General features: G+C 39.6%; 43 protein-coding genes and 1 other annotated feature. Of the genes, 37 read left to right on the forward strand and 6 right to left on the reverse strand.

Annotation, left to right across the window (positions count from 1 at the left end):
• Positions 1–69: 69 nt before the first annotated feature.
• The 8 genes from ftsA to ileS all read left to right on the forward strand — a co-directional run bounded on the left by ftsA (position 70) and on the right by ileS (position 9,110).
• Entirely contained in the window at positions 70–1,446 is a 1,377-nt protein-coding gene (gene ftsA / locus HMPREF2867_RS00540; protein ID WP_002890666.1) for a cell division protein FtsA, read from the forward strand.
• Positions 1,447–1,474: 28 nt separating this feature from the next.
• Positions 1,475–2,797, forward strand: coding sequence for a cell division protein FtsZ (gene ftsZ, locus HMPREF2867_RS00545; protein ID WP_002884133.1), 1,323 nt, complete (start codon positions 1,475–1,477; stop codon positions 2,795–2,797).
• 2 nt (positions 2,798–2,799) lie between these two features.
• On the forward strand, positions 2,800–3,483 hold the full coding sequence (locus HMPREF2867_RS00550; protein WP_014634254.1) for a YggS family pyridoxal phosphate-dependent enzyme: 684 nt from the start codon (positions 2,800–2,802) through the stop codon (positions 3,481–3,483).
• A 4-nt stretch (positions 3,484–3,487) separates the two neighbouring features.
• Positions 3,488–4,072 carry a cell division protein SepF gene (locus HMPREF2867_RS00555; RefSeq protein ID WP_038675734.1) on the forward strand — a complete coding sequence of 195 codons (585 nt, stop codon included), beginning with the start codon at positions 3,488–3,490 and terminating at the stop codon, positions 4,070–4,072.
• 3 nt (positions 4,073–4,075) lie between these two features.
• On the forward strand, positions 4,076–4,333 hold the full coding sequence (locus HMPREF2867_RS00560; RefSeq protein ID WP_037604445.1) for a YggT family protein: 258 nt from the start codon (positions 4,076–4,078) through the stop codon (positions 4,331–4,333).
• A complete protein-coding gene (locus HMPREF2867_RS00565) occupies positions 4,333–5,136 on the forward strand; it encodes a YlmH family RNA-binding protein (protein ID WP_070574962.1) in 804 nt (267 codons plus the stop codon). Before HMPREF2867_RS00560 ends, HMPREF2867_RS00565 begins: the two co-directional genes overlap by 1 nt.
• 52 nt (positions 5,137–5,188) lie before the next feature.
• On the forward strand, positions 5,189–6,064 hold the full coding sequence (locus tag HMPREF2867_RS00570; protein WP_002884119.1) for a DivIVA domain-containing protein: 876 nt from the start codon (positions 5,189–5,191) through the stop codon (positions 6,062–6,064).
• Positions 6,051–6,264, forward strand: a binding site (T-box leader). Its footprint overlaps the gene before it by 14 nt.
• Before the next feature lie 47 nt (positions 6,265–6,311).
• Positions 6,312–9,110, forward strand: a complete 2,799-nt coding sequence (ileS, locus tag HMPREF2867_RS00575; RefSeq protein WP_070574964.1) for an isoleucine--tRNA ligase — start codon at positions 6,312–6,314, stop codon at positions 9,108–9,110.
• A gap of 92 nt (positions 9,111–9,202) precedes the next feature.
• Here the strand turns inward: ileS and nrdF are convergent, their stop codons facing one another.
• From nrdF to nrdH, 3 genes are all read right to left on the reverse strand, one after another.
• A complete protein-coding gene (gene nrdF / locus HMPREF2867_RS00580) occupies positions 9,203–10,162 on the reverse strand; it encodes a class 1b ribonucleoside-diphosphate reductase subunit beta (protein WP_070574966.1) in 960 nt (319 codons plus the stop codon).
• Between the two features lie 158 nt (positions 10,163–10,320).
• A complete protein-coding gene (gene nrdE / locus HMPREF2867_RS00585; RefSeq protein WP_002890676.1) occupies positions 10,321–12,480 on the reverse strand; it encodes a class 1b ribonucleoside-diphosphate reductase subunit alpha in 2,160 nt (719 codons plus the stop codon).
• A gap of 94 nt (positions 12,481–12,574) precedes the next feature.
• Positions 12,575–12,799 (reverse strand): glutaredoxin-like protein NrdH, encoded by a 225-nt coding sequence (gene nrdH / locus HMPREF2867_RS00590; protein WP_004182714.1) that lies wholly within the window; start codon positions 12,797–12,799, stop codon positions 12,575–12,577.
• A 333-nt stretch (positions 12,800–13,132) separates the two neighbouring features.
• On the opposite strand from nrdH, the gene acnA reads away from it, so the two are divergent.
• The 9 genes from acnA to HMPREF2867_RS00635 all read left to right on the forward strand — a co-directional run bounded on the left by acnA (position 13,133) and on the right by HMPREF2867_RS00635 (position 24,967).
• Positions 13,133–15,796: an aconitate hydratase AcnA gene (gene acnA, locus HMPREF2867_RS00595; protein ID WP_070574969.1), complete on the forward strand. Its 2,664-nt coding sequence runs from the start codon at positions 13,133–13,135 to the stop codon at positions 15,794–15,796.
• A 1-nt stretch (position 15,797) separates the two neighbouring features.
• Complete coding sequence (locus HMPREF2867_RS00600) at positions 15,798–16,922, forward strand: citrate synthase (RefSeq protein ID WP_070574972.1); 1,125 nt, start codon at positions 15,798–15,800, stop codon at positions 16,920–16,922.
• A gap of 13 nt (positions 16,923–16,935) precedes the next feature.
• Positions 16,936–18,111 carry an NADP-dependent isocitrate dehydrogenase gene (gene icd, locus HMPREF2867_RS00605; RefSeq protein ID WP_070574975.1) on the forward strand — a complete coding sequence of 392 codons (1,176 nt, stop codon included), beginning with the start codon at positions 16,936–16,938 and terminating at the stop codon, positions 18,109–18,111.
• 261 nt (positions 18,112–18,372) lie between these two features.
• On the forward strand, positions 18,373–18,636 hold the full coding sequence (locus tag HMPREF2867_RS00610) for a phosphocarrier protein HPr (RefSeq protein WP_045772118.1): 264 nt from the start codon (positions 18,373–18,375) through the stop codon (positions 18,634–18,636).
• 4 nt (positions 18,637–18,640) lie between these two features.
• Positions 18,641–20,374, forward strand: coding sequence for a phosphoenolpyruvate--protein phosphotransferase (gene ptsP, locus HMPREF2867_RS00615; RefSeq protein WP_002890681.1), 1,734 nt, complete (start codon positions 18,641–18,643; stop codon positions 20,372–20,374).
• A 218-nt stretch (positions 20,375–20,592) separates the two neighbouring features.
• Positions 20,593–22,026, forward strand: coding sequence for an NADP-dependent glyceraldehyde-3-phosphate dehydrogenase (locus HMPREF2867_RS00620; protein WP_070574978.1), 1,434 nt, complete (start codon positions 20,593–20,595; stop codon positions 22,024–22,026).
• A 115-nt stretch (positions 22,027–22,141) separates the two neighbouring features.
• A complete protein-coding gene (locus HMPREF2867_RS00625; RefSeq protein WP_049528774.1) occupies positions 22,142–22,969 on the forward strand; it encodes an alpha/beta hydrolase in 828 nt (275 codons plus the stop codon).
• Positions 22,970–23,016: 47 nt separating this feature from the next.
• A complete protein-coding gene (locus HMPREF2867_RS00630) occupies positions 23,017–23,757 on the forward strand; it encodes an esterase family protein (RefSeq protein WP_002884014.1) in 741 nt (246 codons plus the stop codon).
• Between the two features lie 46 nt (positions 23,758–23,803).
• A complete protein-coding gene (locus HMPREF2867_RS00635; RefSeq protein WP_070574981.1) occupies positions 23,804–24,967 on the forward strand; it encodes an ATP-grasp domain-containing protein in 1,164 nt (387 codons plus the stop codon).
• A 52-nt stretch (positions 24,968–25,019) separates the two neighbouring features.
• On the opposite strand, the gene HMPREF2867_RS00640 is transcribed toward HMPREF2867_RS00635, so the two are convergent.
• Complete coding sequence (locus HMPREF2867_RS00640) at positions 25,020–26,102, reverse strand: DEAD/DEAH box helicase (protein WP_037600958.1); 1,083 nt, start codon at positions 26,100–26,102, stop codon at positions 25,020–25,022.
• A 91-nt stretch (positions 26,103–26,193) separates the two neighbouring features.
• Here HMPREF2867_RS00640 and udk point away from each other — a divergent pair, with 91 nt between their 5' ends.
• From udk to mprF, 6 genes are all read left to right on the forward strand, one after another.
• Positions 26,194–26,829: a uridine kinase gene (gene udk, locus HMPREF2867_RS00645; RefSeq protein ID WP_037600961.1), complete on the forward strand. Its 636-nt coding sequence runs from the start codon at positions 26,194–26,196 to the stop codon at positions 26,827–26,829.
• 36 nt (positions 26,830–26,865) lie between these two features.
• On the forward strand, positions 26,866–28,785 hold the full coding sequence (locus tag HMPREF2867_RS00650) for an ABC-F family ATP-binding cassette domain-containing protein (RefSeq protein ID WP_048790749.1): 1,920 nt from the start codon (positions 26,866–26,868) through the stop codon (positions 28,783–28,785).
• A gap of 89 nt (positions 28,786–28,874) precedes the next feature.
• Positions 28,875–29,135, forward strand: coding sequence for a YiaA/YiaB family inner membrane protein (locus HMPREF2867_RS00655; RefSeq protein ID WP_002883990.1), 261 nt, complete (start codon positions 28,875–28,877; stop codon positions 29,133–29,135).
• 193 nt (positions 29,136–29,328) lie between these two features.
• Positions 29,329–30,360 (forward strand): hypothetical protein, encoded by a 1,032-nt coding sequence (locus tag HMPREF2867_RS00660; RefSeq protein WP_070574986.1) that lies wholly within the window; start codon positions 29,329–29,331, stop codon positions 30,358–30,360.
• 455 nt (positions 30,361–30,815) lie between these two features.
• Entirely contained in the window at positions 30,816–31,535 is a 720-nt protein-coding gene (locus HMPREF2867_RS00665) for an alpha/beta fold hydrolase (protein WP_070574989.1), read from the forward strand.
• Positions 31,532–34,087, forward strand: coding sequence for a bifunctional lysylphosphatidylglycerol flippase/synthetase MprF (gene mprF / locus HMPREF2867_RS00670; protein WP_070574992.1), 2,556 nt, complete (start codon positions 31,532–31,534; stop codon positions 34,085–34,087). Before HMPREF2867_RS00665 ends, mprF begins: the two co-directional genes overlap by 4 nt.
• 50 nt (positions 34,088–34,137) lie before the next feature.
• On the opposite strand, the gene gatD is transcribed toward mprF, so the two are convergent.
• Entirely contained in the window at positions 34,138–34,926 is a 789-nt protein-coding gene (gene gatD, locus HMPREF2867_RS00675) for a lipid II isoglutaminyl synthase subunit GatD (protein WP_070574994.1), read from the reverse strand.
• A complete protein-coding gene (gene murT, locus HMPREF2867_RS00680) occupies positions 34,926–36,269 on the reverse strand; it encodes a lipid II isoglutaminyl synthase subunit MurT (protein ID WP_013990772.1) in 1,344 nt (447 codons plus the stop codon). The genes gatD and murT overlap by 1 nt, the downstream gene beginning before the upstream one ends.
• A 101-nt stretch (positions 36,270–36,370) precedes the next feature.
• Between murT and cdaA the strand changes: the two genes are divergently transcribed.
• From cdaA to HMPREF2867_RS00750, 14 genes are all read left to right on the forward strand, one after another.
• A complete protein-coding gene (gene cdaA / locus HMPREF2867_RS00685) occupies positions 36,371–37,222 on the forward strand; it encodes a diadenylate cyclase CdaA (protein WP_070574997.1) in 852 nt (283 codons plus the stop codon).
• A complete protein-coding gene (locus HMPREF2867_RS00690) occupies positions 37,219–38,184 on the forward strand; it encodes a CdaR family protein (RefSeq protein WP_070575000.1) in 966 nt (321 codons plus the stop codon). Before cdaA ends, HMPREF2867_RS00690 begins: the two co-directional genes overlap by 4 nt.
• Positions 38,185–38,404: 220 nt before the next feature.
• On the forward strand, positions 38,405–39,757 hold the full coding sequence (gene glmM / locus HMPREF2867_RS00695; RefSeq protein WP_070575003.1) for a phosphoglucosamine mutase: 1,353 nt from the start codon (positions 38,405–38,407) through the stop codon (positions 39,755–39,757).
• Positions 39,758–39,759: 2 nt separating this feature from the next.
• Positions 39,760–40,200 carry a GtrA family protein gene (locus tag HMPREF2867_RS00700; protein ID WP_013990768.1) on the forward strand — a complete coding sequence of 147 codons (441 nt, stop codon included), beginning with the start codon at positions 39,760–39,762 and terminating at the stop codon, positions 40,198–40,200.
• Positions 40,201–40,297: 97 nt separating this feature from the next.
• Positions 40,298–40,984: a tRNA (adenine(22)-N(1))-methyltransferase gene (locus HMPREF2867_RS00705; RefSeq protein WP_070575006.1), complete on the forward strand. Its 687-nt coding sequence runs from the start codon at positions 40,298–40,300 to the stop codon at positions 40,982–40,984.
• Positions 40,974–41,762 carry a Nif3-like dinuclear metal center hexameric protein gene (locus HMPREF2867_RS00710; protein WP_070575008.1) on the forward strand — a complete coding sequence of 263 codons (789 nt, stop codon included), beginning with the start codon at positions 40,974–40,976 and terminating at the stop codon, positions 41,760–41,762. Before HMPREF2867_RS00705 ends, HMPREF2867_RS00710 begins: the two co-directional genes overlap by 11 nt.
• Positions 41,763–41,774: 12 nt before the next feature.
• On the forward strand, positions 41,775–42,602 hold the full coding sequence (locus HMPREF2867_RS00715) for a ZIP family metal transporter (protein WP_070575011.1): 828 nt from the start codon (positions 41,775–41,777) through the stop codon (positions 42,600–42,602).
• Positions 42,603–42,668: 66 nt separating this feature from the next.
• On the forward strand, positions 42,669–43,757 hold the full coding sequence (locus tag HMPREF2867_RS00720) for an NAD(P)/FAD-dependent oxidoreductase (RefSeq protein WP_070575014.1): 1,089 nt from the start codon (positions 42,669–42,671) through the stop codon (positions 43,755–43,757).
• A gap of 187 nt (positions 43,758–43,944) precedes the next feature.
• On the forward strand, positions 43,945–45,291 hold the full coding sequence (locus HMPREF2867_RS00725; RefSeq protein WP_070575017.1) for an acyl-CoA thioester hydrolase/BAAT C-terminal domain-containing protein: 1,347 nt from the start codon (positions 43,945–43,947) through the stop codon (positions 45,289–45,291).
• A 213-nt stretch (positions 45,292–45,504) separates the two neighbouring features.
• Entirely contained in the window at positions 45,505–46,374 is an 870-nt protein-coding gene (rfbA, locus tag HMPREF2867_RS00730) for a glucose-1-phosphate thymidylyltransferase RfbA (RefSeq protein ID WP_002883992.1), read from the forward strand.
• Positions 46,374–46,967: a dTDP-4-dehydrorhamnose 3,5-epimerase family protein gene (locus tag HMPREF2867_RS00735; RefSeq protein WP_037600997.1), complete on the forward strand. Its 594-nt coding sequence runs from the start codon at positions 46,374–46,376 to the stop codon at positions 46,965–46,967. Before rfbA ends, HMPREF2867_RS00735 begins: the two co-directional genes overlap by 1 nt.
• A 202-nt stretch (positions 46,968–47,169) precedes the next feature.
• Entirely contained in the window at positions 47,170–48,216 is a 1,047-nt protein-coding gene (gene rfbB, locus HMPREF2867_RS00740; RefSeq protein WP_060971457.1) for a dTDP-glucose 4,6-dehydratase, read from the forward strand.
• A gap of 64 nt (positions 48,217–48,280) precedes the next feature.
• Complete coding sequence (locus tag HMPREF2867_RS00745; RefSeq protein ID WP_070575020.1) at positions 48,281–49,348, forward strand: hypothetical protein; 1,068 nt, start codon at positions 48,281–48,283, stop codon at positions 49,346–49,348.
• Between the two features lie 208 nt (positions 49,349–49,556).
• Positions 49,557–50,119 (forward strand): hypothetical protein (locus HMPREF2867_RS00750; protein WP_371106463.1); only part of this gene is annotated, 563 nt, incomplete at its 3' end.

Here is a 50,119-nt window from a genome sequence, read left to right on the forward strand (position 1 = left end):
GTATCCGAATAATTCTGTTTTTATACAGTTTACAAAGATATTGAATGGAAAGATTGAGAGGTCGAGTGAATGGCTAGAGATGGCTTTTTTACAGGATTAGATATAGGAACTAGCTCGATTAAGGTTCTTGTTGCTGAGTTTATTGATGGATCAATGAATGTCATCGGGGTAAGTAATGTTAAGAGTTCTGGTGTGAAAGATGGCATCATTGTTGACATTGACGCTGCAGCGAAAACAATCAAAACAGCTATTGAACAAGCAGAGGAAAAAGCTGGGATTGTTATTGAGCAAGTGAACGTTGGGCTTCCAGCTAATCTTCTTCAAATTGAGCCTACACAAGGTATGATTCCTGTAACAAGTGAATCAAAAGAAATCAAAGATGAAGATGTTGAAAGTGTTGTTCGCTCAGCCTTGACAAAGAGCATTACACCTGAGCGTGAGGTTATCTCACTAGTTCCTGAAGAGTTTATTGTTGATGGCTTCCAAGGAATTCGTGATCCTCGTGGAATGATGGGGATTCGTCTTGAAATGAGAGGTCTCATTTATACAGGACCAACAACAATTCTTCACAACCTTCGTAAGACAGTTGAACGTGCTGGTATTCAAGTAGAGAATATTATCATCTCTCCTCTTGCAATGACACGTGCTGTTCTGAATGAAGGTGAACGTGAGTTTGGTGCTACTGTTATTGATATGGGTGGCGGTCAAACAACTGTTGCAAGTATGCGTGCTCAAGAACTTCAATTTACCAATATTTATTCTGAAGGTGGCGAGTACATCACTAAGGATATTTCAAAAGTTTTGAAGACTTCAATGCAGATTGCTGAAGCGCTTAAGTTCAATTTTGGTAATGCAGATATTGAAGAAGCAAGCGAAACAGAAACTGTCCAAGTAGAGGTTGTAGGTGAGAATTCACCTGTTGAAATTACAGAAAAATACCTTGCTGAGATTATCTCAGCTCGTGTGAAGCATATCCTTGATAGAGTTAAACAAGACTTGACTCGAGGACGTCTACTTGATTTACCTGGTGGCATTGTCCTTGTAGGTGGAACAGCTATCATGCCAGGTGTGGTTGAAGTTGCTCAAGAGATTTTTGAAACAAATGTTAAACTTTACGTGCCAAACCAAGTTGGTATCCGTAATCCAATGTTTGCAAATGTGATTAGTCTTGTTGAGTATGTTGGTCTTCTTACAGAAGTTGACATCATCGCGCAACAGGCTGTGTCTGGTGAAGAGTATCTTCGTCGTAAACCAATCGACAATGAGACTCCTTCCTTGAGTTTTGATAGAACTCCTGCTCCAGCACCTCGAGTGGCTCCTCAACCAAATCCTATTCCTGTTGAGAACACTATTGAGGTACCTCTGCCAGTTGAAGAAGAAAATCATGAACAAAAACAAAAACTTGGTGATCGTGTTCGTGGAATTTTCGGCAGTATGTTTGATTAATTGAATCTAGTAAAAGCGAGGAAATAAAATGAGTTTTTCATTTGATAGCGCATCAGTTCAAGGTGCGGTAATTAAAGTTATCGGTGTCGGTGGAGGTGGCGGAAACGCTATCAACCGAATGATTGAAGAAGGTCTTGCTGGTGTTGAATTTATTGCAGCTAATACTGATATTCAAGCACTCAGTTCTTCTAAAGCAGAAACAGTAATCCAATTGGGTCCTAAATTGACTCGTGGTCTTGGTGCCGGAGGTCAACCTGAAGTTGGTCGTAAGGCAGCTGAAGAAAGTGAAGAAACACTTACAGAAGCACTTACAGGAGCTGATATGGTCTTTATCACTGCTGGTATGGGTGGTGGCTCTGGTACAGGGGCAGCACCAGTTATTGCACGTATTGCGAAAAGTTTGGGTGCATTGACAGTTGCAGTTGTGACACGTCCATTTGGATTTGAAGGTAACAAACGTGGTGCCTTTGCTGTCGAAGGAATTCAAGAGTTGCGTGAGCAAGTTGATACCCTTCTTATTATCTCTAACAATAACCTTCTTGAAATCGTTGATAAGAAAACACCTCTTCTTGAAGCTCTTAGTGAAGCAGATAATGTTCTTCGTCAAGGGGTTCAAGGTATTACTGACCTTATCACTAACCCAGGTTTGATTAACCTCGACTTTGCCGATGTGAAAACAGTTATGGCCAATAAAGGTAATGCACTTATGGGTATCGGTATTGGGTCTGGTGAAGAACGTATTGTTGAAGCTGCACGCAAAGCAATCTATTCACCACTTCTTGAAACTACTATTGATGGTGCAGAAGATGTTATCGTTAACGTAACTGGTGGTCTTGATATGACGCTTACAGAAGCAGAAGAAGCATCTGAAATTGTTGGTCAAGCAGCTGGTAGCGGTGTTAACATTTGGCTTGGTACATCAATCGATGATACATTGAAAGATGAAATCCGTGTAACTGTTGTTGCAACTGGAGTTCGTCAAGATCGTGCTGAAAAAGTATCTGGTATGAAAGCTCAGCCACGTAAAGTGACTACAGCTCCTTCACAACCATCAGCTCCTGCTCAACAAGTTGTTCAAGAAGAGCAACGTCCAGTTTCTCAACCTTCATTTGAACGTCAACCAAATTTTGACTATAATGAAACACCTTCAATGCCTCAAGCAGGAGTTCGTCCTGCAGCGGCAGCTCCTCAACAAGAGCAGTCAGCTTTTGGTAATTGGGATTTGAGACGTGATAATATTTCTCGTCCTGAAACTGGTCAACTAGATAGTCAATTGACTATGTCTACATTCTCAAGTGATGTTGAAGATGATGATGAATTGGAGACACCACCATTCTTTAAAAATCGTTAATAATGACTATAGAAGAGAATAAAAATAATGTTTATCAAGCGGTAAAAAGAGCTTGTGAAAAGGCTAATCGCTCTAGCGATGACGTCAATATTGTTGCCGTAACCAAATATGTTTCAAGTGATGTCGCTGAAGAATTGGTTAAAACGGGAATCAAGCACATTGCTGAAAATCGCGTTGATAAATTCTTAGATAAGTATCAAGCTTTAAAAAATTATGATTTGACTTGGCACCTTATTGGTACCCTGCAACGTCGTAAAGTAAAGGATGTTATTAATTTAGTTGATTATTTTCATGCTTTGGATTCTGTTAAATTGGCAGAGGAAATTCAAAAGCGTGCCGACCACACCATTAATTGCTTCCTACAAGTTAACGTTTCAGGTGAAGAGTCAAAACATGGTTTTTCACCTGAAGAACTTGATACTGTTCTAAAACAAATTGAAAATCTTGATAAGATTTGTATAGTTGGACTCATGACTATGGCTCCAATTGATGCAGATGCTCAAGAACTTGATAAGATTTTTGCTGAGACAAATGAACTTAGACAATCAATTCAAGAGAAAAAACTAAAGAATGTTCCTTGTGATCAGTTAAGCATGGGGATGAGTCGAGACTATGACATGGCTATTCAGAATGGATCAACCTTTGTCAGAATAGGCAGTGCATTCTTTAAAGAGAACGGAGAATAACCTTATGGCATTAAAAGACGCAATTGATAAAATTGTTTCATATTTTGATACCGACGAAGTAACAGATTATGAAGATGCTGCTAAAGAAGAGGCTAAAGAACGTCCAGTGAAAGCACAGAAACCTGTGCAGACACCACCTCCTCGTCAGCAACGTCAACCTGAGCGTTCTCAGGCAACAGTCCCTCCTCGTCGCCAACATGTTCATTCAGACTTACAGGAAACTCAAGTCCTTCGTAGTTTACCTCTGAGTCGTTCACAAGCAAATCAGGGACCACAACAGATGAATACAACTAAAACAACAATTGCAATTAAATATCCTAAAAAGTATGAAGATGCTCAGGAAATTGTAGAACTATTGATTGAAAACGAATGTGTTTTAATCGATTTTCAATATATGTTGGAAGCGCAAGCTCGTCGTTGTCTTGACTTTATTGATGGTGCTAGCAAGGTACTTACAGGCAACTTGCAAAAAGTTGGCTCTTCAATGTATTTGCTTACGCCAATTAATGTCGTTGTTGACATCGAAGAGATTGGGTTGGCTCATGGCAACCAAGAAGCTAATTTTGACTTCGACATGAAGAGACGTTAAGCGATGTCTGTATTACTTTATGTTATTTGGGCACGTGTTGTTAACGTGATAGAGATTCTTCTTGTAGTCTATGCTTTGTTGTCCTGGTTTCCAGGAGCTTATGATACTAGCCTTGGAAGAATCATTAGACAAATTGTTCAACCGATTCTCGCACCATTTCGTCGCCTGAATTTAGCTTTTGCTGGTATTGATTTTTCAATATTGGTAATTGTACTTCTACTAAACTTTTCACTTAGAATTCTTAGATTTATTCTACTCTGATGTCAGATATTAAAAATATTGAACAGCATTACTCGTTAGATGAACGCCCTTTTCTAGAGAAGGTTAGGGGATTTTGTCAATTAGTTGATGAAAGGTACAGTCCTTACTTAACTGATTTCTTGAATCCTCGTGAAATTCAGATTGTTGAAGAGTTAGCTCATTACTACAATTTAAAATTTTTTGTGAGTTCTACTCCTGAATCTGAAGAATATGGAAGAGTTATTCTTGCTCCCGAATATTACGAGCTTGATGACGAAGACTTTGAAATTAAACGCCTAGAAATCTCTTATGCGAGACAGTTCAATAAATTGACACACCCAAAAGTTTTGGGAGCACTGATTAATCAACTTGGTCTTGATCGTCAAGTATTTGGAGATATTATTCTTGATGAAGAAGGACGTGTTCAATTTTCCGTTGCTTCTCATTTAGCAAGTTATGCGATAATGACGATTACTAAGATTGGAAATGTTTCGGTTACTCTAAAAGAAGTAAGCAAAGACGATTGGATTTCAAATCAAGAAAACTATTCACAATCTTTTGTTTTACTTTCCAGTATGCGTCTTGATAATGTGTTGGCGACGGTACTAAACCTATCCCGTTCTAACGCCTTAAAACTTATTGCTTCTGGAAAAGTTAAATTAAATTATAGACAAATTGAGAAGGCTAATCAGACGGTTATGATTGGTGATATGATTTCGGTTAGAGGTTATGGTCGATTTCGACTAGCTCAACAAGACGGATTTTCAAAGTCCGGGAAAGCTAAAATCGTTATTGAAAGTCTGTTAAGACGGAGAAAAAAGTAGTTATTTAATTTAAACCATCAGATATGGTAATGAAAAATAAAGGAGGCCTGTAATGGCTATTACAGCACTTGATATTAAAGATAAACAGTTTACAACTAAATTTCGTGGATATAATGAGCAAGAAGTTGATGAATTTCTTGATATTATTGTAGATGATTACGAAGATTTGGTTCGTGATAATCGTGAACTTGCTGCTCGTGTAAAAGAGCTTGAAGAAAAATTGGCTTATTTTGATGAAATGAAAGAATCATTGAGTCAATCAGTTATTTTGGCTCAAGAAACAGCTGAAAAAGTTAAAGCTTCAGCGGCTGACGAATCAGCTAACTTGATTAATAAGGCTAACTTCAATGCTACTCATTTGGTTGAAGAAGCTAAATCTAAGGCATCTGAAATTCTTCGTGATGCAACAGATGAAGCCAAACGTGTTGCCATCGAAACGGAAGAACTTAAACGTCAAAGTCGTGTCTTCCACCAACGCCTATTGGCTGCAGTTGAAGGTCAGCTTAGCCTAGCAAGTGCTCCAGAATGGGGTGAATTGTTGCAACCAACAGCTATTTATCTTCAAAATTCAGATGCTGCCTTTAAAGAAGTTGTTGAAAAAGTTTTGGATGAGCATGTACCTGATTCAAATGATGCAGCTTCATTTGATGCAACTCGTCAATTCACTCCTGATGAAATGGCTGAACTTCAACGTCGTGTTGCTGAAAGTAATAAGCAAGTTGAAGATTTCTCTAGTCCAGAAGTTGATGAAACAAACGAAGTGGTTTCAACTCCTGTTGATTTTGGTATTCCAGATACTTTCGAGAGTGAAGTAGCAGATTTCCCAACTTCAGCACCAGTAGATGAAGATTTTGATTTGCAACCTGAGTCAACAGGTGAAATTAATCTTAACGAAACACAAACGTTTAAATTGAATATTAGCGAATAAGAAAAATACAACTTACCAAGTATATTAACAGCGAGTGGGAGATGGTGTGAGTCCCACATTCCCTATTTGGATAGTTATCATTTTCAAGCATTCTAACTGAACTAAGTAAGTTAGAAGGATGGTCCTCCTTACGGACATATGAGGGAGCAAATGTTTTTTTGCTCTGAATTAAGGTGGTACCACGAGCTTTCGTCCTTTTTGATGAAGGCTCTTTTTATTTAGTAAATTAATTTAAAGAGGAGATATAATGAAACTCAAAGAAACCTTAAATCTAGGTAAGACAGCTTTTCCAATGCGAGCTGGACTTCCTAACAAAGAACCAATCTGGCAAAAAGAGTGGGAAGATGCTAAGATGTATCAACATCGTCAAGAGTTGAACCAAGGTAAACCTCACTTCACTCTTCATGATGGTCCTCCGTATGCCAATGGTAATATTCACGTTGGACATGCGATGAATAAAATTTCTAAGGATATCATTGTTCGTTCAAAATCAATGTCTGGTTTCTATGCTCCTTACGTTCCTGGTTGGGATACGCATGGTCTTCCAATTGAGCAAGTGTTGGCAAAACAAGGTGTGAAACGTAAAGAACTTGATCGTGCTGAATACCTTAAGATGTGTCGTGATTATGCACTTTCACAAGTTGACAAACAACGTGAAGATTTCAAACGTCTTGGTGTTTCGGCTGATTGGGATAACCCATATGTTACTTTGACACCAGACTATGAGGCTGCACAAATCCGTGTATTTGGTGAGATGGCTAAAAAAGGTTACATCTATCAAGGTGCAAAACCAGTTTATTGGTCATGGTCATCAGAATCAGCACTTGCTGAAGCTGAAATCGAGTACCATGATTTAGTTTCAACTTCACTTTACTATGCCAATAAGGTTAAGGATGGTAAAGGAGTACTAGATACAGATACATATATCGTAGTTTGGACAACAACACCATTTACAGTAACAGCTTCACGTGGTTTGACTGTTGGTGCTGATATTGAATATGTTCTCGTAAAACCTGCCGGAGAAGACCGAAAATTTGTCGTTGCTTCTGAATTACTTAATAGTCTTTCAGAGAAGTTCGGTTGGACAGATGTGGAAGTATTTCAGTCATACCGTGGTGAAGAATTGAATCAAATCGTCACTGAACACCCATGGGATACAGAAGTTGATGAGCTTGTTATCCTTGGTGATCACGTAACTACAGATTCAGGTACAGGTATCGTCCATACGGCTCCTGGTTTTGGTGAGGATGACTATAACGTAGGTATTGCTAATGGCCTTGAAGTTGCCGTAACCGTTAATGAGCGTGGTATCATGATGGAAAATGCTGGCCCTGATTTTGAAGGTCAGTTCTACGATAAAGTGGCGCCAATCGTTATGGAAAAACTTGGTGATTTGCTCCTTGCTAAAGAAGAAATCTCACACTCATACCCATTTGACTGGCGTACGAAGAAACCAATCATTTGGCGGGCTGTGCCACAATGGTTTGCCTCTGTTTCTAAATTCCGTCAAGAGATTTTGGATGAGATTGAAAAAGTTAAATTCCATTCTGAGTGGGGTAAAGTTCGTCTTTACAACATGATTCGTGACCGTGGTGACTGGGTAATCTCTCGTCAGCGTGCTTGGGGTGTGCCACTCCCAATCTTCTATGCTGAAGATAAAACACCAATCATGACTGAAGAAACAATCGAACATGTGGCTAAACTTTTCGAAGAGCATGGTTCAGTTATCTGGTGGGAACGTGATGCCAAAGATCTTCTTCCAGAAGGCTTTACACATCCAGGTTCACCAAACGGAGAGTTTACTAAAGAAACTGACATTATGGACGTATGGTTTGACTCAGGTTCATCATGGAATGGTGTCGTTGTTAACCGTCCTGAGTTGACTTATCCAGCTGACCTCTATCTCGAAGGTTCAGACCAATACCGTGGATGGTTTAATTCATCTCTTATTACATCTGTTGCCAATAATGGTGTTGCACCATATAAACAACTCTTGTCTCAAGGTTTTGCGCTTGATGGTAAGGGTGAGAAGATGTCTAAATCGCTTGGTAACACAATTGCTCCTAGTGATGTTGAGAAACAATTTGGTGCTGAAATTCTTCGTCTTTGGGTAACAAGTGTTGATACAACTAATGACGTTCGTATCTCAATGGATATCCTTAGCCAAGTATCAGAATCTTATCGTAAGATTCGTAACACACTTCGTTTCTTGATTGCCAATACCTCTGACTTCAATCCAACAACTGATGCTGTAGCCTTTGAAGACTTGCGTTCTGTAGATCAGTATATGACTATTCGATTTAACCAATTGGTTAAGACTATTCGTGATGCCTATGCAAACTTTGAGTTCTTGACTATCTACAAAGTCTTGGTTAACTTTATTAACGTTGAGTTGTCTGCATTCTATCTTGATTTTGCCAAAGATGTGGTTTATATTGAGAGTGCGGAATCACTTGAACGTCGTCAAATGCAAACAGTCTTCTACGATATTCTTGTCAAGATTACAAAACTATTGACACCAATCCTTCCTCACACTGCAGAAGAAATTTGGTCATATCTTGAATTTGAAACAGAAGACTATGTTCAATTGTCAGAGTTGCCAGAAGCAGAAGATTTTGTGGGTCAAGATGCACTTCTTGAAAGATGGAATGCCTTCATGGATTTCCGTGGCCAAGCTCAAAAAGCTTTGGAAGAAGCTCGTAATGAAAAAGTTATTGGTAAATCGCTTGAAGCTCATTTGACTATCTATCCTGATGATGAAGTCAAAGAACTTATTGAAGGTTTGAACACTAACCTTGCTCAACTTTTGATTGTTTCAGCATTGACTATTGCTGAAGGAGAAGCACCTCAATCTGCTGTAAGCTTTGAAGGTGTGGCATTCACAGTAGAACGTGCTACAGGTGATGTCTGTGACCGTTGTCGTCGTATCGATCCAACTACTAAAGAGCGTAGCTACAACGCGACTATCTGTGATCACTGTGCTAGCATTGTTGAAGAAAACTTTGCTGAAGGTGTAGCAGAAGGTTTTGAAGTAAAAGCAAAATAAAATAAAAAGAGTTCACCGTGAACTCTTTTTTCTATTTGTTTTTCGAATATAGTATTGAACACAATAAAAAACTAGCTCAGCTAGTTTTTATATTATAGTCCGTAGTTATAATCATCGTCTTGCATGGCTTCGACAGTTCCTAGAAGGTAACCATTACCAACTTGAGAGAAGAAGTCGTGGTTAGATGTTCCTGTAGAAATACCATTCATAACGATTGGGTTAACATCGTTCGAACTATCTGGGAAGAGTGGATCTTGTCCTAGGTTCATAAGAGCCTTGTTGGCGTTGTAACGAAGGAAAGTCATAACTTCTTCAGTCCATCCAACACCGTCATAAAGAGATTTAGTGTAGAGCTCTTCATTTTCATACAATTGATAGAGGAGATCATACATCCATTCACGGAAACTTTCTTGCTCTTCTTCAGGCAATTCGTTGAATCCAAGTTGGAATTTATAGCCAATATAGGTTCCGTGAACAGATTCGTCACGGATAATGAGCTTGATAATTTCAGCAACGTTAGCTAGCTTGTTATTACCAAGATAATAGAGTGGAGTGAAGAATCCTGAATAGAAAAGGAAAGTTTCAAGATATGTTGAAGCAACCTTTTTCTGAAGAGGCGTTCCATTTTCATAGATATCGTTAATGATTTTCGCCTTAGTTTGAAGGTATTCGTTACTGTTAGTCCACTCAAAAATTTCTTCAATTTCAGATTTTGTATTCAAAGTTGAGAAGATTGAAGAGTAAGATTTGGCGTGAACAGACTCCATGAACTGAATGTTGTTCAATACAGCTTCTTCATGAGGTGTACGGACGTCTGCACGAATGGCTTCAACACCTGTTTGAGATTGCATGGTATCTAGCAATGTTAAACCACCGAAAACTTTTCCAACCAAATCCTTTTCTTCAGCTGAAAGTTTACGCCAGTCATCAAGGTCATTTGAAAGTGGGATACGTGTATCTAGCCAAAATTGCTCGGTCAATTTTTCCCAGGTAGATTTATCAATCGCATCTTCGATTTCATTCCAGTTAATGGCTTTGTAGTAAGTTTCCATTAGAAACCTCTTTCTTTATTGATATCGTTACTATTTTATCATAATTCAAAATCATGATATAGTTTTTTTGAGTTGATCTATTAAAAAAGTCGGCGAACCGACCTTTTAATGCATTTTGTAAATAAGAGTAGTGAAGTTGCTATCGTTAAATCACTATCTTAAATGACACAGCTTTCACATTGGTTAGAACCAACCTCTTCCCCATCATCTGTATAAGTACGGATGTAGTAGATTGATTTAATTCCCTTGTTAAAGGCGTAGTTACGAAGGATAGAAAGGTCACGAGTTGTTTGTTTATTTTCTGTTTTCCATTCGTAAATTTCTTTTGGTAACTCACTACGCAAGAATAGGGTTAATGACAAACCTTGATCAACGTGTTCAGTCGCAGCGGCATAGACGTCGATAACTTTACGCATGTCCATGTCGTAGGCTGAAGTGTAGAAAGGAATTGTGTCTGTTGAAAGACCGTTGGCCGGGTAGTAAATTTTTCCGATTTTCTTTTCTTGACGTTCTTCAATACGTTGTGTGATTGGATGGATAGAAGCAGAACAGTCATTAATATAAGAGATTGAGCCATTTGGTGCAACAGCCAAACGGTTTTGATGGTAGAGTCCATCTTTCTTAACGAGTTCACGTAGTTCTTCCCAATCTTTGGCTTGTGGGATGAAGTGACCATCGAAAAGTTCTTTGATACGGTCAGATTTAGGAACGTATTGGCCTGTAACGTATTTATCAAAGTAAGAACCATCAGCATATTTTGATTTTTCAAAACCGACAAAGGTTTCTTGGCGTTCGCGGGCAATATTGTTAGATTCAACCAAAGTCCAGTAGTTCATAAGCATGAAGTAGATATTAGTGAATTCAACAGATTCGGGGCTACCATACTCGATATGGTGTTTAGCAAGGTAAGAGTGAAGCCCCATAGCTCCTAAACCAAAGGTATGGGCTTGTTGGTTACCATTTTTGATGGATGGTACAGCATCAATACTTGAACTATCTGTAACAAAGGTAAGTGCACGTGTCATAGCCTTAATCGAACGTCCGAAGTCAGGAGATGTCATCATGTTAAGGATATTAGTTGATCCAAGGTTACATGAAATATCTGTACCGAGTTTGACAAACTCTTGTGCATCGTTAAGTTCACTTGGTGTTTGAACTTGGAGAATTTCAGAACAGAGGTTGGACATGACGATCTTACCATCAATTGGGTTGTGTCGATTGGCTGTATCAACATTGACAATATATGGATAACCTGATTCTTGTTGGAGTTTAGAAATTTCAGTTTCTAGCTCACGTGCATTAATCTTGGTTTTTGTAATATTGGGATTGGCAACTAACTCATCATACATAGCTGTAATATCAATGTAGTTATATGGTTTACCATACTCTTTTTCGACTGAGTAAGGGCTGAAGAGATACATATCTTCATTATTACGTGCCAACTCGTAGAATTTATCTGGAACTGTAACACCAAGTGACAGTGTTTTAACACGCACCTTCTCATCAGCATTCTCTTTCTTAGTAGAAAGGAAGGCAAGGATATCTGGGTGGAAAACATCCAGGTAAACAACACCAGCACCTTGACGTTGGCCAAGTTGGTTTGAGTAAGAGAAGCTATCTTCGAAAAGCTTCATAACAGGTACGACACCAGAGGCTGCCCCAGCATAACCTTTGATAGGAGCACCAGCTTCACGTAGGTTAGATAGGCTAATACCTACCCCGCCACCAATACGAGACAACTGGAGGGCCGAGTTGATAGAACGTCCGATAGAATTCATGTCATCCGTTACTTGAATAAGGAAACATGACACGAGTTCACCACGACGGCTACGTCCAGCATTTAGAAATGAAGGAGTAGCAGGTTGGTAACGTTGGTGAATCATTTCGTTAGCAAGGTCACTAGCAAGGTTTTCATCACCATCAGCAAAGTAAAGGGCGTTGAAAAGAACGCGATCTTCAATACTTTCGAGGTAAGACTCGCCATCGTTTGTTTTGAGGGCATATTGTTGGTAGAACTTGTAGGCTGCCATGAAAGATTGGAAGCGGAATTTTTGAGAATGAATTTCTGCAGACAACTTTTCGATGAAAGCAGGTTCGTATTTACCGATGAATTCAGACTCGATATAATCGTTCTCAATCAAATAATTAATTTTATCTGTGATGCTGTTGAATGCCATTGAATTTGGCTTAACGTTTTCAAGGAAGAAGGCACGAAGTGCTTCTTTGTCCTTATGCAAAGGAATTTGACCGTTAACAGGACGGTTAATTTCGTTGTTGAGGCGGAAGTATGAGACATCGCCAAGATTTTTTAAAGACATAATACAGATACCAGGCTTACTTAGTTTAATAGTATATTAAGGTTAAAACATTATACTAAGCAGACAAGTTCCTTTCTATTTAAAAACTTGATAATTAAAGGATTTCTTTAAGTTTAGTCGGTTGAAAACCTGAAAAGACGATATCGCCTGCTTCAATAACTGGAGCAGCAGTGAAACCAAGACTTTTTACGTAATCGATTTTCTCTGGTTGTTCATCAATGTTGATTTCTTCGAAATCAGCACCTTCCTTTTCCAAGAATTTTTTAGTCATTTTACACTGCATGCAGTTGTTTTTAGAAAACAATGTAATCTTTGCCATTGCAAATACTCCTTTGTAAAAAGATTTTAAGTGGCCAAGAGAGCCACTTTTTTAACTCTAATAGAATACCCAAAATATTGGGAAAAATCAAGCTAAATATCTTAAGGAAATACAATATTTTGTGTTTAGTATTGAAACACAACCCTATATCTTGTGTTTCAAAGGCTTTTTTAAGTTCTCTAAATTAAATAGAATTTGTTTATGAAAATGGCTAAAAAAGAAATATCTCACCATATATGTTATGTAATATAACATCAAAATGCCGATTCTATTTGTTTTTTCAAAAATAACAGTGTAGAATAAAGAAAATTTTTAACTAATGGAGGTTCAAGTATGCAAGAATACTGTTCAAATCTAACTGTAAATGGTAAGACATTCTCTTTCTATGATCTCGAAAAAGCAGCAAAATCTCATGATGTTAAGGTCGGAGAACTACCTTATACCATTCGAATACTACTTGAAAGTCTCCTCCGAAAAAAAGATGGTGTCGATGTTAAGGAATCTCACATTTCTGATCTAATAAAATTTCCGAATTTTCCAACAATTTCTGAAGTACCTTTTAAACCAAGTCGTGTTATCTTACAGGATTTTACAGGGGTTCCTGTTGTTGTTGATTTAGCTTCCATGCGTGATGCTATAGTGGCTAATGGAGGTAAAGCCGAATTTATTAATCCCGAGATTCCAGTAGATTTGGTCATCGACCACTCTGTCCAAGTTGATTCATATGGATGTGATACTGCTCTTGAAGATAATATCAATCTAGAGTTTAAACGTAATAACGAGCGCTATGAGTTTCTTAAGTGGGCCGAACAGTCCTTTGAAAATTACCGTGCTGTTCCACCAGCAACAGGTATTATTCATCAGGTTAATATTGAATTTTTAAGTAATGTCATTATTGAAAATGATGGGCTCCTATATCCTGACTCTATGTTTGGTACAGATAGTCACACGACTATGATTAATGGTATTGGCGTTCTTGGTTGGGGTGTTGGTGGAATTGAAGCTGAAGCAGCTATGCTAGGTGAAGCGTCTTATTTCCCAATTCCAGAGGTTATTGGTGTACATCTGACAGGTGAGCTGCCTAAAATTGCCACAGCAACAGATTTGGCTCTCAAGATTACTCAGGTGCTTCGTTCTGAAAATGTGGTTGGTAAATTTGTTGAGTACTTTGGACCTGGCTTGAAGAGTTTATCTCTAGCTGACCGTGCTACTGTCGCTAATATGGCACCGGAATATGGTGCGACTTGTGGTTATTTTCCTATTGATGACGAGACTCTTAACTACATGCGTTTAACTAATCGTGATGAGGAACATATCCAAGTCACTGAAGCCTATACAAAAGCCAATCATCTTTTCTATGATCCAAGTAAAGAAGCCAAGTATACTAAGATTGTTGAAGTCGATTTGTCATCTATTAAACCTTCTATCTCAGGTCCTAAACGTCCACAAGATTTGATTCTCTTATCTGATGCTAAGCAAGAATTTCAAGATGCAGTGGTACGTGAAGCAGGTGTCCGTGGTTTCGGTTTGAATAATGAAGAGTTAGCAAAAACTGCAAAAGTTGATTTTGAGGATTATTCAGAAACAATTCAAACGGGTCATGTTGCCATTGCAGCAATCACATCATGTACCAATACCTCTAATCCTTACGTTCTTATGGCAGCCGGTCTTTTAGCCAAAAAAGCGGTTGAGAAGGGGCTCAAAGTCTCTCCAACAGTCAAGACCTCTTTGGCGCCTGGATCTAAAGTCGTTACAGGTTATCTCAAAGCTTCAGGCTTGCAAACCTATCTAGATAAGCTTGGCTTTAACTTGGTAGGTTATGGTTGCACAACTTGTATTGGTAACTCAGGAGATTTACGTCCTGAAGTGGCTAAGGCTATTGTAGACAATGACCTCCTAGCGAGTGCTGTATTGTCAGGAAATCGTAATTTTGAAGGGCGTATTAATCCACTTGTTAAAGCGAATTTCTTGGCTAGTCCACCATTAGTTGTTGCTTATGCCTTGGCTGGTAACACGAATATTGATTTGACAACTGAGCCTCTAGGCTTTGACGACAATGGTCAAGCTGTTTATTTAGAGGAGATTATGCCATCTCGTGATGACATTGAGACTTATGTTGATAAATACGTCACCCGTCAACTCTTCCAAGATGAATATGCCAGTGTCTTTTCTGATAGCGAGAAGTGGAATGCCATTCCTACTGAACAAAGTCAAAATTATAAATGGAATCAAAACTCTACCTATATTCAAAACCCACCTTACTTTGATGCTTTAGGAGATGATTTGAGTATTAAACCATTGAATGATTTGAAGGTTTTGGCTAAATTTGGAGATACGGTTACAACAGACCATATTTCTCCAGCGGGTAATATTGCCAGAAATAGTCCAGCAGCTCGTTATTTGACTGAGAATGGTGTCGATTATCAAGAATTTAATTCTTATGGTAGCCGTCGTGGAAATCACGAAGTCATGATGCGAGGAACTTTTGCTAATATTCGTATCAAGAATGAGCTAGCAGATGGAAAAATTGGTGGATATACTAAATATGATGGTGATATTCTACCTATATATGATGCTGCTATGAAATATAAAGAAGCTAATCAAGATACGCTTGTAATTGCTGGTAAGGATTATGGTATGGGCTCTAGTCGTGACTGGGCTGCTAAAGGTGCAAATCTCCTTGGTGTAAAAGTAGTGCTTGCTGAGAGTTTTGAGCGTATTCACCGTTCAAATCTAGTTATGATGGGAATTTTACCAGTACAATTTATGGAAGGGGAAAATGCTGAAAGTCTTGGATTGACAGGACATGAGACCTTTAGCTTTGATCTTTCAGAAAATCCAGGTGTCCATGATGTTATCACTGTTACAGCTTCAACACCTGAACAAACCAAAACCTTTAAAGCCTTGGTACGCTTCGATGCAGATGCTGATATTCGTTACTATAAAAATGGTGGTATCTTACCAATGGTTGTAAGAAAAAAATTGAAGGGAGCCTAATATGACAACAGTTGAAATTAATGGACTTAAGGATATGATTGCCTGTAATACTAGGATTTCATCTATTATTGATGACCATTTATCCTATGCAGGATATGATATTTCCGAGTTTATGGAAAATAAAGCGTCTTTTGAGGAAGTGATTTATCTCTTATGGAATGGTCATCTTCCTACGCAAATGGAACTCAAGTATTTTGAAGCTGAGTTGCGTAAGAACTATGACATTTCAGATGCTGTAGAACAATGCATTCTTATCCAATCTCGTCCACATTTGCACCCAATGAGTGTTTTACGTTCAACAGTTTCACTTCTTGGGGTATACAATGTGGATGCTGAGGAGAAGTCCATGGAAGCCGTTTATCAGCAAAGTATTGAATTGATGGCTAAATTGCCAACAATTATTACGACTTTTGCACGCTTACGCACTGGTAAAATGCCCCTCAAACCAAGAGAAGATTTAGGTTTTGCTGCTAATTTTCTTTACATGCTGAATGGTGTTGAACCTTCTGAAATTGAAGTTGAGGCTATGAATAAGGCCTTAATTCTACATGCTGATCATGAGTTGAATGCTTCAACTTTTGCAGCGCGTGTTTGTGCTTCGACTCTGACAGATATTTATTCGTGTATTACAACAGCTATTGGTGCTCTAAAAGGTCCCCTGCATGGTGGGGCTAATGAACGCGTCTTTGATATGCTTAAAGAAATCCGCGAATCAGGTGATGTTTATGCTTACTTACAGGAAAAACTTGACTCTAAAGAGAAAATCATGGGATTTGGGCACCGTGTATACAAGAAACAGGATCCTCGTGAAATTTTCTTAAGAGATATGGCTAAAAAGTTGACAGAGGGTACCGAGAATGAAGAATTCTTTAATATGTCTCAAGAAATTGAAGAGTTCATGAAAGATAAGAAGGGATTAATTCCCAATGTAGACTTCTATTCAGCCACCGTATACCATACTCTAGGAATTGACAGCGATATCTTCACACTTATCTTTGCAATGAGTCGTGTTGCCGGCTGGATTGCTCATATTCAAGAGCAGCAAAAAAATAACAAATTGATTCGTCCTCGCTCACAGTATATTGGACAAGAAAATATGACCTATATTCCTTTAGAAAAACGCTAGGGAGGAAAGCTATATGGCAGAAAAAATCGTAATGACAAATGGACAGCTTCAAGTTTCTGATAGTCCAATTATCCCTTTTATTGAAGGGGATGGTGTTGGACATGATATCTGGAAGAATGCCCAAGCAATCTTTGATAAAGCAGTAGAAGTAGCTTATGAAGGAACGCGTCATATTGAGTGGCAAGAGCTCCTAGCTGGTAAGAAGGCTTATGATAAAACAGGAGAATGGTTGCCGAAAAAAACATTGGAGACTATTCGAGAAAGTTTAGTTGCTATTAAGGGTCCGCTTGAGACGCCAGTAGGTGGAGGGATTCGTTCTTTAAATGTAGCTTTACGTCAAGAACTTGATCTCTACGCTTGTGTTAGACCGGTTCGTTACTTTGAAGGAGTAGCAAGTCCGCTTAAGGAACCAGAAAAAACGAATATTACTATTTTTCGTGAAAATACTGAAGATATTTATGCGGGAATTGAATGGGAAGCGGGAACAACAGATGTTAAGCGCGTGATTGAGTTTCTCCAGACAGAAATGAATGTTAGTAAAATTCGCTTCCCAGAATCAAGTAGTATCGGAATCAAGCCAATTTCAATAGAAGGAAGTAAACGTCTCATTCGCTCGGCTATCGACTATGCTCTCAAGAACAATCTAAAAAAAGTGACCTTAGTTCATAAGGGGAATATTCAAAAATTTACAGAAGGTGGCTTCCGTAAATGGGGTTATGAATTGGCTCAGGAAGAATATAAAGAAGAATTGCTGGCTGGTCGTTTAGAGATTAATGATATAATCGCGGATAACTTTCTACAACAGATTCTTTTAAATCCAGAAAAATTTGATGTTGTTGCCCTAACCAACTTGAATGGTGATTATGCCAGTGACGCCTTAGCTGCACAAGTTGGCGGTATCGGCATCTCCCCTGGAGCCAACATTAACTATCAAACAGGCCATGCTATTTTTGAAGCAACACATGGAACAGCTCCGGATATCGAAGATCAAGATAAGGCTAATCCTTGCTCAGTTCTATTATCTGGCTGCATGCTTCTAGATTATATTGGTTGGACTGAGGCAGCTCAACTGATTACAAGTGCTATTGAAAAGACATTTAAAGCTGATATCTTTACAGCTGACTTAGCATTTGGAAAACAAGCTTATTCAACGAGTGCCTTTAGCAATCAAATTCTTTCAATTATGTGATTGTTTTTGCTCGAAAATGAAAATTAACGATTGAAAACACCATGAAAGAAATTTTCTGAAAATGTTGTAAATAACTAGAGACTAGTATTTGCTTATGTTTAAAAAAATGAAAATGAGCAGTAAAATGAGAGACAGGCTTTTGAAAAACTTGTAGAAAGTACGTTTTAACCTTGATAATCTCAATTAGCTATGTTATAATTCTAAATTGTAAGGGTTATCATTGATAACTCAAATATTCCAAACTAAGAAGGAGAATCCATTATGGCTTCTAAAGATTTCCACATTGTTGCAGAAACAGGTATCCACGCACGTCCAGCTACTTTGCTTGTTCAAACAGCTAGCAAATTTGCTTCAGATATCACTCTTGACTACAAAGGTAAAGCAGTTAACCTTAAATCAATCATGGGTGTTATGAGCCTTGGTGTTGGTCAAGGTGCTGACGTAACTATCTCTGCAGAAGGTGCTGATGCTGATGATGCAATCGTAGCAATCGCAGAAACAATGACAAAAGAAGGATTGGCATAAGAATATGACAGAAATGCTTAAAGGAATCGCAGCATCTGATGGTGTTGCAGTTGCTAAGGCATATCTGCTTGTTCAACCGGACTTGTCATTTGAAACTGTAACAGTTGAAGATACAAGTGCAGAAGAGGCTCGTCTAGATGCTGCTCTAGCGGCGTCACAAGACGAGCTTTCTGTTATCCGTGAAAAAGCAGTTGAAAGCCTTGGTGAAGAAGCGGCAGCCGTTTTTGATGCTCACTTGATGGTTCTTGCTGACCCAGAAATGACTGGTCAAATTAAAGAAACTATCCGTGCTAAACAAGTTAATGCTGAAGCTGCTTTGACAGAAGTAACAGACATGTTTATCGCTATTTTTGAAGGTATGGAAGATAACCCATACATGCAAGAACGTGCAGCGGATATTCGTGACGTTACAAAACGTGTGCTTGCTAACTTGCTTGGTAAGAAATTGCCTAACCCGGCAACAATCAACGAAGAATCAATCGTTGTTGCTCATGACTTGACACCATCTGATACAGCTCAGTTGAACAAAAAGTACGTAAAAGCCTTTGTTACTAACATCGGTGGACGTACAAGTCACTCAGCTATCATGGCGCGTACACTTGAAATCGCAGCCGTTCTTGGAACAAATAACATCACAGAACTTGTCAAAGATGGTGATGTTTTGGCTGTTTCAGGTATTACTGGTGAAGTTGTTATCAACCCAACTGAAGAGCAAATTGCTGAGTTCAAAGCAGCTGGTGAAGCTTACGCTAAACAAAAAGCTGAATGGGCTCTCCTTAAAGATGCTCAAACAGTTACTGCTGATGGAAAACATTTCGAATTGGCTGCTAACATTGGTACACCTAAAGACGTTGAAGGTGTAAATGATAACGGTGCTGAAGCTGTTGGTCTCTATCGTACAGAATTCTTGTATATGGATTCTCAAGACTTCCCAACTGAAGATGACCAATATGAAGCTTACAAAGCAGTTCTTGAAGGTATGAACGGTAAACCTGTTGTCGTTCGTACAATGGATATCGGTGGGGATAAAGAACTCCCTTACTTCGACCTTCCTAAAGAAATGAACCCATTCTTGGGTTACCGTGCTTTGCGTATTTCTATCTCTGAAACTGGTAATCAAATGTTCCGTACACAATTGCGTGCTTTGCTTCGTGCATCTGTTCACGGTAAATTGCGTATCATGTTCCCAATGGTTGCTTTGTTGACTGAGTTCCGTACTGCTAAAGGTATTCTTGAAGAAGAAAAAGCTAAATTGGTTGCTGAAGGTGTTGCCGTTGCAGACGATATCGAAGTAGGTATCATGATTGAAATCCCAGCTGCAGCTATGCTTGCTGACCAATTTGCTAAGGAAGTTGATTTCTTCTCAATTGGTACAAATGACCTTATCCAATACACAATGGCTGCTGACCGTATGAACGAACAAGTTTCATACCTTTACCAACCATATAACCCATCAATCCTTCGTTTGATTAACAATGTTATCAAAGCGGCTCACGCTGAAGGTAAATGGGCTGGTATGTGTGGTGAAATGGCCGGTGACCAAACTGCTGTTCCACTTCTTGTTGGAATGGGCTTGGATGAGTTCTCAATGTCAGCGACATCTGTTCTTCGTACACGTAGCTTGATGAAGAAACTTGACACAGCTAAAATGGAAGAATACGCTAACCGTGCTCTTACTGAATGTGCAACAATGGAAGAAGTTCTTGAACTTTCAAAAGAATACGTTAACGTAGACTAATCATAAAAAGTGGAGGCTTAGGCTTTCACTTTTTTTATATCTAAACGGAGACAAAATAATTGACTCATTCTTTAGTTAGGAGTAGAATACGGCTAACCTAGGTTAACAATTTTAACTATTTTTTGTCAAAATTTTCTGAATAATTCTCGTTTAAATCTTGGAATATTTCTAAAAAAATGATAAAATAGGTCCTATAATAGATAAAAGGAGTTACTATCTTGGCTAAACAATACAAAAACTATGTCAATGGTGAGTGGAAAACATCTGAAAACGAAATTACTATTTACGCACCTGCAAACGGTGAGGAACTTGGATCAGTTCCAGCGATGAGCCAAGCTGAAGTAGACGAAGTCTACGCAGCAGCTAAAGCAGCACTCCCAGCATGGCGTGCGCTTTCATATGCTGAACGTGCAGCATACCTTCATAAAGCAGCAGATATCTTGGAACGTGATGCAGAAAAAATCGGTCAAGTTCTTTCTAAAGAAATCTCTAAAGGTTTGAAATCTGCAATCGGTGAAGTTGTTCGTACTGCTGAAATCATCCACTATGCAGCTGAAGAAGGTTTGCGTTTGGAAGGTGAAGTACTTGAAGGTGGTGCATTTGACGCTGGTAGCAAGAAAAAAATTGCTGTTGTTCGTCGCGAACCAGTAGGTCTTGTACTTGCTATCTCTCCATTTAACTACCCAGTAAACTTGGCTGGTTCTAAAATTGCTCCTGCCTTGATTGCTGGTGACGTTGTTGCCTTCAAACCACCAACACAAGGTTCTATCTCAGGTCTTCTTTTGGTTGAAGCATTTGTTGAAGCTGGTATCCCTTCAGGTGTCTTGAACTCTATCACAGGTCGTGGTTCTGTTATCGGTGACTACATCGTTGAACACAAAGCAGTTGATTTCATCAACTTCACAGGTTCAACACCAGTTGGTGAAAACATCGGTCGTTTGGCAGCTATGCGTCCAATCATGCTTGAACTTGGTGGTAAAGATGCCGCTATCGTTCTTGAAGATGCTGATCTTGACTTGACTGCTAAAAACATTGTTGCTGGTGCCTTTGACTATTCAGGTCAACGTTGTACAGCTATCAAACGTGTCCTTGTAATGGATAGCGTTGCAGATGAATTGGTAGAAAAAGTAACTGCTTTGGTAGGTAATATCACTGTTGGTATGCCTGAAGAAAGCGCAAGCGTTACACCACTTATCGATACAAAAGCAGCTGACTTCGTTCAAGGTTTGATTGATGATGCCGTTGAACAAGGTGCTACTGCTAAAACTGAATTGAAACGTGAAGGTAACCTTATCTACCCAGCTGTCTTTGACCATGTAACAACTGACATGCGTCTTGCTTGGGAAGAACCATTTGGTCCAGTATTGCCATTCATCCGTGTATCTTCAGTTGAAGAAGCAATCAAGATTTCTAACGAATCTGAATTTGGACTTCAAGGTGCTGTCTTCACACAAGACTACCCACGTGCATTTGCAATTGCTGAACAACTTGAAGTTGGTACAGTTCACATCAACAACAAAACACAACGTGGTACAGATAACTTCCCATTCCTTGGTGTTAAAGGATCTGGTGCCGGAACTCAAGGTGTGAAATACTCTATCGAAGCTATGACTCGTGTGAAATCAACAGTATTTGATATCGCAAACTACTAAGAGTGTAGCTATTCAATCATTAAAAAAGTGTAAAGAGTCCCAATAATAGGGGCTCTTTTTCTTTTAAAATATGGTATAATAGAACTAAATTTCGAATATAGAGAGTTTTCTGACAATGAATAAATCTTATTTTTACTTGGTTATGAAGACGCATGAGTTAGAGGTACCATACACTGGTCAACTTCGTCGTGTGCGTGTTCTTCTACCTAAGAACTATGAAACGGATACAGATCGTTCTTACCCTGTCGTGTATTTCCATGATGGTCAGAATGTTCTTTATAGTAAGGAGTCTTTTTCTGGCTATTCTTGGAAGATTATCCCAACAATCAAGCGTAATCCTGATATTTCGCGCATGATTGTTGTAGCCATTGATAATGATGGTCCTGGCCGTATGAATGAGTATTCTGCGTGGAAGTACCAAGAATCTAATATCCCTGGTGTCCAGTTCGGAGGTAAGGGTGTAGAGTATGCAGAGTTTGTCATGGATGTGGTTAAACCCTTTATTGATAAGGAATACCGTACCCTCTCTGACCGTCAGCATACAGCTATGATTGGTTCATCTCTCGGTGGTAATATCACTCAGTTTATGGGGCTTGATTATAAGGAGCAGATTGGTTGTCTTGGGGTATTTTCTTCAGCTAACTGGTTGCATCAAGATGCCTTTGATCGTTACATGTCGCGTCAAAAATTGGATGCAGATCAACGTGTTTACATTTATGTGGGGACTGAGGAAGCTGATGATACTGATAAGACCTTGATGGCTGGTAACATTAAGCAGGCTTACATTGACTCTTCATTAAGCTATTACCATGATTTGATTGCTCGTGGGGTTGATTTGGAAAATATCAAGATTCACATTCAGTCTGGTGCTGAACACAATGAAGAAGCTTGGGCCGAGAATTTACCAGACTGTCTTCGCTTTTTCGCTGAAAAGTGGGACTAGTCTTTATTAACGCAAAATATTTTTAATTTAGGAAAAGGAATATAAATATGAATATCGAACATCTTAGCCACTGGAGTGGTCAACTTAATCGTGAAATGTATGTTAACCGTTATGGGCACGCTGGTATCCCTGTTGTGGTTTTTGCTTCATCAGGTGGTAGCCATAACGAATACTATGACTTTGGTATGATTGATGCTTGTGCACGTTTTATCGAAGAAGGACGCGTACAATTCTTTACGCTTTCAAGTGTGGACAGTGAAAGCTGGCTTTGTGATTGGAAAAATCCACACGATCGTGCTGAAATGCACCGTGCCTATGAACGTTATGTTATTGAAGAAGCTATTCCATTTATCAAACACAAAACTGGTTGGTTTGATCCAATGATGACAACAGGATGTTCAATGGGTGCTTACCATGCGCTTAATTTCTTCTTGCAACACCCTGATGTTTTCAATAAAGTAGTAGCCCTTAGTGGTGTCTACGATGCTCGTTTCTTTGTGGGTGAGTTTGGAGGGGATGAAGCTATTTACCAAAATTCCCCATCAGATTATATCTGGAACCAAAATGATGGTTGGTTTATCGACCGCTACCGTCAAGCTGAGATCATCGTATGTACAGGTCTTGGTGCTTGGGAACAAGATGGTCTTCCATCTTACTATAAACTCAAGGAAGCCTTTGAACAAAAGAATATTCCAGCTTGGTTCTCTGAGTGGGGTCATGATGTCGCTCACGATTGGGAATGGTGGCGTAAACAAATGCCTTATTTCCTTGACAATATGAACCTATAACTTCTTTGTCCATCCCATCTAAATAACTATAAAAGAGGAATTACTAATGAATTATCTTGTTATTTCACCATACTATCCACAAAACTTCCAACAGTTTACAGTTGAACTTGCTAATAAGGGCATCACTGTTCTTGGTATTGGTCAAGAGCCTTATGAACAATTGGATCAACCTTTGAAAGAGGCTTTGACTGAGTACTTCCGTGTAGACAATCTGGAAAACTTGGATGAAGTTAAACGTGCGGTAGCCTTTCTTTTCTATAAACACGGATCAATTGACCGAATCGAATCTCATAACGAATACTGGTTGGAATTGGATGCTGCTCTTCGTGAACAGTTCAATGTTTTTGGTGCTAAGCCAGAAGATCTTAAGAAGACTAAATTTAAGTCTGAAATGAAAAAACTCTTCCAAAAAGCTGGAGTTCCAGTTGTACCTGGTGCTGTCATTAAAACTGATGAAGATGTGGATAAAGCTGTGAAAGAAATCGGTCTTCCAATGATTGCTAAGCCAGATAATGGGGTTGGTGCAGCTGCAACCTTTAAACTTGAAACAGAAGATGATATCAATCATTTCAAGGCTGAGTGGGACCATGAAACAGTTTATTTCTTTGAAAAATTTGTAACTTCAAGCGAAATCTGTACTTTCGATGGTTTGATTGATCATGATGGTAATATTGTCTTCTCAACAACTTTCGATTATGCTCACACTCCACTTGACTTGATGATTTACAAGATGGACAATTCTTACTACGTTCTTAAGGATATGGATCCTAAGTTACGTAAGTATGGTGAGGCAATTGTCAAAGAATTTGGTATGAAGGAACGTTTCTTCCATATTGAGTTCTTCCGTGATGGTGACGATTATATTGCTATTGAATATAATAACCGTCCAGCAGGTGGCTTCACAATCGACGTCTATAACTATGCTCATTCGTTTGATTTGTACAAGGGTTATGCGGATATCGTTGCTGGTGAACCATTCCCAGCTTCTCAGTTTGAGCCACTTTACTGTTTGGCTACTTCACGTCGTGCAAGCTCACACTATGCTTACTCAGAAGAAGAACTTTTTGATAAGTATCGTGAACAACTTAAAGTTAAGAAAATCATGCCTGCAGCCTTTGCAGAGTTGCAAGGTGACTTCCTTTATATGTTGACAACTCCAAGTCGTGAGGAAATGGAACAAATGATTGAGGACTTTGGTAAAAAAGCCTAATCTGTATATGTTAAAAGCACTTCAGAGTAAACTGAAGTGCTTTTGTAATGCCTTATTTTTCGTGAAGTTCTTGATTTTTAAGAACCAGTTCTGAAACTTTGGCGAATTTTTTAAGTTTTTTGAGGTCTTCTGGATGGGTTACAAAGCTAATGACGCTGCCTTCATTTCCCATACGACCAGTACGTCCTGCACGGTGAGTATAGGCTTCGCGATCTCGAGGAATATCGAAGTTGATGACTACCTCTAGATTTTCAATATCGATGCCGCGTGCCAAGAGATCAGTACCTAGTAAGAGTGAAATCTCATGATTCTTGAATTTTTCCAAGATAACCTTACGGAATTTGACGTTGATGTCACTAGCCAATGATACCGCTGAAGCCCCGTTAAATTGGAGGCGTTCTTCAGTAGCCCCAAGGTCAGATAGACTGTTAAAAAAGACAAGACTACGGAAGTCAGGGATATTGGAGAACTTACGGAGAAGTTCGACACGGTTACGTTTATCAACACTGATAAAATAATGTTTGATGGTGTCAAGTTCTTGATCAGATAGGTCATAAACGATGGTATTTTCGACAAGATTTTGATCATCAATTTTGTTGGTTGCCGAAATATAAATCATTTGATGGTCACGAGGAACATGGTGGCTGATTTTTGTCACAAAGTGGTATTGGCTATCACTGAGAAGCTCATCAAATTCATCTAGGACGATGGTGTTGACATTCATCATCTTGATCTTTTTGAGTTTAATCAGCTCAAAGACACGGCCAGGTGTTCCGATGAGAATTTCCGGTCCTTTCTTCAGGCGTTCAATTTGTCTCTTTTGACTAGAGCCAGAAAGGAAGAGTTGGGCAGTGAGTCCTAGTGGCTCAGCCCATTGTTTGGTCACATCAAAAATCTGTCCAGCAAGCTCTGAATTGGGTGCTAGGATAAGCAATTGCTGAGATTTTTTGGGCTTGAGTGAGAGGAGCAATGGGAGAAGGTAGGCTAGAGTCTTACCTGTTCCTGTAGGACTGATACCTAGGATATTGTCTCCTTCAGTGATTGGTGCAAAGAGTTCTTTTTGAATGGCAGTCTCTGTAGTGATTCCTTTTTCTTTAAGGAGGTCTTGCCATTGTTCAGGAAAGTTTTTAAACATAAAAGTCTCATTTTCTATATGGATTTGCTTTTATTATATCATGATTTAGTGTAGAATAAATAAGAAAGACTATATTAGATAGGAATTTACCATGCCTAAAAAACCGATTATTATTGGGGTTACGGGTGGCTCTGGTGGAGGTAAGACCAGTGTTTCTCGTGCCATTCTATCAAATTTTCCAGATGAGAAAATTGCTATGATTGAGCATGATTCTTATTATAAGGATCAGTCACATTTGACTTTTGAAGAGCGTGTATCAACTAACTACGACCATCCCTTTGCCTTCGATACAGATCTTATGATTGAACACATCAATGAGCTGATTGCTGGGCGTCCAGTGGATATTCCGATTTATGACTACACCCAACACACTCGTAGTGAAAAGACTTATCGTCAGGAACCACAGGACGTCTTCATTGTTGAAGGGATTTTGGTACTTGAGGATAAACGCTTGCGTGATTTGATGGATATCAAGCTTTTTGTAGATACTGATGATGACATTCGTATTATCCGTCGTATCAAGCGTGACATGGAAGAGCGTGGCCGTAGCTTGGATAGTATTATTGAGCAATATATCAGTGTGGTTAAACCTATGTACCACCAGTTTATCGAACCTACGAAACGCTACGCAGATGTGGTGATTCCTGAAGGTGTCACAAATACTGTTGCTATCGATTTGATTAATACTAAGGTAGCAAGCATTTTGAAAGAAAGTCAGAAAGTCTAAGCAGGAGCTTGGCTTTTTTGGTATAATTGAAACGTTATGATTATTTTACAAGGAAACAAGATTGAGCGCTCTTTCTCAGGAGATGTGCTCTTTGATAATATTAATATTCAGGTAGATGAACGCGATCGTATTGCATTGGTTGGCCGTAACGGTGCTGGAAAATCAACCTTATTGAAAATCTTGGTTGGAGAGGAAGCGCCGACGAGTGGTGAAATCAACACAAAACGTGATTTGAATTTGTCTTACTTGGCTCAGGATAGTCGATTTGAGTCTAGCAATACCATCTATGCGGAAATGTTAAATGTCTTTGCAGACCTACGTGCAGATGAAAAACGTCTACGTGACATGGAAATGAAGATGGCCGAGTTGACTGGGGCTGATTTGGACAAGTTAATGACTGACTACGATCGACTTTCCGAGGATTTCAGACAGCGAGGTGGATTTACCTATGAATCTGATATCAGAGCTATTCTCAATGGTTTTAAGTTTGATGAAAGCATGTGGGAGATGCCTATTTCAGATCTTTCTGGAGGGCAAAACACGCGCCTGGCTTTGGCGAAAATGCTGCTTGAGAAGCCTGAGCTCTTGGTACTGGACGAACCGACCAACCACTTGGATATCGAGACCATTGCCTGGTTGGAAAATTACTTGGTCAATTATCAGGGAGCTCTAATCATTGTCAGTCACGACCGTTATTTTTTGGACAAGGTGGCGACAGTGACCCTGGATTTGACCAAACATAGTTTAGATCGTTATGTCGGAAACTATTCAAAATTCATGGACCTTAAGGCTGAAAAGTTGGCCACTGAAGCAAAGAACTTCGAAAAGCAACAAAAGGAAATTGCTAAGCTGGAGGATTTTGTTAATCGTAATATTGTTCGTGCTTCTACAACTAAGCGTGCTCAAGCCCGTCGCAAACAGCTAGAGAAAATGGAACGCCTGGATAAGCCAACAGAAGGCCAGAAGTCAGCCAATATGACTTTCCATGCAGACAAGGTCTCTGGAAATGTAGTTTTGACTGTTAGGGATGCTGCTATTGGTTATGACGATGAGATTCTCTCAGAGCCTATTTCTCTCGATGTTAAGAAGATGGATGCCATTGCCATTGTGGGACCTAATGGTATCGGAAAAACAACCTTTATCAAGTCGGTAGTAGGTAAACTGCCATTTATCAAGGGAACATCAACTTATGGTGCCAATGTTGAAGTGGGTTACTATGACCAAACCCAATCTGCCTTGACACCGTCAAACACTGTTCTTGATGAGTTGTGGAATGATTTTGCGACAACTCCAGAAGTTGAGATTCGTAACCGTCTGGGGGCCTTTCTCTTCTCAGGTGATGATGTCAAAAAGTCGGTTTCCATGCTTTCGGGTGGTGAGAAGGCTCGCTTGCTCCTAGCTAAATTATCAATGGAAAACAACAACTTCCTCATCCTAGATGAGCCGACCAACCACTTGGACATTGATAGTAAGGAAGTCTTGGAAAATGCCCTCATCGACTTTGATGGAACGCTTCTTTTTGTCAGCCACGACCGTTACTTTATCAACCGAGTGGCAACCAAAGTGATGGAAATTTCTGAGGATGGAGCGACCATTTATCTTGGAGACTACGATTACTACCTTGAGAAGAAAGCGGAGCTTGAAGAGTTAGCACGTCTTGAGGCAGAGGAAAATCAAGTTTCAGAGGAAGTCCAAGTAGCTTCAGCGGGAGCTAGTGATTATCAAGCTCAAAAAGCCAATCAAAAAGAGATGCGTAAACTAAGTCGACGCATTGAGCAAATTGAAAATGAGCTAGAGACGATTGAAGAACGCTTGGAGGAAATCTCTGCTGCCATGCTTGAAACAAATGATGTGGCAGAATTGTCTGACTTGCAAAAAGAGCTCGATGACTTATCAGTTTCTCAAGAAGCTCTGATGGAAGAGTGGAGTGACTTATCAGAACAAATGGAAGGTTAAGGGATGATGAGAACCTTTTCATGTTTTGAGTTGTGAAAGGCTTACATTGTTGGTATAATAGTCTTAGTATATAAAAGGAGACTAACTTTATGAACAAAGTAAAGAAAAAAGTGTATCGTAACACAACATCTTTCAACATGATGGCATGGGGATCATTTGCCTTCTTCGTAATCTTGATGTTGGTAGGCCTCTATACCCTTAAAGAGCCTTTGATGGTTAAGGGTTACTACCTCATGGGATGTGTTGGCTTGATTTCATCTTCCTTTACAGTATCTAAGGTTGTCCGTGATAATCAAGAAGATGAAGAAAACTATAACAAACTCATCGCTCAACAAACTTTCGAACAATAAGAGGAGAAGCCTGAAAAGGCTTTTTCTTTTTGTCAAACTCTAATTTATTATTTGATACATACTTTACTCAAATAATAAAAAGTCTCTTAAATAAGCACAATATTAAAATTGGATAAAAAATTAAAGAATACGTTGACACCTTATTTCTTTTTAAATATACTGATGATATAAAATTAATTTGGAGTTTAATATAATGAAATTACGTAGTATGACTTTTCTATCATTACTTATATTTTTTTCGATAGCAGTGGCGCATGTTAATGCAGATTCGAAAGTTGAAAATGAAGTAAAGACTCCTATATCTTCTAAAAACTTAGATGAAGAGTATTATGATGATTTAGTGACTGATTTTAAAAAAGCAGGATTTACAGATGTTGTAGTCAAGAAAGATGAAGATCTTATTTTTGGATTTGTACATTTCGATGGAGAAGTAGAAGAAATTCAAATAGGAAAAACTACGAATTTTAAAAAAGGAGCCTCTTTTTCAAAGAATGACAAAGTTACAATAACTTATCATACTTATTCAAATAGTGATCAGAAAATTCTAAAATTGGAACTTGATAGAGAGTTTACAGCAGATGAAAATGGTAATGTTGAAGTTAGTGGTATTACAGAAAAAGGAACACAAATATCATCTTCAGATGAACAGAGTACAGATGCAAAAGAAGATGGTAAGTTTAGTATGTCATTTAAACTAAAAGGTAAGGATGATTCTAGAATGAGACTTGATTTAAAAAATGGAAAAAAGAATCGAGTTAAATATATAACATTGCATCAGAATAGAAAGGTAATTGAAAAAATTGAATCGTCAGAAGAAGCTAGTGCATCTTCAAGTATAGCAGCATCAGAAAATGCAGCCAGAGAAAAACAGAAGATTGATGATTATAATAAAAACCATATTGCATATAAAATTGATTTTTATGATTATAAAAAGTTTTATATTCTAGATACTCAAAATCATCAAATTTTTGAGATAACAAAATATGATAATGAAGAGAATGCTGTAGTCACTACTGCTTCTTATACAGGAGATATGAATACAGCAATTGATTTTACGTTTGATTTTGGTGAAGGTGGTAGCTACTCAATGCATGCCTACAATAAGTACAATGGTTTACCTAAATCTGGTGCAATTTTTACAGGTGTAAATGACGGAAGTAGTAATAAAGCTAGCTATTTAGAAGACTCTTATAGTATTGCAAAAAAATATTTAGGTATTGAGTGATAAACAATTCTCATATTAGAAAAAAAGTATAATTTAGCCTTAAGTGATTTATCAATCGTGGCAATAAATACAAATAAATTCTTCAAGAAGTAATTAAATAAAGCTAGATGAGACTTCCTGCTGTGAGAAAAGTGGCTGAACCATTTTAATACCAGCCACTCGGAATTTTTGAGACTTTAGGCTCAAAAATTAGTCATGGAACTTCGAAGAAGGTCGCTGACGTCCGTACTCACTTTAAGGAAGTCTGAAAAAGATTATATTTAAAGAAGCCTGAAAAGGCTTTTTCTTTTTGCAGAAAATGCACAATTATTCTGCCTCTTCCCTAGTGGAAATGTTATAATGGAGTGAAGAAGGGTAGATGGTTTTGGAATGAGATAAGTCCAATTCATCAGCCTCAATGCCTTATAAGACTAATTATCGTATAAGAATGCGTTAGTGAAAAGGTAGGTAATCTTATGGAATTCAAAGTGAAAGATGGTCAAATCATCTATTATCGTGATCTCGGTAAAGGCTTTCCAATTGTTTTTTTGCATGGCAATAATTTGTCAGGGAATTACTTTGGTAAGCAAGGAATTCTGTATCGAGACTATCGTTTAATTTTCATTGATAGTCGTAATCACGGCAGGTCCAGTCGTCAGAGTGTTAAGATGACCTTTGAACAGATGGCTGCCGATTTGGAGGAAATTTTGCAATATTTGAATATCAAGAAGGCCTTATTTGTCGGTCATAGTGACGGTGCTAATTTGGCTATGGTTTATGCTAGTCGTTATCCTGACCGGATTGCAGGGCTCTTGCTTAATGCGGGAAATATGACCTTTAATGGGTTGACGAGACGCTCAAGATTCGGGGTCTATATACAATATCTTTGCTTAAAAGCCTTGTCACCATTTTCATCTAAAATGGATATCATGGCTCAGGTAACGGGTCTGATGCTTCATGACTTGCCATTAGATAGGGAACGTCTACATCAGGCTGCCTATCCTGTTTGGGTAGTTATGGGGCAAAGGGATGTTATCAGTATTAGGCATTCTAGAGAGATTTCAGAGCTCTTTCCGATTCATAAACTCTATGTCCAACGTCGAGAAGGACATCGTCTAGCTCAACGTAAATATAAGGTCTTTAATCAAATGATTCGTGAGCTTGTGAGAATTAGTCGAAAAGAGGTGGTGGCATGAAGCGTCTTTTAGAGAGACTTCAACCTTTAAAAGCGGCCGTTAAATCCATCTTCTTTATATCGATTACGGTTCTTGTCGTCATAGAATTGGTTCGTCTAAAACGGACTATCACTTTAGAGTCACTGGAGTCAGCTCTGTCCGGTTTGTCTATTTGGCATCTTGTTTTGATGGCTGTCATCGGACTAGTCGCTGTCTCCCCCATGCTCTTTTATGACATCATACTGAATAAGGAGCTAGAAACGGATTATTCCAAATCCTATATCTTAGAAACAAGTTGGGCTGTCAATACCATTAATAACTTGGCTGGTTTTGCTGGTTTGGTCGATGTGGGACTGCGATATTCCTTTTATTCTGAGGATGGGCAGGAAAAGACAGGTGTTAAGGCACTTTCTCGTTTATTGCCTTATTTTATGTCGGGCCTATCCCTTTTAAGTGGTTTGGTATTCGCTGTCTTTTGGTTCTTCCCTCTAAGTCCAGACTTAAGAAAATATTGGTTACTCTTATTGGGTATATTCCTTTATCTGCCTTTTATTTTCTTTGTTTCTAGTCGTGAAAAGTTAACCTATTTTGGTCAAGTACCGTTGAAAACGAGGCTAAGTCTTCTTTTAGCTTCGACAGCTGAATGGGGAACGGCCTTGGGGAGCTTTGTCAGTGTGGCTTATTTAATGGGCTTACATGTTCCACTTTATAATCTGGTTCCACTTTATTTCCTAGCGGTTATTATTGGTATCTTCTCTATGATTCCGGGTGGGATTGGTAGTTTCGATTTGATTGTGATTACCGGTCTGACCTCTATGGGGGTTAGCAATGCTCTTGCGGTTAGTCTGCTCTTGCTCTTTCGTTTAACCTACTACGTTATTCCCTTCTTGCTTGGTGTTGTCTTCTTTTTCAAACACATGGGAGGACGTATCAACGAGAAATACTTCAAACTTTCTTCACGAGTATTTGGTGGAAGTCTCCACCGCTTTCTCGTATATTTGCTACGTTTTTTAGGGATTTTCTTGATTTTGTCTGCCCTAATCCCTGAACGCTTGGCTAATGTCTACTTTATTAGCCGTTTTGATCCTATTCAGGAACAGTTGATTTGGCAATTCCCAAGTATCCTATTTGGTACCCTATTCATTTTCATGGCTCGTCTCATTAGACGTCGGGTTAAGGGTGCTTTTGTTGCCTCCTTGATAACCTTTGTCTTGGCCTTAATTTATGTCAATCTCAATGGTATTTCATGGGCCATGTCTTTCCTAATTTTACTCTCTTTGGTGCTTATGTTGATCATCAGAAAAAGGTTGTATCATCGTTACTTTGTTTATAGTTGGGAAGACAAAACCAAGGATTTTCTTTTCCTAGCCTTTACGATTCTGGTTCTTCTCGTTTTGGGTGGCAGTGGTTTTTGGTCTCATTTGTTGCCACCTAAGAACCGGGATGTTCTTGGACATTTTGTTCATATTTGGTTTGATATTTTACTGGCATCAGTTATCATTGCAACCATAGTTTGGGGAGTCTTGAGAATTTTGGCACCCCGCAGGCTTTTTGGTCAAAGCATGGATGATGAGCGCTTCACAGCTCTCCTTGAGAAATATGGAGGTGCATCAGAAAGTGCCCTGGCTTATTTACATGATAAACGCCTCTTTTGGTATCGTGTCGATGGACAAGACCAGGTAGTTTTCCAATTTGCACAAACCAGTAACAAGTGTGTGGTTATGGGAAATCCGATAGGTAATGAAAACTATTACCGAGCAGCTTGGGAATCTTTCTTGAAGACCTTATCGGATTGGAATTTACAAGCCTTGTTTTATGAGGCAGATGAGAGTATTACCCTGATGCTTCATGATTATGGCTTTGATTTTATGAAATTTGGGGAAAATGCCATGGTTGATTTGACGTCATTTTCTGTTGATGGTAAGCATGGTAAGAAGTTCCGTAAGCCAACCAATCGTGTCGAAAAAGCAGGTTTCCAGTTTAAGTTACTTGATCCTCCATTTTCAGAGACTCAGATGCAAGAAATGAAGGCTGTCTCAGATATTTGGCTTAACGGTCGTAAGGAGAAGGGCTTCTCTCTTGGTTTCTTTGATGTAGCCTATTTGCAGCAGGCACCGATTGCTATTGTTGAGAGTGAGGAGGGAGAAATTGTAGCCTTTGCCAATATCATGCCAACCAAAAACAAACGGGTGGCGACGATTGACCTTATGCGTTATGACTTTGAAAAGGCACCTGAAGGCATCATGGATTACCTCTTTGTGAAACTCTTCCAGTACTTCCAAGCAGAAGGAAAGCAGTACTTTGATATGGGAATGGCTCCACTCGCGAATGTGGGTACTGAAGAAGATAGTTTTTTGGAAGAGAAGGTTGCCAATTTGGTCTATGTCTTTGCGCAGCGTTTTTACTCTTTTAGTGGGCTCCAACGTTATAAGGAGAAGTTCTCTCCAATTTGGTCTCCCAAATACATTGTTTATCCTAAACGAACTTGGCTCTTGTTTGATATGATTGCCATTCTAAGGATTGATAATCGAAAAATTGAAGACAGATTGAAGAAAAGACGACTTTGGAAGTAAATATGACAAAAAAGTGAACCACAATGGTTCACTTTTTCTGTATAAGAGAATTATTTTTCAAATTCTGCTTTTGATTTAGTATCTGCGTATTCTTCAGCGACTTCGCTTGAAAGAATGTCATTGTAACTTGGCAATTTAATGTCTTGGCCATATTTGTTACGAAGGGCAGTAGTGACCAAACGGTAGGCCAGGTTGGCATTACGAGAAAGAATTGGTCCATGGAAGTAGCTACCATAAACATTTTTATAGTGGACACCCTCAGAACCGTCTTCCTTGTTATTACCATTACCGTAGGCCACTTTTCCAAGTGGTTTCTCATCATCAGAGAGGAAGGTACGCCCTTGGTGATTCTCAAAGCCATAGTATGTTTCATCGAACTCTTCGTTATGGATCTTGATGTCACCAATATAACGATTATTTTCTTGATTGAGGGTGTAGTGGCCCATAACACCGATACCATCAATGCGGACACCATTAGCCTGGATGTAATATTGACCAAGAAGTTGGAAACCACCACAGATGGCAAGAATTACTTTGTTATCTTGGATGAATTGACCAATAGCCTCACGCTTAGTTGGGAGGTCTTTAGCAACGATGGATTGTTCGTAGTCTTGACCACCTCCAAAGAAGACCATGTCGTAGTGGTCCTTGTCGAAGTCATCTCCAACTGAAACGATGTCAAAGGTCATCTTAGCACCAAGTTTTTCCCCCACGTATTTGATCATAAGGACATTACCGTTGTCACCGTAGGTATTGAGCAGATTACCATAAAGGTGGGCAACGTTTAGGTCGTAGGTGTAGTCACGATTTTCTGGAGATTTGAGTGAAGTATAGGTCATTAGTTCATCTCCTTTCCGACAGCATGACGTTGAGCAAGAATATCACGGAATTCAAGCATGGCAGTATAGGTCGCTAAGATATAGGCATGGTCACAATCTTGTTTTTCAATCAAGGCCATAATATCTTCAAGTTTTTCTGCTTGCGTAATCTTATCCTCTGGATAGCCAGTCACACGAAGACGGCGAGCAATTTCAGAATGGCGAACACCACCAGCATTAATCTCAGGGATATCCATCTCGAGAATGCTTTCAAAGTTGGCATCCCAAATCCAGCTGGTGTCAATACCATCAGCATAGTTAGCATTAAGAAGGACTGACAAGCTAAATGGATAATCTGCAAGTTTAATCATGTCAAGAGCTTGGCTGGCTCCTACGGGATTCTTAATTAGTACGAGAGTACATGATTTATCACCAATCTTAAAGGTTTCTTGGCGTCCAAAGACAGCACGACTCTTATCAAAACCAGCTTTGATTTGCTCTGGTGCCACTCCGAAGAATTCAGCGACAGAAACAGCAGCAAGGGCATTGTAGATGTTATAAAGACCACCGACATTAATCTTGTAATCTTGTCCATCAATAACAAATTCAGAAGTAGTGTTGGTGATTTTAGTCAACTCTGTCAGCTTATAATCTAATTCTGGACGGTGGAAGTCGCAGTTAAGGCACACATAGTCACCCAAGTTAGCGTAAGTATTAAGGCGATACTGAAGAATACTCTCACATTTAGGGCAGACAATGCCTTCAGTATTATAATGTGCCAGCTCTGGATCATGCTTTTCAGTGTCAAAACCGTAGAATCGCACGGGATTGACTACTTCTTTAGAATTGAAAAGAGGACTGTCTCCATTAGCCAAAATAGTAGCCTCAGGCGCCTTAGCAGCACCATCTAAAATCATCTGATAAGTAGTATAGATTTCACCATAGCGGTCCATTTGGTCACGGAAAATATTTGTGAAAACAAAAAGACTTGGAGTGATGTACTCAGTGATTTTTGGAAGGCTGGCCTCGTCAATTTCCAAGACAGCGATTTTCTTACCAGACTTGGCTTTTTTAGCTGTTAGGAAAGTAGAAGTGATCCCTGTGATCATGTTGGCCCCACTAGGATTGGTCACAATCTCCCCAAAAGCTTCTTTAAGAATACCTACTGTCAAAGCTGTTGTAAGAGTCTTACCGTTGGTTCCAGTGACAACGACAATTTCGTAGTCCTTGGCTAAAGTGTCTAAAATATCTTTGTCAAATTTAAGGGCAATTTTTCCAGGCAGGGTTGAACCACGTCCCAATTTTGAAAGGACGAAATGGCTAGCTTTACCCGCCAGAATTCCCATGGTAGTTTTCATAGTCATGAATTTATTTTATCACAAAAAGTAGTGATTGTAGTCTCAAAATAGTTAGAATTCGTGGTATAATAGAAACTGTTTAAAAATTAAAAGAAAGTGTGATATGTATGGGAATACTTTCGTCCATTGATATTGATTTTTGGCGGTCACTCTTTGATAGTCCGCTGAAAGTTATCGTCAATAGTTTGGACATATTGATTGTTGCTTTTTTAATTTATCGCTTTATTAGGGCCTTACGAGGAACAAAAATTATGACCCTTGTTCAAGGGGTTGTCTTATTTATTTTAGTCAAACTGATTTCTGATTTTATAGGCTTCACGACGATTTCTTATTTGATGAATCAGGTCATCAACTATGGAGCCATTGCGGCGGTTGTGATCTTTGCGCCAGAGCTTCGTTCTGCTCTTGAAACCTTTGGACGTACGCCTCAGCATTTTTTGCAAAATAAAGAGGTTAGTTCAGATGAGAAGTTGGTTCAAGCCTACGTTAAAGCTGTTAAGTACATGAGTCCTCGTAAGATTGGGGCCTTGGTTTCTATTGAACAGACTCAGACCTTACAAGAGCAGATTGCGACTGGAATTCCACTTGATGCGGTGGTGACTGGGGAACTTTTAATTAATATTTTCATTCCAAATACACCGCTTCATGATGGGGCAGTTATCATCAGAGATAACAGAGTTGCGACGGCTTGTTCTTATCTGCCATTGACGGAATCTAATAAGATTTCCAAAGAATTTGGAACTAGGCATAGGGCTGCCATTGGTCTTTCAGAACAAACAGATGCGCTTACCTTTGTTGTGTCAGAGGAGACTGGTGCGATTTCCATTGCTTACAAGGGAAATTTCATCCATGATCTTTCTATTCAAGAATTTGAAGAAGAGTTGAGTCTTATCTTGTTGAAAGAACAAGAACCACGTCAGTCATTCTTCCAACGATGGATTGGAGGTAGCAAAAAATGAAGCGTTTCGTAAATTTCTTTAAAAACGATCGTTTATGGCAGATGCTAGTTGCTCTCTTCTTTGCTGTGGTACTCTTTTTCACGGCATGGTCGGGAAATACGCAAAATAAAAACAATAGCTCAAGTGCATCTAATACCTTTACACAAACCGTTGAGTCGGTTCCTGTGGATATTAAATATGATAGTGATAAGTACTTTATCAGTGGTTATTCCTATGATGCCGAAGTCTATTTGACAGCGACAACACAGCTGGCTTTAACGACTGAGACAAGTAGTGATACGCGTCACTTTAAATTAGTTGCTGATTTGTCGAATCTGGGTCAAGGAACCAGTCGAGTACCTATTCAGGTTAAGGATCTTCCAGCTGGAATGTCTGCGCAAGTATCGCCATCAACCTTGACGGCGACTATTGGTAAAAAAGCCAGCAAGACCTTTGACGTCGTAGCTAACATCACATCAGATAAGTTGGCAAATGGCTATGAAGTTAAAAAAGTTAGCCTGGATGCAACCAAGGTAGAGGTGACTTCGAGTGAAGATATCATTAACCAGATTGATCATGTTCAAGCAGTATTGGAAGGCGATTCCAACCTGTCTGAAGATTATGATGGGAACTTGGTCCTTCAAGCAGTTTCGACCAATGGAACAGTCCTAGCAAGTTCAATCTCACCAGCTAAGGTGCATGCCAAGATTAGTTTGCGAAAATTAAGCAAATCTGTTCCTGTCAAGGTCGAACTGACTGGAGATAAGGCTAGCAATGTGTCTAGTATCAGCTATAGCTTTGATCGTGGGCATGTGACTATCGTTGGTAGCCAAGAAGCTATGGATAAGATTGATAGCATCACAGTCCCAGTCGACATTAGTCAAGTGACTAAGGACACTTCAAAAACCATAGACCTTAAGGCAGAAGGTGTTACGGTTCAGCCTGGCACTGTTAAGGTTAACTTAAAAGTTACGCAAAAATAGGGGAGTTACATTTTTCCTAAATTCATGTATAATGGATGGGATTGAGAGGGACTAATCTCATAAAAATGTAACCAATTAAAAATGTTTAAAATCAAGGGTTGAAAATATTGGCGAAATCTTATAAAGTTAGATTGTCTAGATAGATTTCACTAGATTGACTCTTGCTAAACAGCATCACAGTTTAAGGAGGATTTAGTGCTCAAGCACTAATAATAAAATTATGGGTAAATATTTTGGAACAGACGGTGTTCGTGGAGAAGCAAACGTTGAACTTACGCCTGAATTGGCCTTTAAATTAGGTCGTTTTGGTGGTTATGTGCTTAGCCAACATGAGACTGGCCGTCCTAAAGTTTTTGTGGCACGTGATACACGTATCTCTGGTGAGATGTTGGAATCTGCCTTAGTAGCAGGTTTGCTCTCAGTGGGTATTGAAGTCTACAAACTTGGAGTGCTTGCGACACCTGGCGTCTCATACTTGGTCCGTACAGAAAATGCAAGCGCTGGTGTTATGATTTCAGCCAGCCATAATCCAGCTCTTGATAATGGTATCAAGTTCTTTGGTGGCGATGGTTTTAAATTGGATGATGCGCGTGAAGCGGAAATTGAAGCCCTTCTCGATGCTACAGAAGATATGCTTCCACGTCCTTCGGCTGAAGGACTTGGAACACTTGTGGATTATCCAGAGGGTCTTCGTAAATACGAAAAATTCTTGGTGGCTACAGGTGTTGACCTCGGTGGCATGAAAGTTGCCTTGGATGCGGCTAATGGAGCAGCTGCGGTATCTGCACGTAACATTTTCCTTGACTTGAACGCAGAAATCTCTGTTATTGGTGACCAACCTGATGGCCTTAACATCAATGCTGGTGTTGGTTCGACACACCCAGAGCAGTTGCAAGCCTTGGTTAAAGAAACTGGCTCAGCTATTGGTCTTGCTTTTGATGGTGACAGTGACCGTCTCATCGCTGTTGATGAAAATGGCGATATTGTTGATGGTGATAAGGTGATGTATATCATTGGTAAACATTTGTCTCAAAAAGGCGAGTTGACTAAAAATACTATTGTAACAACAGTTATGTCAAACCTTGGTTTCCACAAGGCACTTGACCGTGAAGGCATTAACAAGGCAGTGACTGCTGTTGGTGACCGTTATGTTGTCGAAGAAATGCGTAAAAACGGCTATAACCTTGGTGGTGAACAGTCTGGACACGTTATTATCATGGATTACAACACAACTGGTGATGGTCAATTGACAGCTATCCAATTGACTAAAGTCATGGTTGAAACAGGTAAGAGCTTGTCTGAATTGGCTTCAGAAGTGACCATCTATCCACAAAAATTGGTTAATATCCGTGTGGAAAATAGCATGAAAGATAAGGCTATGGAAGTTCCTGCAATTGCATCTATCATTGAAAAAATGGAAGCTGAGATGGCTGGAAATGGACGTATCTTGGTTCGTCCAAGTGGTACTGAACCTCTTCTTCGTGTTATGGCAGAAGCACCAACAGATGATGAAGTGAACTACTATGTTGATACGATTGCCGATGTTGTTCGTGCAGAAATTGGATTGGACTAAGTATGATAGCTAAGCTCAGAGCCTTCATGGCCACCGAAGTTTTCAAGTACCTGTTCTTTGGTGTCTTGGCAACTTTGGTTTATATGGTCAGTCGTACTTTGATTTTCCAGTTTACCCAACAAGGAACACTTTCAGCAGTCTTAGCGAATGCGATTGCCATTATCTTTGCCTTTTTTACAAATGACATGTTTGTCTTTAATCAGGAAAAGACAGGTATGGTTACGCGCTTTGTTAAGTTCGTGGGTGCTCGCCTATTGACCTTGGTCTTGGATTTGGCTCTGGCCTATTTCTTGGTCGATACCTATCCAGAAATTATTGGTCAATTTGTTGGTCATAGTCATGCTTGGGTAAACGGTATCGAGAGCCTCTTCTCTCAGGTCCTTATCATTGTATTGAACTATATTATTTCTAAATTCTTCGTCTTTACAGGCGAGAAAGTATAAGCAAAAAGGAAGTTGTTAGGAAATGTGTTAAAAGCATTTCTTACCAATCTCCTTTTTTGATATAATTGAAGAGACTTAAAAAATAGAAAGATGAAATATGTACGTACAATTATCTCAACGCCTCAAGGACGTAGCAACCTATGTTCCCAAAGGCGCAAAACTCTTGGATGTAGGCAGTGATCATGCCTATCTTCCGATTTATTTACTTGAAAAAGGCCTGATTACTTCAGCTATTGCTGGTGAAGTTGTAAAAGGGCCCTATGAATCTGCTCTTGCTAATGTCTCAGCTTCTGGTTTCCAAGATAAAATCGAGGTGCGCTTGGCTAATGGCTTGGCTGCCTTCGAACCTGCTGATGACGTAACCACTATCACGATTTGTGGTATGGGAGGACGTCTTATTGCGGATATCCTTGATGCTGGAAAGGACAAACTTAAGGGCGTAGACCGTCTGATTTTACAACCAAATAATCGTGAAGATGATCTCCGTATCTGGTTGATGGAAAATGGTTTTGAGATTATTGCAGAGTCTATCATGACTGAAAATGGCAAATACTACGAAATCATGGTGGCAGAAGCTGGACACATGAGCCTTTCGGACAAGGAAGTGCGTTTTGGTCCTCATCTCATGAAAGACCAATCTCAGGTTTTCCAGCTCAAATGGCAACGTGAAATCAATAAATTAGAGATTGCTTTAGGATCCATTCCACTGACCAATCAGGCTGATCGTACAGCTATTGAAGATAAAATTCAAACCATTAAGGAGGTTTTGGACCATGTTAGCTAGTGAACTTATTAAGACTTATGAAGAATTTTGTCCACAGGAGCTTTCTATGGAAGGTGATGTGGTTGGCTTGCAGATTGGCAGTCTGGATATGGAGATTCAGAGGGTTATGGTCACCTTGGATGTTCGTGAGAATACGGTAGCCGAAGCCATTGAAAAAAATGTGGACCTCATTATTGCTAAACATGCTCCAATTTTTCGTCCAGTTAAGGATTTGGTGTCTTCGCCTGACCGAGATATTTTACTTGACCTGGTTAAGCATGATATTGCAGTCTATGTGAGTCATACTAATATTGATGTCGTTAATGATGGGCTTAATGATTGGTTCTGTGACTTACTTGATATTAAAGACACCACTTATTTAACGCAGACTTCTGAAAATTATGGAATCGGTCGAGTAGGTGATATCGTGCCTCAGACTATTGAAGAACTTGCTCTTAAAGTCAAGTCTGTTTTTGGCTTAGATAGTGTTCGCTTGGTTCGTTATAATCATGACAATCCTCTAGTTAGCCGTGTGGCTATTTGTGGGGGTAGCGGTCAAGGATTTTACCAGGATGCTTTGAAAAAGGGCGCACAAGTTTTCATCACTGGTGATGTTTACTACCATACAGGACAGGAAATGATTACTAATGGTCTCTTGGGAATTGATCCTGGGCACCATATCGAAGCCCTTTTTATCTCAAAGATTGCTGAGAAACTTGAGTCTTGGAAACTTGAGCATGATTGGAATGTGACGATACTTGAAAGTCAGTCCTCAACCAATCCTTTTGACCATTTGTAGGAGGATGTGTCTGTGACTTGGCTTTTACATCAAAATGTGATCTTTTTGGCCTTGCTTGCTGGTCTTTTTACTTGGGGCTGTACCATTGTCGGATCGGCCATTGTTTTCTTCTTCAAGAATATTAGCCGTAAATTGCTAGATATCATGATGGGCTTTGCGGCAGGTGTCATGATTGCGGCCTCTTTTTGGTCGCTTTTGGACCCTTCTTTAACTTATGCGACTCAAAATGGTTATGGGAAGTGGTCATGGTTCCCTGCGGCAGCTGGTTTCTTGCTTGGAGGTGTTGCCCTTCGTTTGATTGATGCCGTCGTTCCCCATTTGCATTTGGGGAATGACATCTCTAAAGCAGAAGGTATTCAACCTCGTAAGAAAAAGTTGTCCAAGACAGCCTTGCTCTTTTTGGCTATCACCATTCGTAATTTTCCAGAGGGATTAGCAGTCGGTGTGACTTTCGGAGCCTTGGCTGGTGGCAATATGACATTCGCGGGTCTTATGGGAGCCATTGGTCTAGCTATAGGTATTGGTTTGCAGAATGTCCCTGAAGGTGCAGCCCTCTCAGTTCCTATTCGAGCAGATGGAAAATCTCGTATCAAGGCCTTTTATTGGGGATCTATGTCAGCCATCGTGGAGCCTATAGGGGCTGTTATGGGAGCTGCCCTTGTCATGTTGATGATGGCAATCATTCCTTATGCTTTGGCCTTTGCGGCTGGTGCCATGATTTTTGTGGTAACGGAGGAATTGATTCCTGAATCACAAACCAATGGTAATACTGACGTAGCAACATTGGGACTCATGGTTGGCTTTGTCGTCATGATGGTCATGGACGTGGCCTTGGGGTAAAAGAATAATAAAAAGCTGTGCCTATTGATATAGGACTCAGCTCTTTTCAAATAGATGGAGTAAAAAATGAAAATTGCAATCGTTGGTGCAGGTATCGTCGGTTCAACGGCTGCCTACTACTTATCAAAAGAAAAAGGCGTAGAAGTTACAGTATTTGATCATGGTCTTGGACAAGCAACCAAGGCAGCAGCAGGGATTATCAGCCCCTGGTTTTCCAAGCGTCGTAATAAGGCCTGGTATCGCATGGCCCGTTTGGGAGCCGATTTTTACCAAGATTTAGTTTCAGATCTTGAAAATGATGGTTACGACACGAGCTTCTATGATCAGTCTGGTGTAGCCCTTCTCAAGAAAGATGACAGTAAGTTGGACGGTTTGTATCAGCATGCAGAAACTAGGCTAGAAGAATCACCCATTATTGGTGAACTCTCTATAAAAAATGCTGCCGACCTCCCTGAATTTACTGGATTTGACCGTTATCTATATGCTTCTGGAGGTGCCAGAGTGGAGGGAGCAGAATTGACAGCTACTTTGATTGAGGCCTCTGATTTTGTAAAGGTGGAGGGACCAGTTACACTCTCTCCTCTTGACAATGGCACTTACGAGATTAATGCTCAAACTTTTGATAAGGTCATTCTCGCTTGTGGTGCCTGGCTAGGTCAAACGCTTGAACCCCTTGGTTTTGAAGTAGATGTTCGCCCCCAAAAGGGGCAATTGCGTGACTATTTCTTTGAGGGCATGGATACTGCTAAATTACCTGTTCTGATGCCGGAGGGCGAATTAGATGTCATTCCTTTTGCTGGTGGAAAGATTTCGGTAGGAGCCAGCCACGAAAATGACCAAGGCTTTGATTTGACAGTTGATGAGACTGTACTTGCAAGTCTGGAGGAAGAGGCTAAGACCTATTTCCCTGACTTAAGTACGGCTAAGTCCTTCTCAGAACGTGTGGGAACGAGAGCCTACACGAGTGATTTCTCTCCTTTCTTTGGAGAAGTTCCAGAGCTTGAGAGTGTCTTTGTTGCTTCTGGTTTAGGATCTTCAGGGCTCACGACAGGGCCACTGATTGGAAAAAATCTGGTTGATTTGGCCATGAATCGACCTGGTAGCTTGGATAGTGCGGACTATCCAGTGGCTCAGTACATTGAGAAAAAAGACTAATAGTATTAAAGTTCTTCTAGATATTTAGACTCAAGAATCAGCTGGCTATTTCTCGCTATTGAGGGATGTTGGCTGATTCTTTTTTTATTAGAGTTATCTACATCTATTTCTTATTTGATTAGAAAATGATAAAATAGTAACTGTTCATCGATTGTAGGTGAATACTAATAAAAAATGGGGAGGGACTATGTTCCAAAAAGTTAAAGTATATCTGACAGTCTTTGTTTCCTTGTTAGCCATAAGTTTAGGCTTGTCTGTCAAAGCAGGGGCAGCAGAAGACTTGGCTGTGACAAAGACAAGAATTGTCCTAGAGAGTTATGAGTTTGGTCCTGCTGTAACCAAAGTCATTTTTGAATTTAATCAGAAGGTCACTCCAGAGGTTGTCCACAGCTCAACCCAGGTTACAACAGCAGGAGTTAGTCGTCAGGTGACGAATTCTTATGTGTCCGACAATCAGGGGCATGTGGTCTATTATGATAACAGCAAGTACGTGACGCTTGAATTGAGCCTACCTTCTTATAATCGCTACAACATGGGTGGAAATGCTGAACCTATGTATTTTAACCTTTCTACTTGGACTAACCAATGGCTGGAAAGTTATATGGTATCAATGAAAGATTTGTCAGTAGTGGCAGAAGGTAGTAGTCAGTCGCAAATGGTGTCTTCTGAGCAAGATGCCATCAATAATCGTTTGATGCCAACAACGGAGGTTTTCGATGAGCGAGGGCAGGTAGGTAACATGCAGTATGCGGCTTATAGTGCCCAGACCGGTACGGGAAATAGCACCAAACCTTTGATAGTCTGGCTACACGGCATTGGTGAAAGAGGGACAGATATGAATATTCCCCTTCTTTCAAATGACGTCTATGCGCTTACTCAGTCTGATATTCAAGGCCATTTCTTAACAACTGGTGATCAGGCGCGTGGGGTCAATGTGCTTGCTGTTCAAACGCAGACACCTTGGGGGTCGGATAATGCAGCACAACTCAAAGAGACCATTGATACATACCTAGCTAATCACCCAGAGGTAGATAAGGGACGAATTTATCTTGCAGGGGTTTCCAATGGTGGTGGTATGGTCTTGACCATGGGAGCAACCTATCCAGATTATTTTGCAGCTCTCATTCCAATTGCTGCTCCCTTAACTGTTGACCAATCTGGGATTGATAAACTGAAGGACCAGCCTATGTGGTTGATTCACACGAAAGCAGACGCAACAGTTCAACCAGAAAATAGTGTCTTGCCTCTATACAAGAGTTTGATTACCTCTGGAGCTTCTAACAAATGGTTTTCATACTTTGAAACAGCTACCGGGACTGATCTTCCTGGTACAGAGTATGATGGGCATTGGGCTTGGATTTATTTCTTCCATGACCAGGTGATTGGCGTTCAGCATCCTGAAAATACGAAAAATTGGGATGGTTATAGTGGTATGGTAGCCACTGACCCAACCTATGGCGGTGGCTCTCGAGCTAGTGTCAATGGGCAAACCTATAACAGTATCTTTGACTGGATGAGTGCACAAAGGCACTGAAGAAGATGATGATTACGCTTTCTAAGGAAAGTGCTACAAGAGGTTATCTTCAATCTAAAAGGGTTTCAATCGAAATCCTTTTTTCATTGGATTAAGAAAATGGACACTTGTGATTTTCTTAATGAAAGCTTAAGAACATAGGGTTTACCGTGACAAGAGGGCTGAAAAATGCTAAAATATAGGTAATATATTAGAGAAAAAAGGAGCCTTCTTATGAAAGGTATTATTCTTGCAGGCGGTTCAGGGACGCGTTTGTATCCATTGACTCGTGCTGCATCAAAACAACTGATGCCGATTTACGATAAACCAATGATTTATTACCCACTATCAACGCTTATGTTGGCTGGTATTAAGGAAATCCTCATCATCTCAACACCACAGGACCTTCCACGTTTTGAAGAGCTCCTTGGTGATGGTTCTGAGTTCGGTATTTCCCTTTCTTACGCAGTACAACCAAGTCCAGATGGATTGGCTCAAGCCTTTATCATTGGTGAAGACTTCATTGGTGATGATAGTGTTGCCCTTGTTCTTGGGGACAATATTTTCCATGGCAATGGTCTTTCTGCTATGCTTCAACGTGCCGAAGCTAAGGAAAAAGGAGCTACAGTCTTTGGTTATCAAGTTAAGGATCCAGAACGTTTTGGTGTTGTTGAATTTGACGACAATATGAATGCCATCTCAATCGAGGAAAAACCTGAGCATCCAAAATCAAACTTTGCTGTAACTGGTCTTTATTTCTATGACAATGATGTTGTGGAAATTGCCAAAAATATCAAGCCAAGTCCTCGTGGCGAACTTGAAATCACGGATGTTAACAAGGCTTACTTAGAACGTGGTGACCTCTCTGTTGAACTTATGGGACGTGGCTTTGCTTGGTTGGATACAGGCACTCACGAAAGTCTCTTGCAAGCTGCTCAGTACATTGAAACAGTTCAACGTTTGCAAAATGTTCAAGTGGCTAACCTTGAGGAAATTGCCTATCGCATGGGCTACATTACTAAAGAGCAGGTCCTCGAATTGGCACAACCACTTAAGAAGAATGAATACGGGCAATATTTGCTCCGTTTGATTGGAGAAGCATAATGACTGAACAATTTTTTGGTAAAGAATTAGCTGCACGTAAGATTGAAGCCATCCCAGGTTTACTTGAATTTGATATTCCAGTACATGGAGATAACCGTGGATGGTTCAAGGAAAACTTCCAAAAGGAAAAAATGTTGCCGCTTGGTTTTCCAGAATCATTCTTTGCAGAAGGAAAATTGCAAAACAATGTTTCTTTCTCACGAAAAAATGTTTTACGTGGTTTGCACGCTGAGCCTTGGGATAAATACATCTCAGTAGCAGATGAAGGAAAGGTTCTTGGAACATGGGTTGACCTTCGTGAAGGCGAAACGTTTGGAAATACTTACCAAACAGTCATTGATGCCTCAAAAGGAATCTTCGTTCCTCGTGGTGTTGCCAATGGTTTCCAAGTTTTATCTGACAAAGTATCCTACAGCTACCTTGTGAACGACTACTGGGCACTTGAACTCAAACCAAAATACGCCTTTGTCAACTACGCTGACCCAAGCCTTGATATCAAGTGGGAAAACTTGGAAGAAGCAGAAGTCTCAGAAGCAGATAAAAATCACCCATTGCTCAAAGACGTAAAACCCCTAAAAGCAGAAGATTTGTAAAAATGAACCTTGCATAGCAGTATCGCGACTGCAAGGAGCGTTATAAGATTGTTCCTGCCCTAGTGAAAACAAGATTACCTCAGGGAATCTTGTAGGAAAATCCGGAGACTTAGACTCCGGATTTAGCCATGAAACCGAAGGGTTGCTGGCGTCCCTCACTAGCTAAAGGAACAATCAAAACTAAAAACTATTTGGAGAAAAAATGACTGAATACAAAAACATCATCGTAACCGGTGGCGCAGGTTTCATCGGATCAAACTTCGTACACTATGTCTACAACAATCATCCAGACGTGCATGTGACTGTCCTTGACAAGCTCACTTACGCTGGTAACCGTGCTAACATTGAAGAAATCCTTGGTGACCGTGTTGAATTGGTTGTTGGTGATATTGCTGACGCTGAATTGGTTGATAAATTGGCTGCTAAGGCTGATGCTATCGTTCACTACGCGGCTGAAAGTCACAATGATAATTCATTGAACGACCCATCACCATTTATCCACACAAACTTTATTGGTACATACACACTTTTGGAAGCTGCTCGTAAATATGATATTCGTTTCCACCACGTGTCAACAGACGAAGTGTATGGTGACCTTCCATTGCGTGAAGATCTCCCTGGACATGGTGAAGGTCCTGGTGAAAAATTCACAGCAGAAACCAAATACAACCCATCATCACCTTATTCATCAACTAAGGCTGCTTCAGACCTTATCGTTAAAGCATGGGTGCGTTCATTTGGTGTTAAGGCAACTATTTCAAACTGCTCAAACAACTATGGACCATACCAACACATCGAAAAATTCATTCCACGTCAAATTACCAATATCTTGTCAGGTATTAAACCAAAACTTTATGGTGAAGGTAAAAACGTCCGTGACTGGATTCACACTAACGACCATTCAACTGGTGTTTGGGCTATCCTCACTAAAGGTCGTATCGGTGAAACTTACTTGATTGGTGCTGATGGTGAAAAGAATAACAAGGAAGTGCTTGAGCTTATCCTTGAAAAAATGGGTCAACCAAAAGACGCATACGACCGTGTTACAGACCGTGCTGGTCACGATTTGCGTTACGCTATTGATTCAACAAAATTGCGTGAAGAACTTGGTTGGGAACCACAATTCACAAACTTCGAATCAGGTTTGGAAGAAACGATTAAGTGGTATACAGATCACCAAGATTGGTGGAAAGCTGAAAAAGACGCTGTTGAAGCTAACTACGCTAAGACACAAGAAGTGCTTAAATAATTGGAAAGTCTATCACTTTAAAGTTAGTGATAGATTTTTGTATTAAGAACTGTTAGGAGAAATGATGGATAGAACAGAATGGATTGAGTATTTTGAAGCGATTAATAATCGTAAGCCCACTATTCAGGAGTGTCAGCAGGCCCTTCTAAATGGTGAATTTGTTATGGAAGGAAAACAAGTTAATTTTTCCAACAATGGAAATTCCGTGACTGCAGGAGCCATGCCTTTACCAAATCAAATAGTTAACCAACCTTATGCACAGCAAATGGTCTTTGTTAAGAAGAAAAAGTTTGGGAAGAAGACTTTTATTGGTCTTGGTATTGCTTTATTTCTTGTCCTAGCAACAAGTCTTGGAGTCTTTTTGTTTTCTTCCAAAGGAACAAACTTGGGTGGTTTGTGGGTAAATGGTAACAATACCGCTCTTGTTTATGAGTTAAATGGAAAGAAGTCAAACCTCCTTGCTGGCTATAAGAAAGAAGAAATCAAAGAAATCTCTATTGGTAATAAAGTTAGACAGAAGTTTGAATTAAGTTTGGAAGACGTCAGTGATTCAAAACTAAAAACGATTGCTGATTTTGACAAGAAATATCAATTACAGACCAAAGAGATTATCCTGGTAAAGACGGAAGGTTTTGGCTACTATAATCTGATTCAGAAAGATGGGACAAACTTTGTTCTAGATTTAACCTTGTCAGACCTCTACTATGGATCAAAAACCAATGATTTAAAAAAGAGATGTCTTTTTTATAAGGCGGAGGTTCCAAAAGCCTTTGTTGGTAATTGGAAGAAATTTGATGAGGATGATGACGCCGAAGGAAAAGCTACTATCTCTGAAAATGGTGTTATTTCTACAGATTCTGATGATACAGATATCTTAATTGCTAAACCTTTAAAAGAATATCTGGTGAACAAATCAGGTAAAGTAGATAATGATAAGGTGCAGAAAGCATTTGATAAAATACAGAAGTCTCTTAAGTCACATGGTTATCAGGCTAAGAGTGTTAATGATATCTACCACGATGAGAGAAGTTCCTACTATTTTGCAGTTGTAGATGGTGGCAAGCGCATTGTTATCTTAGAGGATAGCTATGGAGATCTCTATTCAGGTTATATCGAAAGAGAAGACAAATAGTAATTAGGATACCTCTAGCAGATAAGAAGTGCTTAGATCATATCCCAAAGTCTATCATTCCTCAAGGAGTGATGGGCTTTTTTTTACTAGTGAATACGATATTAACTTATAACAGTGACACAATTAATTACATAAATATTACAAAATTACACAATTTACTTGATTTTTGTAACAAAATAGATATAATAGACATATAGAAAAGAGGTTTATGAAAATGAAAAGAAAAGTTATTCGTGTTTGTTCCCTTGTTTTGTTGTCTGTAGCTGTTTCAACAGCATTTGTTGGATGTGGCTCTAAGTCAGAACAAGACACTGCATCATCATCTACAACGTCAACTTCTAAAGTTGTGAAGTCATCAGCAAAAACAAAAACTTCTGAAAAGAAGTCTGCTAAAAAGGCCAAGACAGAGGATTCAGCTTCAAAGGATTCTCAAGGTCAAGAAGAAGTGAGTGCTCCTGAAGCTAGCTCTTCAAAAAATCAAGCCACAGCAGGAACTGATGCTCAAGGAGGAACAAGTAGTAGTGCTGCATCTGAATCAAACAAGTCTAGTCAAGCAACAACTAATACTCAAAGTGATGCTCCTGTTCCAGCAGCATTAGTGGGAACTTGGACTGGTATGAGTCCTCAAGCAACAGACATTAGTTTTACAGTTGATGCTGATGGCAACATTACTTCAAAGGCAAATTTCAATGTCGATTACGAACCCTATCGTCAAAGCTCAACAACTGCAAAAGCTGTTCAAATTTCTGGTAATCTCTACGTTTGGGAGGG

It is taken from the genome of Streptococcus sp. HMSC064H09, assembly GCF_001812625.1.
Taxonomy (GTDB): Bacteria; Bacillota; Bacilli; order Lactobacillales; family Streptococcaceae; genus Streptococcus.

What these genes read in the sequence shown, in the direction of transcription:
- mprF (WP_070574992.1), top strand. Translation starts at nt 31,532, where the DNA reads ATGAAGCGTCTTTTAGAGAGACTTCAACCTTTAAAAGCGGCCGTTAAA.
- acnA (WP_070574969.1), top strand. Translation starts at nt 13,133, where the DNA reads ATGCAAGAATACTGTTCAAATCTAACTGTAAATGGTAAGACATTCTCT.
- ftsZ (WP_002884133.1), top strand. Translation starts at nt 1,475, where the DNA reads ATGAGTTTTTCATTTGATAGCGCATCAGTTCAAGGTGCGGTAATTAAA.
- HMPREF2867_RS00710 (WP_070575008.1), top strand. Translation starts at nt 40,974, where the DNA reads ATGTTAGCTAGTGAACTTATTAAGACTTATGAAGAATTTTGTCCACAG.
- HMPREF2867_RS00635 (WP_070574981.1), top strand. Translation starts at nt 23,804, where the DNA reads ATGAATTATCTTGTTATTTCACCATACTATCCACAAAACTTCCAACAG.
- HMPREF2867_RS00560 (WP_037604445.1), top strand. Translation starts at nt 4,076, where the DNA reads ATGTCTGTATTACTTTATGTTATTTGGGCACGTGTTGTTAACGTGATA.
- udk (WP_037600961.1), top strand. Translation starts at nt 26,194, where the DNA reads ATGCCTAAAAAACCGATTATTATTGGGGTTACGGGTGGCTCTGGTGGA.
- HMPREF2867_RS00660 (WP_070574986.1), top strand. Translation starts at nt 29,329, where the DNA reads ATGAAATTACGTAGTATGACTTTTCTATCATTACTTATATTTTTTTCG.
- murT (WP_013990772.1), bottom strand. Translation starts at nt 36,269, where the DNA reads ATGACTATGAAAACTACCATGGGAATTCTGGCGGGTAAAGCTAGCCAT.
- HMPREF2867_RS00555 (WP_038675734.1), top strand. Translation starts at nt 3,488, where the DNA reads ATGGCATTAAAAGACGCAATTGATAAAATTGTTTCATATTTTGATACC.
- HMPREF2867_RS00610 (WP_045772118.1), top strand. Translation starts at nt 18,373, where the DNA reads ATGGCTTCTAAAGATTTCCACATTGTTGCAGAAACAGGTATCCACGCA.
- ptsP (WP_002890681.1), top strand. Translation starts at nt 18,641, where the DNA reads ATGACAGAAATGCTTAAAGGAATCGCAGCATCTGATGGTGTTGCAGTT.
- HMPREF2867_RS00725 (WP_070575017.1), top strand. Translation starts at nt 43,945, where the DNA reads ATGTTCCAAAAAGTTAAAGTATATCTGACAGTCTTTGTTTCCTTGTTA.
- nrdH (WP_004182714.1), bottom strand. Translation starts at nt 12,799, where the DNA reads ATGGCAAAGATTACATTGTTTTCTAAAAACAACTGCATGCAGTGTAAA.
- HMPREF2867_RS00700 (WP_013990768.1), top strand. Translation starts at nt 39,760, where the DNA reads ATGATAGCTAAGCTCAGAGCCTTCATGGCCACCGAAGTTTTCAAGTAC.
- HMPREF2867_RS00625 (WP_049528774.1), top strand. Translation starts at nt 22,142, where the DNA reads ATGAATAAATCTTATTTTTACTTGGTTATGAAGACGCATGAGTTAGAG.
- HMPREF2867_RS00600 (WP_070574972.1), top strand. Translation starts at nt 15,798, where the DNA reads ATGACAACAGTTGAAATTAATGGACTTAAGGATATGATTGCCTGTAAT.
- ftsA (WP_002890666.1), top strand. Translation starts at nt 70, where the DNA reads ATGGCTAGAGATGGCTTTTTTACAGGATTAGATATAGGAACTAGCTCG.
- HMPREF2867_RS00665 (WP_070574989.1), top strand. Translation starts at nt 30,816, where the DNA reads ATGGAATTCAAAGTGAAAGATGGTCAAATCATCTATTATCGTGATCTC.
- HMPREF2867_RS00630 (WP_002884014.1), top strand. Translation starts at nt 23,017, where the DNA reads ATGAATATCGAACATCTTAGCCACTGGAGTGGTCAACTTAATCGTGAA.
- HMPREF2867_RS00735 (WP_037600997.1), top strand. Translation starts at nt 46,374, where the DNA reads ATGACTGAACAATTTTTTGGTAAAGAATTAGCTGCACGTAAGATTGAA.
- HMPREF2867_RS00640 (WP_037600958.1), bottom strand. Translation starts at nt 26,102, where the DNA reads ATGTTTAAAAACTTTCCTGAACAATGGCAAGACCTCCTTAAAGAAAAA.
- nrdE (WP_002890676.1), bottom strand. Translation starts at nt 12,480, where the DNA reads ATGTCTTTAAAAAATCTTGGCGATGTCTCATACTTCCGCCTCAACAAC.
- HMPREF2867_RS00570 (WP_002884119.1), top strand. Translation starts at nt 5,189, where the DNA reads ATGGCTATTACAGCACTTGATATTAAAGATAAACAGTTTACAACTAAA.
- HMPREF2867_RS00565 (WP_070574962.1), top strand. Translation starts at nt 4,333, where the DNA reads ATGTCAGATATTAAAAATATTGAACAGCATTACTCGTTAGATGAACGC.
- icd (WP_070574975.1), top strand. Translation starts at nt 16,936, where the DNA reads ATGGCAGAAAAAATCGTAATGACAAATGGACAGCTTCAAGTTTCTGAT.
- HMPREF2867_RS00655 (WP_002883990.1), top strand. Translation starts at nt 28,875, where the DNA reads ATGAACAAAGTAAAGAAAAAAGTGTATCGTAACACAACATCTTTCAAC.
- glmM (WP_070575003.1), top strand. Translation starts at nt 38,405, where the DNA reads ATGGGTAAATATTTTGGAACAGACGGTGTTCGTGGAGAAGCAAACGTT.
- HMPREF2867_RS00720 (WP_070575014.1), top strand. Translation starts at nt 42,669, where the DNA reads ATGAAAATTGCAATCGTTGGTGCAGGTATCGTCGGTTCAACGGCTGCC.
- HMPREF2867_RS00650 (WP_048790749.1), top strand. Translation starts at nt 26,866, where the DNA reads ATGATTATTTTACAAGGAAACAAGATTGAGCGCTCTTTCTCAGGAGAT.
- nrdF (WP_070574966.1), bottom strand. Translation starts at nt 10,162, where the DNA reads ATGGAAACTTACTACAAAGCCATTAACTGGAATGAAATCGAAGATGCG.
- rfbB (WP_060971457.1), top strand. Translation starts at nt 47,170, where the DNA reads ATGACTGAATACAAAAACATCATCGTAACCGGTGGCGCAGGTTTCATC.
- HMPREF2867_RS00745 (WP_070575020.1), top strand. Translation starts at nt 48,281, where the DNA reads ATGGATAGAACAGAATGGATTGAGTATTTTGAAGCGATTAATAATCGT.
- ileS (WP_070574964.1), top strand. Translation starts at nt 6,312, where the DNA reads ATGAAACTCAAAGAAACCTTAAATCTAGGTAAGACAGCTTTTCCAATG.
- cdaA (WP_070574997.1), top strand. Translation starts at nt 36,371, where the DNA reads ATGGGAATACTTTCGTCCATTGATATTGATTTTTGGCGGTCACTCTTT.
- HMPREF2867_RS00550 (WP_014634254.1), top strand. Translation starts at nt 2,800, where the DNA reads ATGACTATAGAAGAGAATAAAAATAATGTTTATCAAGCGGTAAAAAGA.
- rfbA (WP_002883992.1), top strand. Translation starts at nt 45,505, where the DNA reads ATGAAAGGTATTATTCTTGCAGGCGGTTCAGGGACGCGTTTGTATCCA.
- HMPREF2867_RS00690 (WP_070575000.1), top strand. Translation starts at nt 37,219, where the DNA reads ATGAAGCGTTTCGTAAATTTCTTTAAAAACGATCGTTTATGGCAGATG.
- gatD (WP_070574994.1), bottom strand. Translation starts at nt 34,926, where the DNA reads ATGACCTATACTTCACTCAAATCTCCAGAAAATCGTGACTACACCTAC.
- HMPREF2867_RS00705 (WP_070575006.1), top strand. Translation starts at nt 40,298, where the DNA reads ATGTACGTACAATTATCTCAACGCCTCAAGGACGTAGCAACCTATGTT.